Genomic DNA, 57671 nt, shown 5'->3' with positions numbered 1-57671 from the left:
CAACAAAGAACCATTTCATTAGGATTAAATATTACATTATAAATCAAAATATTATGAAAAAAATTATTTCACTGATCGTTCTGATCAGCTTTGCTGCATGTTATTCCTGCAATAAGGAAGTTTTAAATAAAAAGCCGCTTAATATTATTTCAGATGCCGACGTTTTTAAAGATCCGGCATTGATAAACGCCTACCTTACCCAGGTTTATTACGATATGCCTATTTTAGGAAATGATTGTAGTGGAAGTGGTTCATTTGATGGCGACGGAAGCTGGCATGCCTTTGATATCAACGATGTGTCTGACGAAAGTTTTCCGCAGTTTAGAGACTGGAACCCAAGTAATGCGTTTACCTATAAATATGGCAATTTAAATATTAACGGGGGTTTACTTGATTGGTGGGGATATAACACTGTGCGGGAGATCAACCAATTTCTTGAAAAATTGCCCGCTTCTCCGCTTCCTGCAGATCAGGTAAAAGCGAAGATTGCCGAGGCCCGGTTTCTAAGGGCATTCTGTTACTTCTCCATGGTTAAACGGTACGGCGGTGTTCCGTTGATCAGCTCTGTTCAGGGAATTAATGAGCCTCAGTCGGCACTTTTTCCGGCAAGAGACACGGAGCAGAAGGTTTATGACTTTATCATTTCCGAAATTGACGCGTGTGCAAATGATCTACCAGAGGTGGTTACCGGCGACAATTTAGGAAGGCCATCGAAATATGCCGCTATTGCCTTAAAAAGTCGCGCCGCATTATATGCAGGCAGTATAGCCCAATTTGGTACAGTTCAATTAAATGGCGTTGTAGGGATCCCCGCATCAGCGGCCAAAACCTATTACCAGGAATCTTACGATGCTTCACAGGTAATTATAAAAAGTGGCAAATACGCACTTTATAATCTTGACGCTAATAAGGCGACTAATTTTAGAAACATCTTTTTGGTGAAAAATAACAGCGAAGTGATTTTCGCTAAACGCCACGACAATGTTAATGAGGCTACCGGCGGAAATGGCTGGGGTGTCGATTTTTTCAACTGTCCAAGGCCGCAAGCATGGGGTCGTGGTTTGTATGATCAAGCTTATCTTGAACTAGCTGAATCGTTCGAGCATATTGATGGAACTCCGGGAACTTTAGATCGTACCGCTGTTCAAAGTAAAATAATGTCGACAGACGAGTTATGGGCTAACAAAGATCCTCGTTTTTTTGCTACGTTTTATACGCAGAACACCAGCTGGAAGGGTACTAAACTTGATTTTCATGCTGGCATCAAGCTTCCCGATGGATCAATCATAACCAGCGGAGCCTATAATGGCACTGCTGCCACAGGTGACCAGGATTACCAGGGAACAGGTTTAGGTGTTTTGAAATATTTGGATGAAAGCCATGATAACATGGCTGGGGCGAACAGTGGTTGGGCAACATCAGCCCAGGATTGGTTAATCTTCAGGTATGCAGAAATCCTTTTAAACAATGCGGAAGCTGCATTTGAATTGGGAAATACGGCTGATGCGCTGAACTCTATTAATCAAATCAGGAGTCGTGCAGGTATAGCCGCCTTAGGTAGTGTAACAAGAGATCAGATCCACCACGAACGCAAGGTTGAGCTTGCCTTTGAAGGCCAGCGTTATTGGGATGTGCGGAGATGGCGTACTGCTGTTCACGATTTGTCAGTTCGCTGGTCGGGTATCCGTTATATTCTTGACGGCGCATCAGGCAAATATCAGATCCAGATCATTAATAATGTGGATGGCGCATCAAACATCCCGCAATTCAGGGCTGAAAATTATTATCTGCCATTAACGGTTGGAAGAACATCCAACAATAAAAATTTGGTTGAAAATCCCGGGTACTAAAAATAACAGCATAGGCTATCGGTTTTGAATGCATTTTCGGCCGGTAGTTTTACTAACTAAATTCAGCGGCAATGCTGATTTAGACAAAGAGAACGAGTAAATAAAGGTTAATATTTATTACTGGTTAGTTGGCAAAAGCCCTGGGCCGCCGTTAGTAACGGCGCCCAGGCTTTTATTTTACTTTGCCGTATTGACCGATATAGAATTGCTATTTAATAACGCAACATACATCTGCCCCAATGCGATACTTTAAAATCTTGATTTTTTTGATCCTGCAACCCTGTACTCACAAAAAGAACCTGATCTTTTTGGGTATTAGCATGCTTCTTTTGTTTGCCGGGAACTCTATAGCTCAAAACAAGCAAACAACCCCCCAAAAATATGACGTGGCTGCATTTCTTTATCCTGCCTACGCCAGCGGCGATCCGAGATTACGGCCATTTTGGCCCGAAGGGAACGGCGAATGGGAGACAGTTACCACCATGCAGCAACGCAACCCCGGCCATTATTGGAACCGCAAACCGGTTTGGGGCCCGATTAATGAGGCTGATCCCGCAATAATGAACATGGAGATTGACCAAGCCACCAAACATGGTGTAAATGTTTTTATTTTCGATTGGTACTGGTACGATGGCCGCCCTTTTATGGAGACTACCCTTGATAGCGGTTTCCTGAAAGCTGAGAACGTTAACAAAATGAAATTTTACCTGATGTGGGCCAATCACGATGTACAGAACGCCTGGGATACCCGTTTAAATAAATACCATGAGAACAATGTGATTTGGACAGGTAAAGTAAGCAGGGACGAGTTTGAGAAGATCTGCAAACGTAATATTGAAAAATATTTTAAGCTGCCCCAATACTATAAGATAGATGGTAAACCTGTGTTTATGATCTATGATGTGCCGCAATTAATAGCCGGGCTTGGGGGAGTAGAACAAACAGCTGCCGCGCTGCAATGGTTTAAGGATGAAACCAAACGCGCCGGCTTTCCGGGTTTGGAGTTGCAGTTAACCATGTGGGCTATCAATACTAATTACAGTGGCTTTGATGGGGGCAAAACCAAAAATGTTGAGAACGCCTTTGTGGAAAAGCTGGGCTTTACAAGTGCTACGCATTACCAGTTTGTTCATTTTACCAATCCTAATGACGACTATCTGAACATCCTGGATCGCGTAAAAAAGGAATGGGCACGTATTGATACCACGTTCGAGTTTAAGTACTACCCACACGTTAGTATTGGTTGGGATAACAGCCCGCGCATGGGTCAAAGCCCGGTTATGCGTAACAACACGCCGGAAAACTTTGCTAAAGGCCTCCGGATGGCTAAAGATTATATAGATGCGCACCCTAAACAAGCACCGCTCATCACCATAAACAGCTGGAATGAATGGACCGAAACCAGTTACCTGCAGCCCGACAACGTTAACGGCTATGGATATCTGGACGCGGTAAAGAAGGTTTTTTTGGATAACAAATAAGCAAGGAAATAAGATTTGACATAACTAATGAATAAATAATATGATAAAAATAAACAGACGCCTTTCTTTACGGTTTTTATACGCAGCTTTTTTTTACGCCATGAGCGTAACTGCCTTACATGCCCAATCAACAAAGCAGCATTATGATGTTGCGGCTTACGTATGGCCGGCCTATCAGCCTGAGCCACGATTTAAAGATATTGGCGTTTTTAAGGATGGTAAAGGCGAATGGGAGAGCATATACAACGCCAAGCCAAAATTCGCGGGGGATAAACAGCCTGAAGTTCCGCTATGGGGCTATGTTAACGAGGCCGACCCTAAAGTGATGGAAAAAAAGATTGACGCTGCCGTATCACACGGTGTAAACGTATTTATTTACGACTGGTACTGGTATGATGGAAAGCCATTTTTAGAAAATGGGATAGACAAGGGGTTTTTAGGTGCAAAAAACAAGAATAAAATGAAATTTTATTTAATGTGGGCCAACCATGACCACAGCGCTTACCTGGATAACACCACTGATGATAAGAGTAAGATCTATTGGTATGGCGGTATTGACAGGCCTACATTCAATATTATGATAGCACACATCATAAAAGATTATTTCAGCCAGGCAAACTATTACAAGATAAAAGGCGAGCCGGTGATCAGCATTTATGAACTGGCTACATTTATCAAAGGCATGGGTGGTATTAAGCAGGCTAAAGAGGCGCTGGATTATTTTACTCAAAAGACAAAAGAAGCGGGTTTCCCTGGTTTGCACCTGCAGGGCGTTTTATGGGGGGCGATACCAAAAGGAATTTCGGCAGTGCCGGGTGATACGACAGTTACGCAAAATAACACCGTGTTAGAACTGGGCTTTAAAAGTCTAACCAACTATCAGTGGTGCCATTATGTGCCGCTTGACAGGTATGATAGATGGGGCGCTAAAGCAATAGAAGGATGGGCTAAATTTACCAAAGAGTTTACCGTGCCGTTTTTTCCGCATGTATCAATAAGCTGGAATAATAACCCGCGCTTTCCAAAGACTTTACAAGGGATGGTTACTGATGCTAACCCTGGAGATTTTAAGCGCTTCTTATTACAGGCGAAGGAATATGTAGACAGTCATCCGGATCAACCCAAATTGATCACTATAAATGCCTGGAATGAATGGGCGGAAGGGAGCTACCTGGAGCCGGATAAACAACATGGCTATGGTTATCTTGATGCTGTAAAGGAAGTGTTTGGGAAAAAGTAAGGTTAATAAAAGCGCGAAGCACCGTTTTAGCGGTGACTTCGCGCTTTTCTAAATATCTTGATGCTGTCCATTTACGGAACCGTTCCGCGAGAAATGCCTGACTGGGGAAACCAAGTGACAGATTGTGCAGAAACAACGTGTTGGTAAGTTTAAAAGTGCCCACAGCACAGCGCCTGACAATAAAAGTAAACTGTTAACAATCCATTTAAATACCTACCTTAACAGAACCAATTTAAACATAACTACATCATGAATAAGGCAAAGTATCTCGGATTGTTCCTATCGGTAATAACCATACAATCGTTTGCGCAGGATGCTGCAAAGCTTACCCCGCAATGGCGGCCATTGTACCATTTCACGTCGCCAACCAACTGGACGAACGATCCGAATGGACTGATATTTTTAAACGGGGAATTTAACCTGTATTATCAGCATAATCCGTTCGAAAACAAATGGGGCCACATGAGCTGGGGCCACGCCACCAGCAAGGACCTGGTAACCTGGAAGAATTTCCCGGTAGCCATTCCCGAGGTAATGACCAAGGACACCACTACCTGGATCTACTCAGGTTCGGCAGTGTTGGATAAGGATAATACCAGTGAGTTTGGCATAAATGGCAAAGCGCCTATTGTGGCCATTTTTACTGCCGATCAGCCAAAGCAGAAAAAGGAATCGCAGTTTATTGCGTACAGCAACGACGGTGGATTAACTTATAAACAGTATGCACATAACCCGGTGATCGACCTGAATATGCATGATTTCCGCGATCCGAATGTGTTTTGGTACGAACCTACTAAACAATGGATCATGACGGTATCGATGGTTGACGATCATATGGTCAGGATTTATGGCTCCAAAAACTTGAGGGAATGGACGAAACTGAGTGATTTCGGCCCGGCTGGCTTTACAAAAAATGGTTGGGAGTGTCCATCATTGTTACCTTTAACAGTCGACAACGATCCCTCGAAGATAAAATGGGTGCTGTTTGTATCCTGCGGTGGTGGCCATGGTCCGTTGATGCAATACTATGTGGGCGATTTTGACGGTACGACCTTTAAAAATGATAACCCGGCCGATAAGTTCCTTACTGTTGATTACGGCGATGCATTTTATGCGGCAATAGCCTGGCGCGATGCCCCGCAAAACAAAAAGATCCTTTTAGGCTGGATTCAAAATGGCAAGCCGGAAACTTTTCCATGGAAGGGGCAGATGTCTATCCCGCACGATCTGTCGTTTAAAACTACTGATGAGGGCTTAAGACTGATCCAGCAGCCATCCTCAATCGTTAGCAGCACGCTGGCTAAATATGCGAAGGGCGGTGCGTTCGTAAAAAGTAACATCAGTCTCGACGGTAATATGCCTTTGTCTTCAAAAGGGACGTTCGACGGTAATTCAACCTGGATAAATGCTGAGATTCAGCTGAACAATTCGAAAAAGGTTGGGTTCAACCTGGTTGAAAAGTCCGGTACCTCAAAAAAGGTAATAGTTGGGTATGACGCTGTAAAACAGGAAATCTATGTGGATTGCTCAGGATCAGAGAGCTCAAATAAACCGGCCGGAAACCTGTTGCTAACTGCACCAATGAAGGCCGTTAACGGGATTGTGAAGCTGCAGGTATTATTGGATAAATCATCACTTGAAGTATTTGGTAACGATGGCGAAAAAGTGATTACCACGATGATCTACCCGGATGCCGATGCCACCGACCTTTCAGCATTTTCAGACGGAAAAGCGGTAATTAAAAGCTTAAAAGTTTGGGATTTAAACCGTAAATAATTATGGTTTGATTCCCTCTTTGGTACAATAGGGTAGCTGATAAAATTAATAAAAGTGGAAAAGCCTGGTAGAAATACCGGGCTTTCCTATTTTAAATCGTGCAGATCTCGGGCACTGTCCTTTCAATGGCAGTCTTTACCCCGGCCCGCAGCCAAAGGCGTACTAAAGAGCCGTGAGGAACAGCGGTTTTTAAAGCATGATCAACCCATACACAATGATCATAACTGCAATCGCAACATAAATTACCGATATGCCATAAAATGTGGCCCACCGCAGCCAGTTTACAAATTCCTTAAACATTTGTACAACAGGGTCGTCTCCTTCCTTAATGATCAGGTAACTGTCTTTTTTGATTTTCTCCGCGTTGATCCTGTTTTCTTCCGCGTACTGCAAGCGGACGGCATCAAATTGCGCATTACAATTCGGGCACCTGTCGTCTATTTTACCTGTCCGGATGCTCCATTTTTCGCAAACAGGACACTTAATTTCACTGCTCATGACTTATGTATTTATGTTAAAATCGATCTTAATTGGTATTATAATAGCGCCCTAATGTTATAAAGATTTCAATCACTCTCGTTTTATTCGGACTAAGGGTTGTCCGCTGATAATGAGTATATTAAAATTACGCAAAAAAAAATCGAAACGACAAAAGATTCCCCGAATTATTTTTGATTCTTATCCATGGCCCGAGGATTTGGGTAGCGAATGCCAACGGGACAGTTAGCTATTTTCTTATTTCATAACAAAGTTCCACCATGCCGCTTTTGTAGGCTGTTACATTTTTTAGGTGTAAGGCTTGTTCCTGTCCTAGTTGGTCAAAAAACGGCATCCCATCACCTAAAAGAATTGGCAGGATCGACTGCCTTATTTCGTCTGCTAAGCCTAAACTAATAAAATCCCTTGCAAGCTCAGCGCCGCCCACAAGCCAAACATTCTCGTAAATGGGTTTTAGTCGTTCATTCACAAGTTCGGTCAAATCGCCGGAATAGGTTTCGATGTTCTGCCGGTCAATTGGCAATTTTCTGTGCGTTAATACAATAGTGGGCTTGTCGCCATAGGCCCAGCCATAATTCTTTGAAAGCTCCAGGGCGTGTTCATATGTACGGGAACCCATTATATAGCAGTCAATTGTTTTAAGGAATTCCGCCGTATCCTGTTCAGTAACATTAATTCCCTTTTCGTAGGTGTCTGATGTTTCAAACCACGAAACGCTGTTGTCCTTTTTGGCGATATAGCCATCAAGACTTGAAACCATATGGATCGTCAGCTTAAACATTTTGTAGCAATATTAGTTAAAGGATCGCCTGAATTCTAATGGTGAAAGGTTAGTTTTTGTTTTGAATAGCTTACTGAACGATTGCGAATGCTCAAACCCCAACGCGTATGCAACCTCACTCACCGACAGGCTGGTGGCAGATAGTTTTTCCTTAGCCTGCTCAATCAATTTATTGTGGATGTGTTGCTGTGCATTTTGCCCGGTATAAGAACGCAGCATATCGCTTAGATAGCTTGGCGATACATTCAGCTTTTCTGAAAGGTATTGAACGGTTGGGATTCCCTCGCTCAGCGACTTTTCGTTATTGAAATAATCGTCTAAAACATCTTCCAGCTTTTGTAACAGGTCATTGCTCACTGCCTTGCGGGTAATAAATTGGCGCTTGTAAAAGCGATTGGCGTAGTTCAATAAAAGTTCAATTTGCGAAATGATCACGTCCTGGCTAAAATCATCTATCCTGCTGTTCAGCTCATCTTCAATTATTTTAAAAATCGATATGATGGTTGCCTTTTCCTTGTCCGAAAGGTGCAGCGTTTCATTCACTGAATAGGAGAAAAAGCCATACTGTTTGATCTTTTTCCCCAGAGGATAATTCCGTAAAAAGTCCGGGTGTATCAGTAAGGTGTATTGGGAACATATTTCTCCATCATTGTTTCCATGGCTGCCAATAACCTGGTTAGGTGCGGCAAATAACAAGCCGCCCTCATCAAAATCATAATAATCCTGGCCATATTTTAACTTACCGCCCAGGCTGGGCTTGTAGGATATTTTATAAAAATGCAGTACATGAGAATAGGGTAACTTGCCTAAGATCACCCGGTTGGTTGCGCCGTCTATCAGGCTGATTAACGGATGCGCAGGCGCAGGTAAACCAAAGGCCCGGTGCATGTCTGATAACGAGTCCATACCAACATGAACTATCTCTTCCTTTTTCATTGTTTAAATTTAAGTCAATTATAACCGGCAATGAAAAGCATTGCCGGTTATAATTATTTATTTACCAAAGGATTACTTTGAAGTGCCCTGCGCTGCTGCAGATACAGCATCCCATTCTTCCCAACTGGCCAGTCTTTCGGCGTATGCGGTGCGCACCCATGGCAAGTTATTACTGCCCAAATTGATCCGCAGGGGCGGGTTTTCTGCATCAACTATTTTAAAGATCGCTTCAGGCGTTGCATTTGGATCGCCTCTTTTCATTCCTCTTAAGCCCCCGAAGAACTCTTCTTTAAAGTCCTGGTAAATATCAAGGCCTGCTGCAAATTTTAAGGACTCCGGGCTCCCGAACTCGGTGGCATAAGCGCCAGGCTCAATGATGGTTACCTTAATTCCGAAGGATTTAACTTCCAGGGCTAAACTTTCGTGAATGGCCTCGAATGCCCATTTTGAGGAACAATAATAACCGATCACCGGCAAAACTACATGCCCAAGGTTGCTGGATGTACCCAGGATATGGCCGTAACCTTGCTTGCGCAATATTGGCAAGGCCGCCTGGATCACCGCAAGTGGCCCAAAAACATTTGTTTCATACATCGCCCTTACGTCATCGGCGCTTGATTCCTCAATGGTGCCGACTAACGAATAACCCGCATTGTTCAGCACGATATCCAGCCTGCCGAAGTGGGCATGTGCCTGTTCAACTGCCGATTTTACCTGGTCCGGGTTGGTCACGTCAAGCTCCAAAGTCAGCACATTTGCGCCGTATTTTTCATTCAGATCAGCAATACTTTCCAGCTTACGTGCGGTAGCTGCTACTTTATCGCCCCGCTTAAGCGCAGCTTCGGCCCAAACCCGTCCAAAACCCCGGGAACTCCCCGTAATGAACCAAACCTTATCGGATGTAACAGTAGCCTTGGCAGCGCCTGTACTTGAATTTTCATTTTGATGTACCATGATTTTATTTTTAAATTGATAACGCAACAAAGGTCAACAGATGCCGCCCCGGACTTGTAGCCTGAATGAGGATTTTTGTAGGCGAAATGAGGAGGGGGGATTTAAGGGAGCCCGGGAGTCAGTCGCGGTTTTTGAAAATGTTTTATAGTTAGAATAGGATTTACTCACAAATCTGTATAGCTATTTCTGGACGGGTCAAGTGGGTTTACATGGTTTACATAATTTATGGTTTACATTAATATAAAATATTGATAATCAAATAAGTATATGATATAAATTCGAAAATTACTGTGTTTGTGTAAACCATTTTAAATATTGCTAATATTTTTAGTATTTGTGAATTTAATTGTTTATTTTTATAAATAATTAAATAAAGAGAACTATGCAAAATGGAAACACATGAACAGGCTTTAACAATTAGTGAGAAAAAAATTACCTCACTGCTTAGGTTGGAGAAAATCACCTTAAGCGACCTCGATAAATTTGATACAAGTGAACGTCAATATTTAGGAGCGACTTTAACTAAAATGCTGGAAAGCTTTAAAGGTGAGGAAAGAGATGATTTTCTAACAAAAATAGAAGACGTAATTCCGGTAACCAATAAACAGGTGATTTGGGAATATAACCACCTGAAGATCACTGAGGCTATCTCGAAATTGATTGAAAAGTATGGCTGCATGCCCACTCAAAATCACATTGTTGAAGAAACCGGTTTAAGCCGGCAAACCATCAATAAACATTTAAAAGAATATCAAACGCATGATGGCTATGCCAGGCAAATGGAACAGTTTAAAATCATGACGCCTAAGTTAATGGCGAAAGTGTATAAGTCTGCCGTTAATGGCGACGTGAGGGCCGCCAGGCTTTATTTGGAAACATTTGGCGCCACCAATAAGCGGCAAGGTAAAACCGTTGTTAACAGCCAGAACAACTATATCCAAATTAACAATACCATATTAAGCCAGGAAAACTTAAAGCGCCTGAGCGCGGAGCAGCTAAAACAGATAGAAAGCGTGGTTACCATGGTTTTACCAGAAGGCGAAAAGGCCGGGTAATTATGCCTCGCCGTAAACCGCTTGTCCAGGCGATCCGCGACCCCCAAACAATAAAATCACACGAAATTCCAGAACAATGGCAAACAGCAACATCACATTAACTAAAACAGAAAAAGATGATTTAAACGCATTTTTTCAATTTCAGCTTGACAAGGAAGCAAATTATTTGGCAGCTTTTACAGCTAAAGATCCAAACGATAAAACTGCTTACATTGAAAAGTACACAAAGTTTTTAACCGACCCGACCATAAACATGCAGACAATAAAAGCTAATGATGAAATTGCGGGTAGTGTAGCAAAATTTATGATTGGAGATGAAGCGGGGATTACTTATTGGATTGACAAAAAACTTTGGGGACAGGGAATTGCCACAACTGCTCTTAAACACTTTTTAAAATTTGAACAAACCAGGCCGATTTATGGACGCGTTGCATTTGACAACTATGGTTCACAAACGGTTTTAGAGAAATGCGGTTTTGTAAAGATCGGGAAGGATAAGGGATTTGCTAATGCCCGGCAAACAGAGATTGAGGAATATATTTATAAGCTTTCGGATTTACAATCCGCATAGGGAATTTGAAGCAAGTGGGTTTAGCTAAAGAGACGAAATTGCCTGCGGCGAGCACAAGAGGTTATGAATAAAAAGAATACCCGGTTTATTCACCCTGGTGTATCCAAATGTATTTCTTTCCATTCCAGTAGATCACAGCCACCGGACTTGGCTCTGCCTCCTCTTTCATCAGTAAGTTTATACCTGGTCTCTTTAACTTTACCGTTCTACTTCCGGTAATATTATCATCTTTGTCGATGGTTGTCTCGTAAACAACTTTCTCCCGGCAAAGCTTCCACTTCTTTAGCCAATTGAAAAAATCATCAGACCCACTACCGAAATCAGTTCCTGCTCCAAAGACGAACCATTGATCAGTGCAACCGTGAATGAGTAGGATACCGCCTTTATGGGTTTTCTTTTCTGTTACCAGTGCAGCTATATCATTTACACCATCTCCGTTGAAATCACCTTGCAGAAAGGTTGGTTTAAGGTTAGACTTAATTTCATACCGATCATTTAGATGATGTCTTTTAAATGATGTTAGAAACCATTGAGGCAAAGTGCTTGCCTGTGCGTGCGTTGGGATGGACGTAATTACCAGCACTATTATGACAAGGTATTTCAAATTCGTAAATTAATCCATGCAAATATACCACTCCGATCGAATTTATTTCACCGCCTGTCCAAGCGTGCCTTGGACACACAAAAATTTTAGCGTCACGCTTAAATTAACAAATGAAAACCATCAATTTTGGCAGAATGGGAATTACCCGGTATTACTTGATTCGCCGGCAATTATTGATCAGAAGATCGATTACGTTCATGAAAATTCGGTAAGGTCGGGAAATTAAAGATTAGTAGGGTAAATCAAATTCTTTTAAAAATAAGTTTCCCCTGCTGCATTCAGTTAAAGGAAAAAAGAATACCTTACGTTAATTTTAATAAATGGATACCTCTTATTACCTGCAAATTTTCCAAAGCGCAGCCGAACAATTGGACAAACAACTTTTTGCCCGAAGAGAGTTGAAGATTGCAGTAGTTGTTTACCATGAATCTGTTGTTTTAAAGGTATATAAACAATCATGGGCAAGCCCTGTTCAAGATCCATTAACCGCTGAAACAAGGATTTTCTTTTCTGTTTGGATAAACTATTCAGAGACGCAGAAACAAAAGTTATTTTACAATATACATGCTTTTAAATTAAGAAAGCTGAGTGGTTATGAGATAGAAAGTAGAAAATTTGCAGCTATTTTTAGATCGGGGTTTAAGAAATATGAGCATGAATGGCAAAATGTGAGTTTGAATTTTGGCCCACTAACACTGATGCAGGGATGGGTGCAGTCTGAAACGGAACAAGTTCAAGATGAAATCATTAAATTATCCTATAATTTTCTTGAAATAGTACATCTTATAGATAGCACTATTGCAACCTTTAAAATTTAATAGCCCCGCCCAATCAAGCGTCCTCCGCGAACTATTGAGTGTCCACGCTAAAGACAAAAGCCCTCACAAATTAATCTGAAAGCCAGAGGGGACGGATGACTTAAAATTATTCCGCTTTGCATCAGCCATCTACAGGTTTTCTGCATAAACGATGGGTCTTTGTAAAGGCTCCATGGTAACAAAAGCCTTACATTTAGCTCTAAATCCATATTAGCCCATCGATATATCACATGAATTTTAAAACTACTCTTTTTGTTCTCTGTTCCTTATTCTTCACCTTTTCCGCATCAGCACAGGAAGTTTCCGCGCCAGATAGTATCGACCTGTTTTTGCAAAGTAAAATGCAGCGTTTGCATATTCCTGCCTTGCAGGTGGCGATAGTACGCGGTGGGAAAATCGTCAAAAACAAAACGTATGGTGTTGCCAACCTTGAAAATAACATACAAGCCACCGATCAAACCATTTTTTCGGTCAATTCGATAACCAAAGCCTTTACAGGCGTTGCGGTAATGCAGCTGGCGGAAGAGGGAAAACTGGAAATCACCGCGCCATTGTCCCGGTACCTGGATAGCTTGCCCGAAAAATGGCAAGGCATTACACTTCAACAGGTGTTAACCCACATTTCGGGGCTTCCTGACATGCTTGACGCGGAAGAACAGGTGTTGGGCCATAACGACGAAGGCGAAGCGATGCAAAAAGTAAAAGCGCTGCCTATGGAATTTAAAACAGGCGAAAAATTTCAATATAACCAAACCGGGTATGTGCTGCTCGGCCAGATCATTACCAAACTAAGTGGCATGCACTTCACAAAATTCATTGAAGAAAGGCAATTCAAAGTAGCCGGTATGCACCTGACCCGCTTTGGCGACTCGTATGATGTTATCTCGAACTATGCAGGCGCTTATACCATGACCAGGCAGGTGGGCAACGGCTTCGTAAGGAACAATGTACCGGGTATAGGCTATATGCAGTTCCCGGTATTTTTCAGAACTGCTGCCGGGATCCAATCTACAGCCACGGATATGGCTAACTGGATCATCGCTTTAAAAACCGGGCGACTTTTGAAACAGCAAAAAAGTATAGACCTTATGTGGACGCCGGCGATATTAAACAATGGTACGATTGGAGGTTTTAATAAACTTACAAACGGCTATGCCCTTGGATGGCCAACGGTAACCCGGAAGGAACATCCGGCAGTCGGCCCGGTGGGTGGCGGCCGTTCGGCGTTATTCGTCTATTTAAAGGATGACCTGTCAATTGTGGTGCTAACCAATTTAATGGGAGGAAATCCGGATCGTTTTATTGACGAAATAGCCGGCTATTATATACCAGATATGCATGAAGTCAATGGCTTTGGGTTATCCGAAAATGTTAAAAAGCTAAGAACCGGGCTTTTAAAGCAAGGTTTTGCCAACGCAGATAAGGTTGCTGTGGGATTGAAACGGGCCGATCCGTCATTCGTCTTAAATGAGCAGGATCTGAATGCCTGGGGCTACCAGTTACTCAGCCAGAAGAAGGCTGCTGAAGCTCTTTCTATTTTTAAATTGAATACAACGCTATTTCCTAAAAGTGCAAACGCCTACGATAGCTTAGGTGAAATTCAGGAACTGACCGGCGACAAAAAAGAGGCATTGTTAAGTTACCGGCAATCGCTGGCTTTAAACCCTGAAAATAAAAACGCGGCAAAGCGCATTGCCGAACTCTCCGGTAAATGACCCGGCTCCGGTGCCTTAAGGTATGCCGTGAATTACGAGCCTGTGTATAAAGGCAAGTAAGTTTACCACAGTCCTCGCACTGTCTAGCATCTTTCGTTTGACCGGGAACGCTTTTGAGTTCACATTCAACAAAAAAGTCCTCAGAAATTAATCTGAGGGCTTTCTTTTGTGGTCTTTACTATACCTATATCGAACCCTTTGTTAATAGATCCAACATAACAGCGAACACTTATAAGCTTCCCAATAATCGTTAGCCTTTAGTGCTAAGTAACTTACCACTGCAGCTGTTCCGCCAAATAGCGTAATGTCCGTATTGATTTACAGTAATTCTACGATTGTATTTCGCAGCCAGGAGGTTGATCTTTGTGACAGTAAATCATTCATCTAACCATTATGAAAAAATTAATCACCCTGCTGACTTTAATTGCTGCGATTTTTGTTAAGGCATCAGCGCAGGATTGCAGCAAGTTTGTGAACGGTGCAAACGGCAGAAAGCTTACCTACATTAACCAGGACGCCAAGGGCAATCAGCAAATGACAGCCGTTTATACAACCACAAAAAAGGATGCATCCACTATTTCTGTGCACGCTGAAATAATTGACAAAAATGGTAAAACCATGGGTACCGGCGATTCAGAAATGATCTGCGATGGCAACGCCATCAAAATAGATATGAAATCTTTTGTTCCTGCAGCGTCGATGAAACAGAACATGGATATGAAAATCAGCGGCGAGGCAAAATATATCACTTTTCCAATGGCAATGCAGCCGGGCCAGTCCCTTGACGACGGAACGGTTACTATCCACATGGATGGCGGCGGCCCAACAGCGGAAATGCAAATGGATTTGGTGAACCGGAAGGTTGAACAAGCCGAAACAATAACTACAAATGCTGGTAGCTTTGATTGCTTTAAGATCACCTATAGTGCCACAACAAAAATAAAAATGGCAGGCATCGGTATCCCCTTCCATATGAAAATTACAGAGTGGTATTCACCTAAATTAGGCCGTGATGTAAAATCTGAAACCTACAATAAAGGCGGCAAGCTGATGGGGACGATGATATTAGATTCGATTAAATAACGTGGTAGATAACGACTATAGCTAGAACATTCAATAAAAAAAGCCGTCAGGAATTAACCTGATGGCTTTTTAAATGGTGATCCCCGCTGTGAAAATTACCTATTTCTTAATATAAAAAAGGTATTCAGCCGTGTAGGGTTGTTCCAATAACTGCCCTTTCTGTTGCCTGTTGGCTGTGGCCGGGGCTTTACCGCCCTTTGTATTGAGCCTTTGGATAAAAGCAACAGGAGTAAGCTTACCTGTTCCGCCCGGGGTTATTCCCTTTAGCAATAGCCACGGGATAGCAAGACTATCGGGCGAGTTGGTCTGCTGCAATTTGGCGCCGCTGATTGTTGAGCCATCTGTACTTTCCCACGTAGGTTTTTTTGTCGGGTTTAAATAATGTTTTCCAATTAACCGGCTGTTATCAGCGGCAGCATATAAGTTGGCACGGGGTTCTACAAAGGTCCATACATAACGGGATGTATCCAGTGGATCCTGTGTGCAAATGTAAACTTGTACACCTTTAGCATAGGCGTGCATGATAAGGCTGCAATTTTCAGGAACTTTTATAGCCACCGGAATTTCCTGCGTTTGTGCAAAGCACGTTAGGCCACCGACAACCAGCAATAGAGACAAAATAGTACGGGTCATGTTTTTGTAGTTAGTTACACGAAATTATAAAAAAGCAGCCGTTATTGCCGCACGGTAATTTCCCCGGAAAATTAAATATATCTGTAGGCTTCATTTTGCCGTGTTATTAAATTCGAACCAGCGCCCACTACCCAATCATAAATCGAAATGCCCTTTACAGCATAATTGTAATTTTAACAGCTATTATTCTAATAATCAATACATCATTTTTTATTGCTTTAACCTATTTGTATGACAGTAATAAGACCATCAGGAAGCCTACTGGTTTGAAGAAGAATGGAAATAGATTTAACTTTGAACCATTAAAAATCCAACGAAATGTTGGGCGAACCATGTATTTATCTGATGTTAAAAAAGCTGTTTATAAAACCCCGGTTATACCTAAGTGAAATTACCGGTTTGCTCTTATTAGTCCTCGCAATTTATTTTATCAGAAGCCAGGGGAACGAACTTAAAAATGTAAGCTATTATATACGCCAGGGTAATCCAATCTGGCTTATGCTTGGAATTGGATTTTCAATAATTTATATTGTTTTACAAGCACTAATGTACCAGGCCAGTTTTCGGGCGCTTCAGCTGAGATTAAGCCTTTGGAAATCAACTGTTCTCTTTTTGAAGAGGAATCTTATCAGTATTTTCCTGCCCGGTGGCAGCATTACATCTTTAGCATTTTTCACAAAAGATATCCAAAAAGAAACCAGCGAAGAAAACCGTACCCGGATCCATTTTGCCAGCACCCTATACGGATTTACCGGTATTGTATCCATATTGATTATTTCAGTTCCGGTGTTGGGCTATTTAACACTAAGTGGAGATAGCTGGAAAAATTCCAACCAGGCGGTTGGCATCGTGATTTTTTTTCTCATCCTGATAATTTACGTTCTGGGTTCTTTTTTTAGAAAAGGATGGGTTTATCGGCTGATCAACAGGTTTATTCCTAAAGTAAATACTGAATTTAAAGATCACCCGGATTTTAAGATTTGGTTTAGCCTGGTAAATGTTTACTCCATTTTAATAGATCTGGTTGGTGTTGCCCACCTTTACCTTGCCATGCTCGTTATGGGCGCGGATGCGAGCTGGAAAATAGCATTGATCGGTTATGTTATCGCTACCCTGATCCTGGTTATATCTCCATTTTTAAGGGGGATCGGAGCCATCGAGTTTTCGCTTACGGTCATTTTAAAACATTACGGGTATACCACCTCCGAGGCTTTGGCTATAACGCTTATTTATCGCTTATTTGAATTTTGGCTTCCGGTTGTTGCCGGTATCGTAAGTTTCATGCTTAAAAAAGGTAATATGGTACTTCGTGTAATTCCTGCATTTTTGGCGCTGGGATTGGGGTTTATCAATATTATTTCCGTACTAACCCCTGCACTGGCGTACCGTGTCAGGTTATTGAAGTCATTTTTGCCTGCCGGTACAATATCTGCTTCTAATTATCTCGTATTTATCACAGGGCTGCTGCTTATTATCACTTCAGCTTTTCTTTTTAAAGGATTGAAGAATGCCTGGAAATTTGCGATTTTATTATGTGTTATATCGTTAGTCGGCAATTTGACCAAAGCAATCGACTATGAAGAAGGGATACTGGCGCTTATTGTGTTACTGGTACTGTTTTTCACAAAGAAACAATATTATGTAAAGCATAACTTGCGCTTACAGGTGATAGGAATAGAAACCGCTATATGGATATTCTGCGGAATTATTGTTTACGGTGTTACAGGATTTTATTTTTTAGACAAGCGGCATTTTGGTATTGACTTTCATCTTATAGAATCTATAAAACACACATTTTTCAACTTCATCCTGCTTGATGTTAAAGACCTTACACCCCGTACAGCATTTGCAGCTGTTTTTTTAAACACTATCCGCATGAGTGGTACATTATCGGTTGGGCTGATCTTTTACGCACTGTTGAAACCATATTTTGTGACCATTGAACATAATGACGATGACTTTACACGGGCTAACGAGCTTATAAATAGGCTGGGGTCGTCACCTGTAGATTATTTCAAGACTTATGAAGATAAATTGCTCTATTTTGCTACCCGGCGGGAGGGATTAGTATCGTATAGGACAGCCGGGAGGTTCGCTGTGGTTTTAGAACAGCCCGTTTGCAAAGACACGCAGGATGAACTGGTATTGCTTGAAGAGTTTGAGGAGTTTTGTATAGAGTCTGGTTTACGCTCAGCCTATTACCGTGTTGACGAGGGAAGCCTGCAGCTTTTTCATACGCTTGGAAAAAAATCTCTTATTATTGGGCAGGAAGCAATTGTTGACCTTGACAAATTTACTTTGGAAGGGAAAAGTAAAAAATCAATGCGAAATGGTTTGAATAGCCTTCAAAAGAATGGATTCAAGACCAGAATTTACCACGCACCAATTAAGGATGGCTTACTCCAAAAACTAGAGTACGTTTCAAATGATTGGTTAAAAAGCACGAACCGTGAGGAGATAGTTTTTACCCAGGGAATGTTTGATCGAAAGAAGTTAAAAAACCAGTCCATTATTACTGTGGAGAATGACGATGAGCAGGTTTTTGGTTTTTTGAATATGATTCCGGATTTTGCGCCTGACGAAGCAACATATGATCTGATTAGGAAAACCAGTGAAGCGCCGGGTGGTGTTAATGACGCGCTCATCATCGCGTTAATAGATTATTGCAGGCTAAATAAGTATAAGTACCTTAATCTCGGATTGGCACCGCTTTCAGGTATTGACCAGGCAAGAGATTTTCCTGAAAAAACGTTAAAATTCGCCTATGAAAAACTTCAGCAGTTTCGGCATTATCGGGGGCTCAGGGATTTCAAAGAAAAGTTTTTACCTCAATGGCAAAATAAATATTTAATTTATGAGACCCATTACGATCTAATTAGCCTCCCTAACGTGCTCAATAAAGTAATGAAACCCTGATTGCCAATGAATAGTTTTAAATTGATAGCGCTTTTATTAATAGCCTGGACAATAGCTCCCGTGAACACTTATGCAGCCGGGAAGTACACAGGTGGCACCAACTTTTATTCAGGAATGCCTGTTATTATTACTAAAGCTAAGACAGATAGGCAGGATAAATTTGTGCTCTTTATTTCGGGAGATGGTGGCTGGAATGATTTTAGCAAGAAAGTTGTTGATAGTTATACGGCCGAGGGGTTCAATGTTATCGCACTGAACAGTTTTAAATATTTCTGGAAAAAGAAAACGCCCCAGGAAACTGCTAATGATATCGCCGGGCTACTGAACGCCTACGTAAATGAGTGGCATAAGCAAAAGGTTATCATCTGCGGATTTTCATTTGGAGCCGATGTTACCCCCTTCATTTATATGCATCTTCCCAATGAACTGAAAAATAAAATAACCTTAGTCCAGCTAATATCCCCCTCTTCTTCTACCGATTTTGAAATCCATATGACGGATATGTTCAGCTCAGGTAATAAGGCAAGAACGATGGATGTTGCATCGTCGGCCCGATTAATTGATATTCCCGTAATTTGTTATTATGGCGAAGAAGAGACAGAAAAGCCTTTGAGTGTAGTTAAAAAAGCTAATTTCAGGATGGTGATTTTGCCCGGAGATCATCATTATGCAAAAAGTTATACAGAAATAGCAAAAAATGCCCTATAATTATACATGCTTTCAGCCGTCAGCTATAATACTTATAAAAACAACTGGAAGGCGATTGGTATCTGTTTATGCTTCGTGGTGTTTTTCAGCAGTTGCGGGCTTCTGCTAAAAAGAAGAACGGTTGCAAATAACGGCACAGAGACAGAGGAATTTGGAATCCCTTTAATTGTTTATCAGCCTCCAAAACCTACCTCGAAAATGGTTGTCCTGCTTTCCGGCGATGGTGGATGGCTGGGTTTTAATGACACACTGGCTGTTGAATTTGCAAAAAGAGGCTACCACGTGATAGGAGTTAACGCCAGAACTTATTTCTGGCACCAAAAGGATCCGGATCAAACAGCAAACGAGTTTAGCAAACTTATTAGTAAATACACTAAAGTTTGGCAGGTAAAACGAATTGTTTTAAGTGGTTATTCTTTCGGTGCCGATGTGGTCCCATTTATCTATAACCGGCTTTCCGATGATATAAAACCTAAAGTCAGTAAGCTGCAAATGCTGTCTCCTTTTTTATCTACAGATTTTAAAGTTCGCATTTCCGATCTTTTCAGTACCGGAGACGATAACAGGACCTACAAAGTTAATGAGGAAGTGCAAAAAATAAATATTCCGGTATACTGTTTTTACGGAGAAGCGGAAAATCCTAAACCATTGGCTAAAATCGTTATGAAGAACTTTTTTGTCAGAATAGTACCCGGAGATCACCATTACCAAAATAGCTACAGGCAAATCGTCTTTTCAATGCGCAACCCCAAAAGGCCTATATACTCAGTTTGGTAGTAATTATCGCAAATTTACCTTTACACCTATTTCATTTGACAAGCCACGCGGATTTACGTCCATGTTATTAAAAGACATGTGCATGCCGGTGAATCCTGCAGTGGTATAAATGGTTACCTTGCCACTCAGTTTTACCGATACGCCGGCACCGCCAAAAGTATACAAGCCGTGGTCTGTTATATTCCTGGTGCTTTCTATATGTGTCGGATCTTCCTGCTCATATTTTATAAAGGTAGAATAGCCAACATCGGCAACTGCAAATGGGCAGACGATCCAGTTGGGAAATGGCACATAACGAAAATCTGCTAAAATGGGCAACACTTTCACGTGCCTGAGATTGTAGCCATTATCCATATGTAATTCACTGTAATCATAGGCAATACCTAATCCCATGGAAAAGTTGGCCGTTGCATCATAATCCACAAACGCATATCCGCCGTCAAAACGACTATGGTGGCATGTTCTGAAATACTGATACCCGGCAATAATCGAGAGTTTTTTATACCATGGCGAATCTGTTTTTACACTGTCAGAAAATGTGGATTTTATCGTAGATGCAGAACAATTACCGTAAGTGAAAAAAAACGTAAGAAAGAGGCCTATCGTAAAGTGCAGTTGTAAGTGCTTAATCATATTTAATTGTTTTTATTTATTCTATTTTATGTTTTGATGGGATGGTTTGCTTCAATCAGAACACTTCATTTAACGCTACAAATAACCCTCTTGCGCCATAGTTCCCTAATCCGTAATCTATACAAATATTTGAGCGGGTATATTTATTAAACAGCAGCCGAAGTCCCGCTCCTTCTCCCGAGTTCCATCTTTGAAATAGATGAATTTTTTGCTGATTGCCTCCGGTTTGCATATTGACAAATGTTACACCACTTAACAACTTGTTTTCGGTAATCGGATAGCGGTATTCCAGTTCATTAAAATAAAATGAAGTTCCTTTGAATCTTCCAATGGTATAGGGCCGGCCGGCTCTTTCATCCGCGTCCGAACCGGTGCCCGGCAATTCAAGATAAGGTAATGATCCGTTTAATAAATAATTCCCCCACGACCAAAAAGCTAAAACATGTTCAGGATTGGTTGTTGATAGCGACCAGTATTTTCTGAATTCAGTTTTTAATTGGGTGGCGCTGTGTTCACTACCCAATATTTCTGAATTTAGGCGAAGAACAACATCCGCGTAAATACCTTTATATGGCCGGTTAGGATGGTCGCGTGAGTTATATTGTAAATTAAATAATATTCCATTTGCCCAATATCCGCCTAAGGGGTAACCATTTTTTAAGCTGTATATGGTGTTGTAGCTTCGTCGTCTTGTCTTTCCCTTATGTGGTTTGTCTATATTCTCATAGCCGTCGGTAATGAACCCCATACCCATATAAAAATTATCAAAAAGCTTGCGATAAATCTTCTCATAGAACTTCAAATAGGTGTATTTAATAGGCATTACCCCCGGGCTAAAAGTCAGAGGTAAACCATTCAGCACAAAATTGTCATCCCCCTGATGTGGCCGGCCGGTACCCAATCCATAATCCAGCGCTACCGTTCTTCCAATCTGGTACCCTCCCTGTAAATTCCATGTATTATTGTTGCTGAAATCATTATGTTTAAACTCTGCGGAGGCTAGCCCGCTTGTGGAAACGAAAATATTCGTGTTAAAAATAGAAAAAGTAGTGTTCGCCGGATCTCCGTAGTTCTTTCCTCCTGACATAATTATACCAAATTCCAAACCATAGCTTGGTGTATAGCCAACTGAAGGTAATAAGGTCAGATTAGAATGGGATTTAGTCGTATCGTCGTAGCTTTTTGTTTTTAAAACAGACCTGATAATATCTTGCAAATCCTTTGTTTTATACAGGGTATCAGTTGGTTGTTTTGCTACACTCGCGAAAACTGACTGGTTAAGTACAAACAATAACAGTAGAATTCTCCGGAAAAGCATATTATGATAACAGGGGTTAAGGCGCCAAAGATAATCACACTAACAATTGCTTCATTGAAAAATATGTTAGCCATGGTTTGATTTAAGGTGGAGTTAATTTACTTTATGTTTGCAATTTTCGGCATAAATAACTGTTAATCTTACTGTTACATATTTTTTAAAATTTCAAAGGAAACGTTTTTCGTTTGGTCGATATCTTCTTTACGGAGCTAAAGTTTACCTGTAGATGACTTCGCGAAATTGTTACCTATAATCTTTTCTTTAGTTTATAGCATTCCAAACGTGCGGTGCTCCCTTAATGCAAATTAAAATTGAATAGGACGTTAACCAGGAATAAAATATCTTTCTGAATAGCTAAACCACCCGACCAAAGCAACAATTTCTTTACAACATGCTACGTGCCGCACAATTTGTTATATTTGGATATATCTGCTTTTAAATGCCTAAAACTAAATTGCTAATCATATAAGGGCTATAAATGAGTTATTCCTGCCTGTACATGAAATTCATTTGACCGTAACTATTTAATCATTAGTTTTGAATTAAGTGCTGCAACCGCGCCGCACCGATAACGAGCCAATTTTAATAATTTATGGGGAAAGCTTTACTATTAATGCTTTTTACGGTATGTACACTTTCGGTATTTTCTCAGCATCCGTATAACCAAAAAGTTATAAAATACACTTTTAAAAACGGCTTGTCATACGGGTTTGTGAACGGCCTGGCGCAGGACGACAACGGGTTTATGTGGTTTGCCACTGCCGATGGCTTAAACAGGTTTGACGGAATAAATTTCAAGGTTTTTAAGCACGATGCAGCTAACCCTTATAGCCTGCCCAGCAATTACATCGATGCTTTGTTTAAAGATCCACAGGGCGATATCTGGATCTCGTCAAGGCGTGGTATTTATCAGTTCGATACCAATACCGAACGGTTTCTGAAGTTTGAACCTTCAAAAAAGGTATCCCTTTATGATATCAGTTGGATAGCTTCGGGTGGCAATAACGTGCTGTGGTTTTCGAGCTATAGCGCAGGGGTGTTTTCTTACAATAAGTTAAATCATAGTCTAAAAAATTTTAATGCCGAAAATCAGCCCGGCTTTACAAAAAACACCGTCAATCGTGTTTTCCAGGATTCAAAGGGACTTTTATGGGTTGCATCAGATGACGGATTGAAGGTTTTTTCTGTTGAAGATGGCGCGATCAAAAAGAACAAAACACCAGAAATACGACTCAGGGGAGTGCCTGATGGAAGGGTAAATAGCCTGATGGAAGACCATTACCATAATATTTGGATAGGTACCAGCGCGGGGCTGGCTGTTTATGTAAGAGCTGAAAACAGGGTGGAGGTGTTTGAAGGCCCTAAATTTAACCTGGCCAGCAATTACTTTTATTCGCTGCTGGAGGACAACAACCATAACTTGCTTATCGGTTTGCAGGATGGGGGCATCTACAAAATGAATTTAGATAAGGCCGTTAACGCAGGATTTAAGGATGTAAGCATCGTCCCGGTAATAACAGACGACAACGTTCACATCACCGAGCGTACCATACAATCAATGTGTATGGATAAGGATAAAAATATTTGGGCGGCCACATTTGGCGATGGTATATTTTTGATCTGTAACGTCCCGGAAAAATTTAAAAGATTCCAGGAGAAATTAAGCGGGACCCATAGTACAGGATATTTGAGGTATTACGGCATGTGCGCGGATAATGATGGAAATTTATGGATGGGTACTGATGGCGAGGGTGTTTTTAAGAAAAAAATTAACGGAGAAGTTATAAAGCATTTTCAGGTAGACGGAAAAGCGGGTTCATTAACATCCAACAATATTTTATGTGCATTAATGGATCATAACAAACAGTTATGGTTTGGGTCTTATGCGCATGGCCTGTATAGTTATGACGGTAAAAAGGATCAGTTTACCAATTATTCCTACAAAAAAAATTCACCCGAGGGGCTTAGCTCCAATGACGTGAGAGTGCTTTTTGAAGATTCACAAAATAATTTGTGGGTTGGTACCAACGGAGGCGGTATAAGTGTTTTGGCGGCGGGAAAGAAGGTTTTTTCAAATTATTCTGTATCCCGCAAAAATATATCGTCAAACAACATCAGGGCAATTTGTGAAGATAAAAGCGGTAATATCTTTATCGGAACTTATGGCGCAGGGTTACTATACAGGGTTAAGGGCAGCCAACGCTTTACCAGCTACTTTAAAAATAACCAAACAGATAGTCTTTTACCAAGTAAGGTTATCTATTCCATTAAATGTGTTGATAATAAATTGCTGGTTGGCACCGAAGGCGACGGTTTAATTTCGATTGATTTAACGACAAAAAGAATAAAAAAATATACCGACAAAAACGGACTGGCCAACAATACTATTAATGCCATACAGCCCGATGGCGAAGGAAATATTTGGCTTAGCACTAATAACGGTTTGTCTAAAATTGAAAGTTCAGGTATCGTAATGAATTATGATATTTCAAACGGCTTACAAACCGGCCATTTTAGCCCCAATTCATGCCTGTACAGCGCCAGGGATAAGGTTGTGTGTTTCGGAGGAACAGAAGGTTATAATATCTTTTTTCCGGGCGAGGTAAAGAAAAGTACGTTTGAGCCCAAGGTAATTATCACTGGCCTTCAGTTGTTTAATAAAGATGTTGAGGTTGGGCAGAAAGATCAGATTTTGACACAGGTGCCTAATAAATCAAAAAAGGTTGTTTTGAAGCCCGAACAGTCTGTATTTTCCATTCAATATGTAGCCCTGAACTATCCTTATGCCGAAAAGACAGAGTTTGCTTACCAACTGCTGGGATTGGATAAATCATGGAACTATGTGCAAACTCAAAAATCAGCTACCTACCGCTACCTTGCGCCCGGTGATTATACTTTTAGAGTTAAAGCATCAAACCAGGATGGCGTTTGGTTTAATGATTATGCTTCTCTTAAGATAATCATTTTACCACCATGGTATAAAACATGGTATGCTTACGCATGTTATTTTTTACTTGCAATAATTTTGGTTTATTATTATTTACGTTACAAAACCAACCAGGCGAGATTTAAATATGAAATTAAAATTGCCCAAATAACGGCTGAGAAGGAGAAGGAGTTGAATGAAAAAAAACTCTCGTTTTTTACAAATATTTCGCACGAGTTTCGCACGCCGCTCACATTGATTATCAGCCCGATAAAAGAACTGTTATCCAGTAAAACGCAAAGCCCTGATGACTTGATCAACGCACACACTGTAGACAGGAATGCGCGGCGCCTTTTAAGTTTAGTTGATCAGCTATTGTTGTTCAGGAAGGCCGACAGCGGGGCGGATAAATTAAAAATTGTAAAACTGGATATCGTTGGCGTTTGCAGGGATGTGCTTTTATGTTTTAAGCACCAGGCAAAAATCAAGCACCTTCAACTTCTGTTCGCCTGTGAATGCGATGTGATTGATATATACGCTGATCGTGAAAAAATTGAAATTGTATTATTTAATCTTCTTTCAAATGCAATAAAATTTACCCCGGATGGAGGGCAAATTAATTGCCAGATTATTGAAAATACTGATGATGTTATCATACAGGTTAAAGATTCAGGATGTGGCATAACACGTGGTACAGGCGAGCATGTCTTTGAAAAGTTTTCACAGGTTCAAAGTTCCAATCAATCCTACGGGGGCTTTGGTATCGGGCTTTATCTTGTCAAAACATTTGTAAATCAGCACCATGGAACTATCTGTTATGAAAGCGAAGAAAATATCGGTACAGTGTTTAATGTTAAACTTTTAAAAGGCACTGCGCATTTTGATGGCAGTTTGATTTTTGACGATGTAGTTGAAACCTCGGTTCTTTTAGAAGAATTGATGGACTTTGATGAAACAGATGTGACTATTGGTGGAACGTTAACCAACGTTAGTCCGGGTAATTATGAAACGCTTTTAAGTAATAAAAAAACATTGTTGATTGTCGAAGATAATATTGAAGTAAGACAATACATCATACAAATATTTAAAAATGAATTTAACGTTTTTGAGGCTGAAAATGGAAATGAAGGTTTTGACATGACAATGAAACTGAGGCCTGATATGGTGATAAGTGATGTAATGATGAGCGGTTTAGGAGGGATAGAGTTATGCAGCCTGATTAAAGAATCGCCAACGCTAAGCCATATACAAGTTATACTATTAACCGCTAATACCCTGCCTGAAATAAAACTTAAGGGGATAGAAGGCGGAGCCGATGATTATATAACCAAACCTTTTGAAAAGGATGTGCTTATTGCCAGGGTTCACGGGCTAATAAAAAGCCGTGAAAACATTCAAAAATACTTTTATAATGAAATAACTCTTAAATCGAACGATTTAAAAGTGCCGGTAGAATATAAGGACTTTTTAGAAAAATGTATTGCCATAGTTGAAAACCATCTGGAAGATGAGCATTTTACCATAAAAATATTAGCTGATGAAATAGGTATGAGCCATTCTAATCTTTATAAAAAAATCAGATCAATTTCAGATGGTTCAGCAAACGAATTTATCCGGTATATACGTCTGCGTAAATCTGCAGAGATTATGCTGAACACGGATTGCACTGTTTCGGAGGCCGCCTACAGGGTAGGAATAAACGACCCCAAATATTTTAGAGAACAATTCAACAAGCTATTCGGGGAAAACCCATCTGAGTATATAAGGAAATTTAGAAAACACCTTAACCACGAAATTTTACGTAATAAAGTAAAAATAAAGCGGTAGAGTTTATTTCTGTTCGTTATTTAACTAATAAATACATTTTTACGAAATACCCCCTCTATAAATACGAATTTACCCCCCTTAAATGTGGCTTTTAGTCGCCAGATTAGCAGTACCAATAATACCTGTAGTTTTAACATTAATTAAAAACGCATAGCATTCTTGTATTACCAGAAAACAACGAGCTTAAGTTTTTTTGTTTTTTTAAGTGTTATATGTACAATTAAAACAGATCGAAGCCAATTTATTATTAACTAAAAACCAATTTTATGAAGAGAAAAAACTACCCGGAATAATTTGATTATTCAGCAAAGTCAGTGCTGTGAAGTTAGAACCTATTTATTGTTTATTAACTAATAAAATCAACTATGCAAAATAATTTACTCAAACACGTACTCAATTTATCTAAAATCTCAAAGATAGCGTTGAGCCATATTTTAATACTTCTCTTGTTGACCAATCTATCTTATGCCAATGGAGCGGATATGATTGGTTCAAAAAAACCTATAAAAACTTCTCCGAAGGTTGAAAAAAAGCCGGTCTCCCCAATAAATGTCAAAGGAAAGGTAATTGACAGGGTAACGGGCGAAACCTTAATCGGCGTATCGGTAAAGGTTAAAAATACAAACATTGGCACAGTAACTGATGTAGATGGAAACTTTACATTTACCGCCTTGCCGGATAATGCTGTTTTATTAGTGTCTTATATAGGCTATGATTCAATAGAAGTTCCTGTAGAAGGCAGATCATCGATGACGATAAGCTTGCAGGCACTGGCTAAAGGCCTTAATGAGGTGGTTGTTGTAGGTTACGGTACACAAAAGAAAACTTCCTTAACAGCAGCTGTATCAACTATAAACACCAGCGAAATAGCAAAAAAGCCGGTCGTAAACTTAACGAATAGTTTGGTTGGCCGTGCTTCGGGCATAATTGTTACTCAGCCTAGCGGTGAGCCGGGCTATGATGGCTCAAACATCCAGATTCGTGGAATTGGTTCAATTGGTGGTAGCCAGCCATTGTTGATTGTTGACGGAGTTCCGCGCGATTTTAGCCGTCTTGACCCAAATACAGTAGAGAATATTTCAATATTAAAGGATGCGGCCGCTGTAGCGCCTTATGGCGTTGCCGGGGCAAATGGTGTAATTTTGGTTACCACTAAAAAAGGCAGATTAGGTAAGCCAAGCTTTACTTACAATTCCTACTACGGCATACAGAATCCAACCAAAGTGCCAACATTTGTAGGTTCATATGACTATGCGCTTTTGCGTAATGAAGCCAACGCAAACGACGGCCAGCCAGCTGCTTATAGTGCCGACGATATTCAGAAATTTAAAGATCATTCTGATCCCGACGGTCACTCAGACGGGCATCCGTTACAGCAGATCATCATGAAAAACAGGCCGATTACTTACAATAACGTTACCCTGTCGGGCGGTGCCGAAAATGTAAAATACTTTGCCTCGTTAGGCTATACGCACCAGGCCGGTATGTGGAGTACAACTTATACAGATAAGTATAACGGTTCATTAAATTTAACAGCAAATGCTACAAAAACAACTACTGTTAACTTATCGGTTATCAGTTATGTTGAAGATAACCACTTCCCTTCGCAGAGTGCCGGAACTATTATCGGCCAGGCACAACGGCAAGCGCCAACAACCCCAATTTATTACAGCAACGGGTTGTGGTCTGGTTATATTGGCCAGTCGTTAATAGGTGAAATTTATCACAGTGGTTACCAGTTTAACGAGAAGCCAACTACAAATTCACAATTCAGCATTGATCAAAAACTGCCAATTAAAGGCTTAAGTATTAAGGGGGTTGTAAGTTACGATGCCTCTACAGAAGTTGACAGGATTTGGCAAACCCCAATACCTTTTTATAACGTGAATACCGCAACTACTCCTTACACGTATGTAGCAGGTATACAGGGAAGCCAAAAATCGCAGTTTACCGAAAACTACTTTCAAACACACTCATTTACTTACCAGGGCTTTTTAACTTATCAGGCCACTTTTGGGAAAAGTGATATCAGTGCTTTAGCCGTTGTTGAATCACGGAATGTAAAATACGAGCAGTTTGGAGGGTACAGGCAAAACTATAACCTGAATATTGACGAATTAAACTATGGTGGTCCTGCTGCGGCTGATGAAACTAACCAGGGTTATTCAAATGGGCAAAAACAACTTGGATATGTTTACAGGTTAGGTTATGCTTACGATAAGAAATACTTGTTTGAGGCAACGGGCCGCTATGATGGCAGTTATTTATTTGCCCCGGGCCACAGGTTCGGTTTCTTCCCAGCCTTTTCTGCCGGATGGCGTCTATCTGAAGAAAGCTTTATGAAGAATATTACCTGGATAGATAACTTGAAACTGAGAGCATCATGGGGGCAATCAGGAGCATATCCTGTTGTGGGTAATGTGATTCAAACTTACCAATATTTAAGCCCTTATAATGCTTATGGTAACTCGGCTGTTTTAGCCGGCCAGGCAACACAAGGGCTTTATGAAGCCTTACAAGGAAATCCGAACATCACATGGGAAAAAGCAAATAAAACCGACGTAGGTTTTGAAGCCTCTTTGTGGAAAGGTGCCTTAAGTATTGAAGCAGATTACTTTTACGAAAAACGGTCAAACATGCTGGTAAGTATTGGTAACTCGCTTCCAGGTGAATACGGGATAGGCACAGGGCTTGTAAACGGTGGTATTATGAGTAATCATGGTGTTGATTTAACCATAACAAGCTCAAAAAGGTTTTCTGATGACCTTAGATTAGATATAACCGGAACATTCACATTTGCAAGGAATAAATTATTGCAGGTTTACGAAACCAGCGCAACTTATAACAACCCAAATAGGCGCCAAACAGGCAGGCCAATAAACACGCCATTTGGCTACCAGGCTTTGGGTTATTTTACTGCAGCAGATTTCAATGCAGACGGAACACTTAAGGCAGGCATCCCGGTTCCAACCTTTAACGCAACCGTTCATCCTGGTGATATCCGTTATGCCGACTTAAGTGGCCCTAATGGAAAACCTGATGGCAAAATTGACGCTAATGACCAAACCGTAATCGGTCACCCTAACACACCCGAGATCATTTACGGTTTAGAGCCACGCTTAACCTGGAAGAATTTTGATCTGGACGTTTTATTCCAGGGCTCTGGAAATAGCAGCATTAACATCAATAATTACTTTGCATTTCCGTTTAATGCTTCAGGCTCAGCTTCACAGCTGGTATTTGATAATCATTGGACACCTGCAACCCCTAATGCCTTATACCCAAGGATAACAGGTACACCAACATCAAACAATACCCAAACGTCTACCTGGTTTGAAAGAAATGATTCATACATCCGCCTAAAAAGCTTTGAGGTAGGTTACACATTTTCAAACAAGCTGTTGCACAATGCTATCCAGTCATTACGGGTTTACGTAGCCGGCCAAAACGTGATAAATTATATACCACACATGAAGGAAATAATTGACCCTGAAAATAGCGGTAGCAATACCAACTATTACCAGCAGCGTGTATTCTCATTAGGTGTAAATGCTACATTTTAATTAAAAATATGAAAGCGATGAAACAGAGATATTTAAAATACAAACAAGCTTTTTTACTGGGTATGCTGGTAATAAGCATCAGCGCATGTAAACACGACAGCTTTTTAGATGTGCCCCCAAAAGGCTTTTTAACAGATGCGGCAACTTTTAGCACATCAAGCAATGCTGACCTTTTTGTAAATGATATTTACAACCAGCTGCCTGATATCAATAACGAGTACCAGCTAAGTGAACAATATGCAGATAATAGCTTTTGCGGAGCTGCATGGGAGAATGGCCAGAGTACGGTACGTTCAGGATCTATCAATCCAAGCAATGTGCCATTCGGGCCGGCAAATATGTGGAGCTGGGAGGGTAACTATACTGCCATCAGAAAATGTAATGTGTTTTTACAACAAGCTGAAAAAAATAAAGCAAACTTCCCTGCGGCGTGGTATACTGAACGCGTGGCTGAGGTTACTTATTTACGTGCCTTTTTCTACATGCAATTATTTGAAAGCTACGGCGGTGTGCCAATTATTAAAATACCGCTTGATAACACCACCCAGGGCGACGCAATTTTTTACGCGCGTAACTCAATTGACGAAACGCTGGCATTTATTGAGGCTGATTGTGATGCAGCTGCTGCAGCGTTGCCATTAACCCCGCAGGATAACGGCCGTGCAACCAAAGGTGCGGCCTTGACCCTAAAAGGCTGGGTGGAGCTTTTTGCAGCAAGCCCGCTGGTTAATACAAATAATGATGTTTCCAAATGGGCAAAAGCAGCAGCAACCAATAAACAGGTAATGGATTTAAACACCTACAGCTTGTTTTCTATTGATACAGGTGCTTATGCCGAACAGTTTTTAACCAAGAATAACTGGAATAGCGAAACCATTTTCGCAAAAGCCTATGCACTTCCCGCTAAAGGGAGCCACAGGGAAGGGTACTTAGGCCCGGTTTACGTAAACGGAGTACAGGAATCATGGGGTAACCTTGCACCTACACAGGGCTTGGTTGATGATTACGCCATGGACAATGGGTTGCCGATTACCGACCCTGCATCTGGTTATGATGATACCCATCCTTACACGCACCGTGAGTCGCGCTTTTATCAATCCATTATATTTGATGGGTCTGAATGGCAGGGAGATATTTTTAAGAGCCGCACAGGTGGCAGCAACCAGATTGACCTTGGTTCAACAAGCGATATAACCAATACAGGTTATAACGCCCGCAAAACGCTGGATGAAGCCATACTTGGGCAAGCCAGTATCGCCTCACCTCCGCCAAGTTCGGCCAATTATATCTTCTATCGTTATGCTGAAGTATTGCTTAGTTATGCCGAAGCACAAAATGAAGCTGTTGGCCCTGATGCATCTGTATATACTGCAGTTAACGCGGTAAGGGCACGCTCAAATTGTCCGGCTGTTAAGCCTGGCTTGTCGCAAGGCTTAATGCGCGATTATATCCACAGGGAACGCCGGATTGAGCTTGCTTTTGAAGATAAGCGCTGGTTTGACATCCGCAGGTGGAAAATAACCTCTGGCCCAACCGGCGTATTAAATACACCGGAGTATGGTATGCAGGTAACTATTGAGGCCGGGACCGGTAAGCTTATTTATAACAGGGTGAAAATTTTCACCAATGCGTACAAAGATTACCAGAACTGGATGCCAATACCACAATCTGACAGGGATAAAAATCCAAAACTTGAACAAAACCCGGGATATTAATCCGGGATAATATAAACACCTTTAACAATCCCGGAACTGATTTCCGGGATTGTTATTTTTAAACAGGTGTTCATGTTTTTTATAGTTAAATAACCAACCATTAATTATATAGATAATTGCTCTAAAAAAGCCCTACTGCCAGTATCTAATGAAGAATAAAATACTAACCGTCACAATCGCTCTAATCTGTTTGTTAACTGCTAAAGCTAATGTGGCTTTTTCACAATCTAACGATCATATATTCCCGGCTGCAACTGCGGCAAAATCAAGCATCGATTTTGATTCAAAGGGGTTTATAATAAATGGTAAACGAACATTTTTGGTATCAGCAGGATTGGAGTATGCCCGCATTCCGCACCAGCTTTGGTACGATCGTTTGCTGCGGTTAAAAAGAGCAGGGTTTAATTGTATCGAGATCTATCTTTTCTGGAATTTTCATGAGCCTAAAGAAGGCGTTTTTGATTTTTCGGGAGATCATGACCTGGATGCCTTTCTGAAATTGGTGAAGAAACTGGATATGTACGCAATTGCACGTGTTGGGCCGTATTACTGCGCAGAATGGGACTTTGGCGGTTACCCGATTTGGCTGAGATTTAAAGATGACCTGGTTGCCCGCAGCCCTAATGCTGCGTTTGAAAAATACACGGATCGCTTTTTTGATAAGCTGATCCCGATAGTTGCAAACAACCAAATTAATCATGGCGGTTCTGTAGTAATGGTTCAGTTAGAGAATGAACATCCGCTTGGCTGGGGAACAGCTATGCCAAACGAATATTTTAAACATTTACAAAGCAAAGCCTTATCACTGGGTTTACAGGTGCCCTACTTTTTTAGCGGTTTGCACCATGGCAGCGACCCCGCCGGAAATAAGCTGTCTCTGGATGATCCCAACAGACCCAACCCATGGTTCAGCACTGAATTTTGGTCGGTATGGTATAATTATTATGGCTCTTCGCAGGAAGATGCCGATACGTATGGCCGCCGTACCTGGAAAATTATCGCCCATGGCGGTAATGGTTACAATTATTACATGGCGCATGGCGGCACCAATTTTGGCTATACAAACAATAACGAAGATGCAGCATCATATGATTATGGCGCAGCAGTAGGACAAACAGGCGACTTACGCCCGATTTATTATCAATTTAAAAAGAACGCATTTTTTGCCCGCTCTTTTCAGCAAATTCTGGAAAACAGCCAGGATGCGGGTGCTGTTTATAACAGCGTTGTTGCAGATAGCGCATTAAGAGTAAATGGCCGTCATAGCAATAACGGTGATATTGTTTTTGTGGATAATCCCGGTAAAAACAGTGTTTCGGTTCAACTTAAAATAGAAGACAACTTAAAGCAGAAAATAGAATTAGCGCCAGGCGAGATCTTCCACCTGGTACATAACTACAATATAGCAACAGGTGTAAAGCTTGATTGGTCTGTTGTAAGGATTCTTGGCACCGGTAAGCAAGGCAACACCACTACACTAGTTGTCTACGGCGAACCGAAATCGGCAGGATATTTAAAATTCTCAACCGTTGCACCTGTTAAGCTTTTAGAGGGTAAAAGCGCTTTTACAGCTAACGGCAGCAATACGGCATTAAGTGTTATCTTTGATGAAAATGCCCCCGTTACTTATACATTTAAATCAAAAACACAAACCATAAGGGTATTAGCTGTAAGCAGCAAGCTTGCCGATCGTACCTGGTTTACAGATGTAAAAGGAAAAAACTACGTAATTACCGGGCCTGAATATTTAGCGCAGGCATCATTCGTAAATAAACAGATCCAGCTGCAAACAGAACATTTTTGGGAACAAAAGGACCAATACCCTTCTATTGCTTTTGGTGAAGGACTGGGTAAAACAATATTAAAAAGCGTTTATGCCAAAATAAAGCACGAAGAAAGTGTTCCGTTTAGCGCTCAATGGCAGGTTAAAAATGCTTCGGCTGCCGCTGGCTTAAATTTTAATGATCAATCATGGCTTAAAAGTAAAAATGCACTGCAGATGGGCGCAGATAATGATCTTACTGCCGATGCATGGTACCGTACTTCTTTTACAGTTATTGACCCCGGATTATATGTGCTGAAGGTAAAAAAAGGCGGCGACAGGGCAACCGTATTTGTTGATGGTGAGCAGGTAGCTTCCGGCTATATTCATAATAACGACCTGAAATTTAATTTAAAGGGAGGGCAGCACCAGTTGGCTGTATTTACCGCACATGACGGCCGCGATAAACTTTTTAATTACCTGGGTTCGCTTCAGGACGTTGGAGCAAAGGGATTAATGGATGAAGTTTACCTGCAGAAAAGCAAGGATGGTGATTATATTACAAACTGGAAAATGTTAACCATAAAAGGCATGACTAAAATGCCCGGGAGGATTAAAATACCAGAGGACCTAACCAGTGCAACAACATATAAAATTGGAGTTGATGCATTTGATAAGCACAGTGGGTTTGCCTGGTTCCAGGCCAAAATTCCTTATGATGCGGACCATGTTCCATCGGCGTTGGATTTTGGTGGGATTGATGATAATGCCATAATATTTGTAAATGGCAAACGCGTTTTGAGGCAGAACGGATACGATATTTCATTTTCATTGACGCTTGACGGCTTACTTAAAAAGGACAGCGTTAATTTAGTTACCCTTTTAATTGAGAACACCGATGGCGAAGGCGGCATCAGCAAACCGGTTGAAATTGTGTATAACGATAAAAGCCGCATAGCCTTAACCAATTGGAGCATGAAGGGCGGCCCCGGTGATTATACAACTTCGCAAGGCTGGAGGACTTTAACCGCTGCGGATAAGTTTGATCGCCCTCAATTTTTTAAAAGCACCTTCATCCTCGCAAATATCAACACCAATAGCAAAAGCATGTATCGTGTAACTTTTGAAGGTCTGGGGCATGGCTCAGTATGGATAAACGGCTATAATATAGGCCGCTATCCTGAAAAGATCCCCGTTAAAAGCATGTACATGCCCGAAAGCTGGCTCAAAAAAGGGCTTAATAGTATTGTTGTTTATGATGAAGATGGTAAAACCCCGGAGAAAATAAAGATTGAGGCCGAGATAAAAGCCAGCCGAGATATTATCACAGAAAAGTTTTAGATTTATGTTCCTAATTCAACGTAGTTAATGGGTAAATCTACCAGAAATACCGCTGCCAGTTTATTGGCATCGGTTAATAACAAATTCAACTTTTTAGCGCTTTGTTTGGGTGTGAGCATCGCCTTTTGCGGGTGCAAGTCATCCGGCTCAAAAGGCGAGTCTGCAGACACCTTGTTTAAGTTACTGCCAGCCGAGCAGACCCATATTGATTTTGCCAATACATTAACAGAGGGGTTGAATACCAACGTGCTGATGTATGAATATTTTTATAACGGGGGCGGTGTGGCAATTGGCGACCTGAATGGCGATGGGCTGCAGGACATTTACTTTACCGGTAACATGACCGATAATAAATTGTACCTGAACCAGGGCCACATGAAGTTTAAAGATATTACTGAACCAGCTGGGGTAGCCGGCCGCCCAGGCCCCTGGAAAACAGGAGTAACTATGGCCGATGTTAATGGAGATGGAAAGCTTGATATTTATGTATGTTACTCGGGGAAGCTAAAAGGCGAAAAGCGCATTAATCAACTGTTTATTAACCAGGGGAATGACAGTAATGGTGTTCCGCAATTTAAGGATATGGCCGTTGAGTTTGGGTTAGGATTTCCATCGTTTAGTACACAGGCTTACTTTTTTGATTATGACAGGGACGGCGATCTCGACCTGCTGCTGGTAAACCACAACTGGCAACGTATTAGTAGCCTTGATGACATTTCTGTTAAGGATATGATGAGCAAAACTGATGCCGAATCGGGCGTAAGGTTGTTGCGGAATGACAATGGGCATTTTACGGATATCACTGCGCAGGCAGGTATCGTCAATACCTCTTTATCTTACGGTTTAGCTGCCGGAATTGCCGATATAAACGGGGATGGCTGGCCGGATATTTACGTATCCAATGATTATAACGTGCCCGACAGGTTGTATATTAACAATGGTAAAGGTGGGTTTACAGATCAGCTTCAAAAACAGGTTGGGCATACCTCTTTTTACTCAATGGGCAATGATATTGCCGATATAAATAATGACAGCAGGCCCGATATTTATACGCTGGACATGCTCCCCGAAGATAACAAACGCCAGAAACTGCTATTCGGAGCAGATAATTACGATTCGTTCGACCTGAACCTACGGGTAGGTTTTTATTACCAGTACATGCGCAACATGCTTCATGTAAATAATGGCAATAATTCGTTCAGCGAGATTGGCCAATTGGCTGGCGTTTCCAATACCGACTGGAGCTGGTCGCCGCTATTTGCCGATTATGATAATGATGGCTGGAAGGATCTTTTTGTAAGCAACGGTTACACCCGCGATTATACCAATATGGATTTTTTAAAGTATATGGGTGATAACCTGCGCGACAGAAGAGTAATGCGGCAGGATTTATTAAACATTGTGGATAAAATGCCCTCATCAGAGGTAAAAAGCTATTTCTTTAAGAACAATGGTAACTCAACCTTTACAAATACCAGTGAACAATGGGGAGTTGCCAAATCATCAAACAGTAATGGTGCGGCCTATGCCGACCTGGATAACGACGGCGATTTGGACCTGGTGGTAAACAATATAAACCAGGCGGCTTTTGTTTATGAAAACCAGGCGGTAAAACAAAACAATAACCATTATTTATCCATTAATTTAAAGGGCGACGATGCCAATACACAGGGGATAGGGGCAAAGGTTATTATTTACAAAGGCAATAAAACCCAATACCTGGAGCAAATGCCGACCCGTGGTTTTCAGTCAAGCGTATCTCCTGTACTGCACTTTGGGCTTGGGAAGGATAAGGAACTTGATTCTTTAAGAATTACCTGGCAGCGGGGTAAATCGCAATTAATTCAAAAAGTAAAAGCTGATCAATTGCTTACCTTAAATGAAAAAGACGCAACAGCTGCCAACATCAGCCAAAAACAAATAAAACCCATATTTAAAGAGGTTCAGTCGCCTATAGCGTCAAAGGAAGCGGAAAATACAACCAACGATTTTAAACGGCAGCCATTGATGGTTAACCCCATTTCTTTTTCCGGAGCCATTACTGCAAAAGGCGATGTAAACGGCGATGGACTGGAAGATGTGTACGTTGGTGCACATGACGGGATTGCTGGAATGCTTTACATTCAGCAACAAGGGCTGAAATTTACAGCTAAAGCAACACCAGCTTTTTTAGCCGACAAAAACAGTACAGATGCCGCAGCAATATTTTTTGATGCCAATGGCGATGGCAAGCTTGATCTTTACGTGGCTTCCGGGGGATATGCCGACTATAAACCTGGTGATGCATTGCTGCAGGACCGGCTTTACCTGAATGATGGCAAAGGCAACTTTACCGAAGCAAAAGGTGCGCTGCCAAAAATGCTCAGCAGTAAAAGCTGTGTGAAAATGGCAGATATTAATGGTGACGGATTCCCTGATCTTTTTGTTGGCGGCAGGGTGATCCCGGGCAGATACCCTGAAGCACCGCAAAGTTATATTTTGATCAACGATGGTAAGGGCCATTTTACGGATGAAACAGCAAAATATAACCCGGCAATAAAAAACATAGGCATGGTAACCGATGCCGCCTGGGTTGATATGAATGGCGATAAAAAGCCCGACCTGGTTGTGGTTGGCGAATGGATGCCGATCACCGTTTTTGAAAACGCTAACGGAAAATTGACCGATGCCACGACAAAGTATTTTGATAAAAAGTACGCAGGCTGGTGGAACTGTATCAGCGTAAGCGATATTAATCATGACGGACACCCTGATTTAATTGCAGGTAACCTGGGCTTAAATACACAGTGCCGGGCAAGCGATACCGAACCTGCCGAAATGCTGTATAAGGATTTTGATGATAACGGATCGGTAGACCCGCTCCTGAGCTTTTACATCCAGCATAAAAGCTACCCCTATGTGACCCGGGATGAATTGCTTGACCAGATGAGCATAATGCGACCCCGTTTCCCTGATTATAAAAGCTACGCCGACGCCACGCTTGATAAGATCTTCACACCTGAAGAAATGAAGGATGCAAAGAAGTTAACCGCTAATTACCTGGCAACGGCCTGCTTTATCAGTAATGCACAAGGCAAATTACACCCAATTACATTGCCCTTGCAGGCTCAATACGCCCCGGTATATACCATAACCACACTTGATTATGACCATGATGGCAACGAAGATTTACTGCTTTGTGGTAACATCAACCATGCCCGCATTCGCTTTGGGAAATATGACGCCAATTACGGCGTGCTGCTTAAAGGCGATGGGAAAGGTAATTACAGGTACATCAATCAGCAACAGTCAGGGTTTAATATATGGGGAGATGTGCGAAATGTGCTGCAATTAAATAATGTTTTGCTTTTTAGTTTGGATAAAGGGAAGATGAAAGCATACAAACAAGAATAAAAGCGATGAAAAGAAATTATTTTATAATAATACTGCTGTTCAGCTTAGTTATAGTATTCGGCAGTTGCCGTAAGAAAACAGAACCGAAATTAACCAATGCCGATGTAGGCAAGGTGATCAGCAACATGACTGACGTAATGATCCATGATGTGACCAACCCGCCACTGGCCGCTCGTTTTTTTGCTTACACTTGTTTAGCCGGATACGAGGTTTTAGCTAGAAACGACAAGCAGGTAAAAGGCATGCGTGGCATATTGAATCAATACCCGGTTATAGCTGCCCCCAAAACTTCGGGCTATAATTACCAGTTAAGCACGGTATTGGCCATGTACGAAACCGCCGGGAAGCTGCAGCCATCAGGTAGCCTGGTGAATAAATACGAGGATGCTTTTTTAGATTCGTGCCGGAGGATAGGTTTCAGCGATGAGGTGATTGACAGCTCTAAAAGTTATGCCAAATTTATCAGCAAAAAGATCCTGGCTTATGCCAAAGCTGATGGCTACCGAAAGATCAGCAACTACCCGCGCTACAAACTTAAACACACACCGGGAAGCTGGGATTTAACCCCGCCCGCTTACATGGTGCCCGTTGAGCCTTATTTTAATACCGTACGCACCCTGACGCTGGATTCAGCTTCACAATTTGTTCCTGATCCGCCGATCCCGTTCTCTACCGATAAAAATTCTACCTTTTATAAGTTCCTGCAATTAAGCTATACCAAAAGCGGTAACGGCTTAACGCAGGAAGAAAAGAACATTGCCAACTTTTGGGATTGCAATCCGTTTGCGGTTCAAAATGACGGGCACATGCTGATCGGTTTAAAAAAAATCTCGCCGGGGGCACACTGGATGGGGATAACCGCCATTGCATGTAACCAGGCTAAAGCCAGCTTTTCCAAAACAGTTGAGGTAAATACCGTAGTTGCTATAGGCCTTATGGATTGTTTTATTTGCTGTTGGGAAGATAAATACCGAACAAACCGAATCAGACCGGAAACTGCTATCCGGATGTATATTGACCCGCATTGGAAACCATTATTACAAACTCCGCCCTTCCCTGAATATATCAGCGGGCATTCAGTGGTTTCAACAACATCAGCGGTAATACTTACCCATTATTTTGGCGATAATTTTAAATATACCGATAATGTTGAGATCCATTTCGGAATCCCGCCGAGACATTTCAATTCATTCAACCAGGCTGCAAAAGAAGCTGCTATTTCAAGGTTTTGGGGTGGCATCCACTTTATGGATGCAATTGATAATGGTATTGCACAGGGTATAAAGGTTGGCAACTGGGTAGTAAATAAAGTGAGCGGACCCGGAAAATAATGGATGAAAAACAAAAGAATAATAATAAAACACGGCTCCCAAAATCAGCAATAATTGTAATTGCAGTTTTGATAGTTGCCGCTGTAATTATTTACCTGGTATGGAATTCAGGTGTAACTAACCAAACAGATAACACTGCCGCTACAACGGACTATGCCCCCGCAACGGTTGCTGATGTAACAGCAGGACAAATGCTTTCAAAAAGCTATTGCCAGTCGTGCCACATGTACCCTTCACCTGATCTGCTTAACAGGGGCAAATGGAAAACCCTGTTGCCTCAAATGGGTTTAAGGCTGGGTATAAAAGAACACAGGGGCGAGGATTATACAACTACCATAAAGGATTATACGCCTCCATCAAAACCAGCATTGACCGATAAGCAGTGGCAGAACATTTTAGATTTTTACATGAATACCGCCCCTTTGAAATTGCCAGCCCAGAACAGGCAGGTGCAAATTACAAGGGAGCTGCCGTTTTTTGCCTTTAAAACTCCCGGCGATTCATTTTTAGGTAAGCAGGTTTTAGGGTCGTACGTTAAAATTGATAACTCGGTTAAGCCTGCCCGGATCTTCGTAGCCGATGGACAGTCGCATAAGCTTTTCCTCCTAACTAATAAACTAAAGGTTCTTGATTCCATTAACACAACTGGTCCGGTAGTTGACCTGCTTTTTGATAAAGACAAGATCTGGGTTTGTACCATAGGCAGGGAGCTGGGCGCAAATATTGATAAGTTGGGAACTATAACGGAGTTAAAGATAAGTCCGGCCGGGAAAATGGCCTTAAATACCAAACCAATATTTGATAAGCTGGCGAGGCCCGTACAGGTTCTGGCTGCTGATTTGAATGGAGATAAAAAAACAGACTACCTGATTTGCGAATTTGGTAGTTTAACCGGCGAGTTAAGCTGGATGGAGAACAAAGGGGATGGAACTTTTACCAGGCATATCATCAGCAGTTTACCCGGCGCAATAAAGGCTTATTTCGACTATTCAACCAATAAAACTACCCCAGATATTTGGGTGCTGTTTGCGCAGGGAGAAGAAGGCATTTACCATTACACAAATAATGGTAGCGGCCAGTTTCAGGAAAAACGTATTTTAGAGTTCCCGCCAATTTATGGTTCCTCATTTTTTGAATTGGTTGATGTTAACCATGACGGTTATAAGGATATTGTATACACTTGCGGCGATAATGGCAACGCAACGCTGGTTTTAAAACCATACCACGGCGTATATGTTTTTTTGAATGATAAACACGGCAACTACATCCAAAAATATTTTTATCCCATAAACGGCTGCTACAAAGCCATCGCCCGTGACTTTGACGGCGATGGTAATATTGATATTGCAACCATTAGCCTTTTTACCGATGCCAGGCAAACGGACGAGGGATTTGTGTATTTAAAGAACCTGGGCGGTTTGAATTTTAAGCCCTATGCCTTGCCGCAGGACACCCGGTTTGAACGGGCCGTTACTATGGATGCAGGGAATTTGAACGGCGACGGAAAGCCTGACCTGGTAATTGGAAATGCCTATTTTGATTTTGGCCCATTTGGTTATAATATTAAGGAATCACTTTTTTTTATCTTAAAAAACAAGCAATAATCCTTTGATCGTGATTGCTAAAATTATTCACTATGAAAACTATAGTATCATTTATATGCCCTTTGATCGTCATGCTAAATGTGAATTTTTCCCGGGTTTTTTCGTCCGGGAACCCGATTGCGGACTTAGCAAAAAAGCATCGAACTCCGGTTAAAGTTTCATCAATAAAACAGGCCGACGATTATAAGTTGGTTTGGGCCGATGAGTTCAATACAGATGGCCCGGTAAATAGTGAATACTGGGGTTATGAAAAGGGTTTTGTGCGAAATGAAGAGAATCAATGGTATCAGCCTGAAAACGCTTTTTGTAAAAATGGCTATTTAATAATCGAAGCTAAAAAGACCCACTTGCCTAATCCAATTTATGATAGTAGCAGCCGGAACTGGGCAAGGAAAAGGCAATTTATCGATTATACATCCTCAGCTATAGAAACAGCAGGTAAAAAGAGCTGGAAATATGGCCGTTTTGTTATGCGCGGCAGGATAAATACTGAAATGGGGTTATGGCCCGCGTTTTGGACGCTCGGCGAAAAAGGGAACTGGCCTTCAAACGGGGAAATAGATGTTATGGAATTTTACAGGCACAACCTGCTTGCAAACATTGCCGTAGGGACTGCTACACCAAATCATGCTTTATGGTATAGCACCAAAAGGTTGGTTACAGATTTTAAGGATAAAAACTGGGCTAAAAAGTTTCATGTATGGCGCATGGATTGGGATGAGGATTCAATAGCGTTATTTGTTGATGATATTTTACTGAATAAGGTAGAAATGAAACAATTATATAACCGCGATAATTCCGGCATCAATCCTTTTAAGCAGCCACATTTTATTCTGTTGAATCTGGCCATAGGCGGCCTAAACGGGGGAGATCCTTCAGCTACGGCATTCCCAAGCAGGTTTGAGGTGGATTATGTGAGGGTATATCAAAAAGCGGCCAGCTTATGATTTTCTAAATATGATTTCGGTGTTTGTTAACTTGCGTTTGTGGGAATATTTTGCGGATTTCTGGAAGTCCTATTTTAGTTTATGCGGCAAAGGTCGCATAGCTAAACAGATTCCAAAAGTGGTTTTTAAGCTGGGACTTAAAATATTTTAACGTATAATTTGGAATGAAGTGAAAGAATATGAAAAATCGGGTAATCCAAGTTAGATTTTCGGGTGAGGCGCAGAGTGGCTTTCAATGTATTACCAAAGCGATGGATGGTGGAATGAATTTTTTCATGGATTGACACCAACAGGTGTAATTATAAATCAATCTGTACAAAAAGTGGTGAATATTTCGGTGATAAAAAATGAAACCGGTATAACATATTGAATATTAAAAGGGGGTAAAAGCTAAACAAATCCCTGCCTCTTCACCAGTTATATTAGAGCGCCGGCACTCTAAGTCTTTTACGATTAAGCGAAGATGCTGACCTGGCTGGGATAACGGGGGCTGAAAGTGTTGATCCACCATTGTCTGGGCGCATTTTACCTACAGTATCAAAATTACCGATCATCAAAATGATGAACCAATGGGGAGAACATAACCGCATACCCCTGGAAACGGTGATTAAGGCAAGAAGCGAAAACCGGGGCGTTTAACAAATCCGGGTCAGGTCCCTGCACTGAAAATAAATTGCATATTTCAGAATTATAGAAATGGAATAGAGGTCTTTAAGACTTTATACATTCCTGATTTCAAATAGTATAATTCTTTTCGCTCATAATTATAAGATAAAAATAAATTGCATATTTGTATTATCAATGATCTTGCTTGAAGGCGAACCTGCTATTTTTCAAGACACTAACCAATTAAAATGACAGCATGAGAGAAATTTTACTAACTGGTGTTTCTTTACGCTTTAAAGTTTGTATAGCAGATTTCGTTTGCGGATTTTGTTTGGCAGCGGGTGTGATCCGTCAATCTACCCCTTCTCTAAACTGAATAATATAGATGTCGAGGATCAGCAGCTATACCGATCAGGAACTTACTGATTTGATCAGGCTTAACGATCATTCAGCTTTTACCGAAATCTATGAAAGGTATTGGAAGAAAATGCTTTTGATAGCATGGAACCATAGTAATGATAAAACTGCATCGCAAGATCTTGTACACGAAGTTTTCATGTCGCTTTGGGAGCGACGCCATACACTGGAGGTTTTAAATCTGCCGGCATTCCTCGCAACCTCGGTTAAATTCAGTATTTATAAATATTGCCAGCGTGAAGGAAGGAGAGCACAGCTTGCCAAACAGAATTATGAATTTAACGAATCCATTAACGATGAGGAAAAGCTCGATGCACTTTTTTTAAGTGAGTATATCAATGGTATTGTTGAAGAAATGCCTGAACGATGCCGACTTGTATTTCGTTGTAGCCGTGATTTGGGTATGAAGAATGCCGAAATAGCCAGCAAGATTAATATTACCCCAAAAGCGGTTGAGGCCAATCTCACCAGGGCTTTAAAAATTATCCGCGGAGAACTTAAAAATTACCTGTGGACAATATTAATGACCATTCATGTCCTGTTTTCTTTTTTTAAATAGGATCCTTTTCCCCCCTTTTATTTTTTCATAAATATTTTCAGGTCCATGTAGGGTATCGGCTTTGTTACGGTACACACCTATATTAACCAAATAACCAATTGGACCAGGAACATATTTACACTTTAATAAAAAAGTACAGGGATAATTCTGCTTCGGAAGCTGAGAAGGCCGAATTGCTGAACTGGTATCGCCAAAAAGCTTACCAGGATGCTGATTTTCCCGGCGACGAAGAAGCTGTTGGCGAGTTTATGCGGTTACGGCTTCAAAAGCAAATAAAACCAACCCGCAAAATTATGCCTGTCATCCGGTGGGTGGCTGCGGCATCGGTACTATTGATTGCCGGTGTCTCCTGGCTGCTGATTTTCCATAGTCAGCGAGCCTCAGTAAACAACAGTGCTTCTATTCAAAAAGATGATATCGCGCCCGGCGGTAACAAGGCCATATTAACATTGGCTAATGGATCAAAAATATCATTGACTGATGCAGGCAACGGAAAAATCGCCAAACAAAATGGCATCCAGATAACTAAGGCCGCGAACGGACAATTGGTTTACACTATAAATAAAGTGGCTGACCCTGCTGTTGAAGGACCAGCTGTCCCTGCCTTTAATATCATTGAAACGCCTAAGGGTGGCCAATACCAGGTTGTCCTTCCCGATGGTTCAAAAGTGTGGCTCAATGCACTTTCGTCACTTAAATTCCCTGTAAACTTCAGCTTGTTAAAGGAGCGCCGTGTGGAACTGACCGGAGAGGCCTATTTTGAAGTTGTCCATGATCAATCGGTACCCTTCAGGGTTGTAACTGAAAGAGAAGTAGTGGAAGATATAGGGACACACTTTGATGTAAACGCGTATAACGACGAAGGAAGCACGAAAACTACCTTATTGCAGGGCCTTGTCCGGGTAACTGCCGGTGGTAAATCCGCCCAGTTGACTCCGGGTCAGCAGGCCAGGCTGGCAAAAGGCATCGAAGTGACAGAGGTTAATACCGAAGAAGTAATAGCTTGGAAGAAGGGCTATTTTAATTTCGATGACGAAAAGCTCGGCAATATAATGAAGAGTGTTTCACGATGGTATGACGTTAATGTTGATTTCCAGGATGAAGGCATAAAGAATGAAACGTTTGGTGCGGTAACCACCCGTTTCGCTAATATTTCAACATTACTTAGAATGATGGAGCAAACCGGCGACGTGAAATTCAGTATCGACGGCAATACCATTAAGATCAGTAGAAAAAAATAACCATACCCTAATTTTAAACCAATAATTAAACCAAAAAATCATGAGAGAAAAAGAAAGTCCATCCTAAAAATGCGAAACAAGGAGGTTTAATAAAGCAGAACAGGAACACTTGCGATGTTCCTGCTCAAAAGGCTTTATTTAAATCTTAATGCAATTGTCATAACATTTCTTACTTAAAACAGCCTTAACAAATGTATAAAATTTTTACTACAAACATTTGTATGCCTTCGGGCTACGCCAAGAAATTCCTGCTCACCATGAAGATTACCACGATAATGCTATTTCTTGCTTTTATGCAGGCAAGCGCATCGGTCTTTTCTCAAAAAGTCACTTTAAAGGAAAATAATATTTCCCTAAAGCAGGTGTTCAATGAATTCAATAAACAAACCGGGTACAATGTATTTTGGTCGCCCAAAAGCATAAAAAACAAGCATAAGCTGAATGTAAACTTCGATCAAACACCCATCGAGGAAGCATTAAATATTTGTTTAAAAGATCAGCAGCTTACCTATACTATTGATGGTAAGTCAATAATTATTAAAGATGAGTTGGCAGCGGCACCGGTAGTCACTGACCCATTTTTTGAGGTGATAACCATTACGGGTACTGTTAGAAACCAAAAAGGTGAAATACTTACGGGAGCTAATATTTCCGTTACCGGCAATTCAAAGGTGGGAACGATTACCGATAATAACGGTAAATTTATTTTAGATGTGAAAACTGGCGCCGTCATCAGGATCTCGATGGTTGGCTTTGTAACACAAACATTTACCGTAAGCCCGGACAATAAGCTTTTTAACGTAGTGCTTGCCGATGATGTGCAACAGGCGGAGGAAGTTGTGGTTACCGCTTATGGTAAAAAGGAGCGAAAGGAGGCCATTGTTGGTTCTGTAACAACCATAAAGCCTGAGGAATTGAAAATTCCGGCCAGTAACTTGACAACCGCCCTGGCGGGGCAGGCCGCGGGTATTATCGCCTTCCAGGGTACCGGTCAACCGGGGCAGGACAATGCACAATTCTTTATAAGAGGAGTAACCACGTTCGGTTACAAGGTCGATCCGCTGATCCTGATAGATAATATTGAATTGTCAACAAACGATCTGGCCCGGTTACAAGTCGACGATATTGCCAGCTTCTCCATCTTAAAGGACGCAAGCGCGACTGCATTATATGGTGCCCGCGGTGCAAATGGTGTTATTCTGGTTAGCACCAAGGAGGGCAAGGTTGGAAAACCGCAAATCAACTTCAGGCTGGAGAATTCGATCTCTCAAAATACGCAGTCGCTGCAGATTGCCGATCCCATAACGTACATGAACCTGTATAATGAGGCTTCGCTTACGCGCGACCCGACGCAGCCAATTCCCTTTAACCAGGATAAGATCAACAATACCATTAACACCATAAACAAAGGGCCTGGGTATAACCAATATGTTTACCCTGCAGTTGACTGGTTGAAGCTGTTGCTAAAGGATCGCACATCTACTCAGCGGGCGAACATGAGTGTAAGCGGCGGTACGCCATTCGCACGCTATTATGTTGGCGGTTCGTATAACTTGGACCATGGTAACCTGGTTGATGATCCGAACAGCAACAATAGCGACAATGTTAAATTTAAAAACTACCAGCTGCGCTCAAACATCAACCTGAACCTCAGCAAAACTACAGAAGTAATCCTCAGGTTCTCCGGCAACTTTAGTGAATATTCCGGCCCTTTGACTGCTGATGGTTCATTCAGTTCGGACGTGTACAAAATAGCCTTGCATACCAGCCCGGTTTTGTTCCCCGCGTTTTTTCCTGCGGATTCAGCCAATAGGGGTGTCCAGCATATCTTGTTCGGCGCGCCTGCTGCTAATAACAGCAGCGGCCTGTCATACCAGGACTCAAACAACCCATATGCCCTGTTAACCCGGGGCCATAAAACGTCGTCGGAATCAAGGATGCTGACACAGTTAGAGTTGAATCAGAAATTGGATTTTCTTACCAATGGGCTTGCCTTTCACGGCATTTTCAGTACAAACCGCTATTCGTATTTCGATGCCAATTTAGCTTATAAGCCTTTTTACTACAACATAGGCAGCTACAACAAAGTCAACAATACCTATTCACTAACCTGGCTAAACCAAACGCCTGGAGACGCTATTGAGTATTTGCAATATTTTCCGGGTACGCCAACCATCAGCAACCAGATCTACCTGCAGGGCAATTTAGATTACAGCAAGCGGATAAACAATCATAATATTTCGGCGACTATGATTTTTACGCAGCAACAAACAGTGTATTCAAATGCGGTTAACCCGGCAACTAATCAGCCTGACCTGCAATATGCGCTTCCGCACCGTAACCTTGGTTTGGCAGGAAGGGCAGCGTATGATTTCAAGGCCAAATACTTCTTCGAATTTAACTTCGGATACAATGGGTCTGAACGCTTCTCTTCTAATAACCGTTATGGCTTCTTTCCCACTGTTGGTGCAGGATGGCTGGTATCTGAAGAGAAGTTCTTTCAGCCGCTTACCAACTTTTTCCAACGGGTAAAATTAAGGGCCAGCTATGGCCTGGTAGGTAATGATGCAATAAGTGACAGACGCTTCTTTTATGCGTCAAACGTAAATCTCGACGGCGGCGCCTATGCAAGCTTCGGAACAAATGGTGGCTATGCCAGCAACGGTGTAAGTATCCAAAACTATCCGGATCCAAACGTAACATGGGAGACCTCAAAACAGGCGAACCTGGCTTTGGAAATTACCATGCTGAAAACGCTGAATATCACCGCTGAGTTTTACAATTATAACCGGTATAATATCCTTCAGCAACGATCTTACATCCCAACCACATCGGGTCTCGAAGCACCTATCTACGCAAATTTAGGTAAGGCCAATTCAAAGGGTATTGATCTTTCAATGGATTATAAGCAGATCGTTAATAAGGACCTGATGATCTCGGGCCGTGCAAACTTTACGCTGGCGGTAGATAAATACACCTATTATGAAGAGCCTAACTATGCCGAGCCGTGGAGACATTTTGTGGGGCAGCCCATTCGCGAAGGCTACGGTTATATTGCCGAGCGTTTGTTTGTTGACGATGCCGAAGCGCAAAGCTCACCTACGCAGATCTTTTCGACCACAGGCAAAGCGCCAAAAGGTGGGGATATTAAATACCGCGACTTAAACGGGGACGGCATTATTGACAACCGTGACCAAACCTTTTTGGGCTATCCGCAGGTGCCGGAAATAGTTTATGGCTATGGCGTATCGGCACAATACAAAAACTTCGATCTGTCGGCATTTTTCCAGGGACAGGCCAGGGTATCGTTCTTTATCGACCCTAATAAGGTTAGCCCGTTCGTACAAAGCACTGAGGCATATGTTTATGGGAATACACAGTTGTTACAGCAATTTGCAGATAGCCATTGGTCAGAAGAGAACCAGAACCTGTACGCAACATACCCTCGCCTGGGCGTAAACCGGGCAGATATCGAAAACAATCTGCAGGCGAGCACCTGGTGGCTGCGCAGCGGCGCCTTCATGCGACTTAAATCGGTTGAGTTTGGATATTCATTGCCTAAGGCGGTATCAAAAACATTAGGCATCAGAAACCTGCGCCTGTATGTCAACGGGTTGAATTTAATTACCTGGAGTTCCTTTAAGCTTTGGGATCCCGAACTGGGAGGCAACGGGTTTGCCTATCCTATTCAAAAAGTATACAATATTGGTTTAAACGCTAATTTATAAAAAGATGACGAGGATGAAATTACAATATAAACACTTCTGCTTAATTATCGTGCTGATAGTAAGCGGGATCTCCTGCAAAAAATACCTTGATGTTGTTCCGCCTGACGTTGGCACACTCGATTATGCGTTCAGAAGCCGCAATGAAGCTCAAACTTACCTGTTTACCTGCTATTCTGATTTGCAGCAGCTCAATGATTTGAACAGGAGCCCGGGTTTTACAACCTCTTCAGAGCTGATCTTCCCGCTGAATCTGACCAGCAATCCGTTCGATGTTACGGGATTCAGCTTAATAACAGGTACACAAAGCAGCGGTAACCCCGGTTTAAATTATTGGGATGGCTCGGGCAATGGAATTGCCATGTTTCAGGCCATAAGGCGGTGTAACACCATGCTGGAAAATATTGATAAGCCACTTGATCTTACTGCTCCGGAAAAGAAAAGATGGATAGCAGAGACTAAATTTTTGAAGGCCTATTATAACTATTATTTGTTGAGGCTATACGGCCCGATACCAATCATTGACGTGAACCTGCCGGTGGAGGCATCAACGTCAGCCGTTAAGGTAAAACGTGCACCCGTTGACGATGTGGTAAAATACATAACAGGCTTACTGGATGCAGCGATCCCTGACCTTCCGGTTACCATTGACAACCCTGCTAAGGAGTTAGGAAGGATAACCCAACCTGCTGCAATGGCCATCAAGGCCGAAGTTTTAATGACGGCGGCCAGCCCATTGTTCAATGGTAATCCTGACTATGCAAATTTTAAGGATAAGAGTGGTGTCGCTTTGTTTCCAACTAAATTTGATGCCACAAAATGGCAGGCAGCCGCTACTGCATGTAAAGCGGCCATAGATGCCTGCGAGGCTGCAAATTTGAAGGTAAATACAGATTTTACCCCTGCGGGCAATGTGAGCAACCTCCCGGATTCGTTAAGGCTGGTGCTTACATTTCAGAATGCACTTACTCAAAAATGGGATTCAAACCTCGAACTGATCTGGGCGCTGAACAACATCTGGCACGGCCAGGAATATTGCATTCCGCGCATGACGGACAAGGCTAACCAGAATGACGGGCAGAACCCAGGGTATTATGCTGTCCCGATTTCTACTACTGAATTATTTTATACCCACAACGGCGTTCCGATAGACGAAGACAACACGTGGGATTATGCCAACCGCAACCAACTGCGTATAGGTGATGCCGCAAATTACTGGTATATAAAACAAGGCTATACAACGGTTAAAGCAAATTTTGACAGAGAGCCACGGTTTTATGGAAGCCTTGGTTTTGATGGCGGCATCTGGTTCGGCAACGGGCGCGATAATGCAAAAGACCCGTCAAATCCATTGCATGATGTAGAGGCACGGGGCGTTTTCTCTATCTCGGGCCCAAAATCAATCCAAAAAACAAACATAACCGGTTATTGGCCCAAGAAGCTGGCAAATTACCAAACCGTTTATGACGATGGTTTTTCGTGGGTGGATTTTTCAATGCCTGTGATGCGGATGGCTGGCTTATACCTGCTTTATGCTGAAGCTTTGAATGAAGTGAGCGGCCCCGGAGCAGAGGCCTACCAATATATTGACAAGGTTAGGGCACGCGCCGGGCTCGGTGGTGTGCTGAGCTCCTGGGCAACCTATTCAAAAAATCCGTCGAAGCCAACTACACAGGACGGCTTGCGGGCTATAATTCACCAGGAACGAAGGATAGAGTTGTGTTTTGAAGGACAAAGTGGGTGGGACCTGCATCGCTGGAAGGAGCTGCAATCCGTGTTGAGTGTTCCTTTAAAAGGCTGGAGCATTTACGAGGAACAGGCTGTGAATTATTACAGGCCGGTTAATATCGAGATCCCGGTTTTCCAGACCAGGGATTACCTGTGGCCTATATCGACCAACTCACTGGTAGTTAATGATAACCTGGTGCAGAATCCGTTTTGGTAGGCGATATAACCTGAGTGAGATTATTTAAACATTTAAATTAAGAAATTATGAAATACTGTGTTAACAGGCATATCCAGTCTTTGATTTGTGTATTGCTTATTTCAATAGCCTTTTTAGCATCTTGCCAAAAAGACGATAAATACAGACAGCCGGAATCTACAGATAAAACAAAACCGGGCATTGTGACGGATGTTAAGGTGAAGAATTTTAATGGAGGCGCTATCCTTACCTATACATTGCCAACCACCGAAAATCTTCTGTATGTGGTGGCTGATTATAAAATAAACGATAAAGTTTCGCGCGAAACCAAATCGAGCTATTTTTTAGACACCATAAGGGTAGAAGGCTTTTCAAAAAGCCAGGATTATACAATAACGCTTCATGCAGTAACAAGGGCCAATGTTGCATCAGATCCTGTTACCATTACCGTTCACCCCGATACGCCATACTATCAGCTGATCAGAAAATCATTGCTGCTTGCTCCGGACTTTGGCGGAATAAATATCATGGCCTTAAACCCGGGCAAAAGGGCGGTAGCGGTTAATATGGTGGCGATCGATCCAGCTAACGGCAAATTCGAGATCCAGGATCAGCATTATTCAAGTACCGATACCATTGACTATTCCGTAAGAGGCTACACGGCAAACCCCACAAAATTTGGTGTTTATGTTTCGGATCAGTTTGGAAACGTTTCGGATACTTCGATCATAACGTTAACCCCGCTTTTTGAAGAAATGCTCCCTAAAAGCAAGTTCTTTACCTATCAAACCAATAGTGATGCTGCCATAGGTTATGGATGGGAACTCCCCAATTTATGGAACGGTTTAACGGACGAAAGCGGTGGCTCCATTGGCTGGCACACCACTGCGCCGCCTAATAAATTGCTGCAATGCACCTTTGGTATAGGCGCAACTTACAAATTAAGTCATTTTGTAATGTGGGGGAGGCCGAGTGCATCATATGGGTATGGAAACCCGCGCGACTTTACCATTTGGGGCTCCACGAAGGATAATCCGGCAGATGCCGTGACCCCTGGCGGAACAGCGGTCGGTACGGTAGTTGGCGATTGGGTGGTTTTGGGTAATTATCATTTTCCCAATCCTCCGTCCGGATTACTTCCCGGTCAAACCAATGCAGCCGATGCCGCCTTTATTGATGCAGGGGTGAGCTTTGATGTGCCGTTTATAAGCCCTGCTGTAAAATACATCCGTTTAGATGTGAAGGACACCTGGGGCGGTGTTTATTATACCCACTTAATGGAGTTATCGTTTTACGGAAGTCCGCAATAAATCTTTAAAATAAGACCTTAAAAAATGAAAGCTATTTTTAAAAATATACTGTGGTTGCTGCTGTTAACAGTCACCATATTAAGCTGCTCGAAGAAGGACGTAAATTACAAGTCGCTAATTAAAGGCGGCGAAATTTATTATCCGGGGGTTATCAGTAATCAAAATTACCGGGGCGGAGATTTGCGCGCCATGTTGGTTTGGAACCCGAGCCCCGATCCTAACATCACGAAGTATAAGATATACTGGAACAATAAGCAGGATTCAATTATTGTTGATGCGGCCACTCACGTAGCTAAGGATACAGTTAAGGTTATAATTCCAAACTTGACAGAGGGTACTTATTTCTTTAACGTGTATTCTATTGATAATCAAGGTCACATATCTATTCCCTTGAATATAAACAGTGTCAGGGTATTTGGGGCGAAATATCAAAGCGGCATTTTTAACAGGGGCTATAATGCTGATACGCCGTACATCACTAACCTGGCCACCGGGGCGGTGCAGTTAAAGTTTAATAAAGTTGATACCGGTACCATCAATACAAAAACTGTTATTAAATATTTTGATAATACAACCGGTGTGCAAAATACATTAATACTTCGGCCTGACAGCACTACCATCACGCTGAATAACTTTAAGTTTGGTACCGATGTAACTTATCAATCCAGCTATTTGCCTATGCGTGGCGCCATTGATACTTTTACCGTGGCCGCTCCGAGTACTTATCCACACATAAAAAGGATCGGTGACCTGACCGCATTTTACATCAAAAACCCCGGCAATCCGTTTTACCGCAGCGACAGTAACCCCGGCAAATGGGGGCTGCTTAAAGACTGGCAGTACAATGCTAATGTGCTGAACCAGGATGGCGGGATTCATGGCGGGTTCTCGACTGATAACGGCGGCTGCGTCCATTTCGAGGCTCGTGATTACAGCGGAGACGGTGTAAACAATGGGAAGGTTTACCAAACATTTACCTTGCCGGCCGGCACTTATGCTATTGATGTTACCACAGCCGGTTATGGCGGCAATATTAATGCCAATGAGGTGGTTTCCGTAGGGAATACCGTTCCGGATATAGACCAGATAAATTCAGGCAATACGATTGCCTGGTTCCATGGCGATCAAAACAGCATTGGCGGCACACATACGCTCAACTTTACCCTTATACAAACTACAACGGTTACCTATGGCTGGGTAGTAAGTACAACAAGTTACACTTATTTACAATTTACTCGTGTAGCCTTAAGAAGCTTGTAATACCCTCCCGATCAAATACCCTCCCGCTGCGCTATAAATACGGTGCAGCGGGGCGGTTTTGTTTATTATCCACATGTACATTCCCTTATTTATTTCTGCAAATGCTTATTCGATACTCATTAAATTTAAAAACCCTGGTTATTGCCGCTATTTCAGTAGCCTTTTACACCGAATGTTTTTCTCAACCTGGAATAGTCTCTCTTAATAGCTCGTCAAATCAACAATGGAAGGTAAGGCCACAGGCAGAAGCTGGAGACGGTTCCAAAATTAATACTGCCGGCTACGATACGAAGGATTGGGTACAGGCCATAGTGCCAGGCACCGTATTTTCATCATACGTAGCAGCAGGCCTGGAGAAGGATCCCAATTTTGGCGATAACATTTATAAGGTCGATAAGGCTAAATATGACCGCAATTTCTGGTACCGCACGGAATTTAATGTCCCGGCAGATTTCTCAAAAGGGAAGATCTGGTTAAACTTCAGGGGGGTAAACCGTAAGGCTGATATTTACCTGAATGGAATAATGCTCGGGACGCTTGATGGCTTTATGCAGCGAGGGCAGTTTGATGTCAGCGCCATTGCGGGCCGCAAAGATAAAAATGTGCTGGTAGCTTTGGTTTATCTGCCTAAGCAACCTTTGGCGAACGTTGGCAGCCCTAACTATGTGTCAAGCGCTGGTTGGGACTGGATGCCTTATGTGCCCGGCCTTAATTCGGGTATTACCGACAATGTTTACCTGAGCAACACTGGTGACGTTACGATAAAAGATCCATGGATACAGTCGAAGCTGCCGAATAATGCCCGCGCCGACCTTTCGGTTTCAATGCAGGTTAACAATAGTGCTACAAGCCCACAAACAGCAATTGTTAAGGGATTAATCACTCCTGGAAATATTGAATTTTCGAAAAAGATCTATATTGATGCAAACGGATCGACGATAGTTAAGCTGGATAAGGGGGATTTTGAGCAACTGGTGATCAATAACCCCAAACTTTGGTGGCCAAATGGCTATGGCGAGCCTAGCCTGTACAATTGCAGGCTTAGCCTGGCAGTTGGCAATGAGGTCTCGGATGTGCATGATATTAAGTTCGGGATTAAAAGATACAGCTATGACACTATCGGGCACGTGTTACATTTGGCCATAAACGGGGTTAAGGTATTTATAAAAGGTGGTGACTGGGGGATGTCGGAATATCTGCTGCGCTGCCGCGGGGCTGAATATGATACCCGTGTGAGGTTGCATAAGGAGATGAACTTTAATATGATCCGCAACTGGATAGGCTCAACCACCGATGAGGAATTTTATGATGCCTGCGACAAATACGGCATTATGGTTTGGGATGATTTCTGGCTGAATGCCAACGAGAACCTGCCGGCCGATATCAATATTTTTAATGCAAACGCGATCGAAAAAATAAAAAGATTCCGTAATCATGCATCAATAGCGGTTTGGTGCGCTGAAAATGAGGGCTGGCCAATGGCACCGCTAAATAATTGGTTAAAGGAGGACCTGGCGACTTTTGATGGCGGCGACAGGTATTACCAGCCTAACTCGCACGCCGAAAATCTGACCGGCAGCGGCCCCTGGGATGCTAAGGATCCACGGTATTACTTTACGGCTTATCCGACAGGCTCGGGCGGCAACAAAGGCTGGGGTTTGCGTACAGAACTGGGGACGGCCGTATTTGTGAATTTTGAGAGCTTTAAAAAATTTATGCCTAAGGAGAACTGGTGGCCGCGAAATGAGATGTGGGACCAGCATTTTTTTGGTCCGCGGGCGTTTAATGCCGGTCCTGATAGTTATGAGGCAAGCATTACCAATGGATACGGTGCACCAAAGGAAATTGTGGATTTTTGCCGTAAGGCCCAGTTTGTGAGCCTTGAAGCCAACAAGGCTATGTTTGAGGGCTGGCAGGATGCAATGGGCGATGATGCTTCCGGCCTGATGACCTGGATGAGCCAGTCGGCCTATCCATCAATGGTTTGGCAAACCTATGATTATTACTTCGACCTTACGGGCGCATACTTTGGCGTCAAAAAAGCCTGCGAACCCTTACATATTCAATGGAACCCGGTAACTAACGCTGTGAAGGTTATAAACACTACCCGCGCCGATGCAGAAGGGCTGACTGCCAGTGCTGACGTCTATAACCTTGATGGACAGCTGGTGAAGCAATACCGTGCATCAAATATTGTTGACGCCCCCGCGAACAGTGCAGGTGAAGCCTTCAAAATTAATTTCAATCCCTATAAAGCTGATCTCGCCCTAAACAAAAAAGTATATGCCTCTTCGTCTACTAACGGCGATGCCGGGGCAGCTACAGATGGCAACAAAACCACCCGCTGGGCCAGTAGATATAATGATGGTGAATGGATCTATGTTGATTTGGGAAAGGATGAGGTAGTGAATGGGGTAGGGCTTAGCTGGGAAGATGCCTATGCCAAGTCATTCAAGATCCAGGTATCATCGGATGCTAAGAACTGGCACGACGTATACAGCACAACCGATGGGAGGCAAGGCGAACAAAAGATCATGTTCCCCGAAGTTACAGCACGCTATGTCAGGATGCAGGGCGTTGAGCGCGCAACCTATTGGGGATACTCGTTATATAGCTTTGAAGTTTACCAGGGCGATGTACCCAGTGAAGGCTTATCAGCGGTTCACTTCATCAAACTAAAGCTAACGGACAAGGCGGGGAAACTGGTATCCGATAATTTTTACTGGCGTGGCAATAAACGCAAGGATTATACGGCATTGAATACACTGCCTACAGTCGATTTGAAGGTCAGTTATAAAACAGTTAAGGAAAATGGCAGGTGTTTTATTGCTGCCGAAATAACAAACCCTGCATCATCTAAGGCCGTCGCGTTCGGCATCCGGGTGCAGGCTGTACGGGCGTCAAACGGGGAGCAGATCCTGCCGTCAATTACGAATGATAATTATTTCACACTGCTAAAGGGCGAAACCAAAACAGTAAAGATAGATTTTGATGAACGCGTGTTGGGTAATGACCTTGTTAAGGTGATAGCAGATCCCTATAATAACAACATTCAGCAGTAATAATCTATTGTCCAATAAAAATATCGGTTATGCTTACTGCCTGGCGGTATTTGCTATGCCTCCCTTTGTAGACTTTTTATTATCCCAATTAAAACATTCTTAGAAATGAAGAAGTTAGATATCCTAAATTTAATAATCGATACAAGAAAAAAGCCCTCATAAATTGATATGAAGACTTCTACTAAACCTTTGAACAATTATCACACTATTTATAACACAGTGTGATTTTTAAGTGGCCTTACTGTACATATATCGAACCATTTCCTTTCGGATTTGCGTTTAATTGCGGATTTGGACAGATATACTTTTTGGTTCAATTGTTAACTTATATTATATAAACTGTTCGATTTATACGTCGGAGCATTAGTTTGGCGGATAACAATAACCTTTGGCTGTAGTTTTTTATGTTTATTTACTTTGCTGCAATGTGTACCTCAATATGGCCGTTTGGGGTATTACTTGTTTTGATAAAAACTAAGTCTAAAGTAGGCGTCAAAAGCCAGGTACCATCGTTCTCATTTCCAAAAGTGGTCGGCACTTCGAGTATTCTCTGCTGATAATTGGAAACCCGTGAGGCTATATGTACTTCAACATGGCCGCTCGGGGTATTGTTTGTTTTGATAAATACCAAGTCTAAAGTAGGCGTCAAAAGCCAGGTACCGTCGTTCTCATTTCCAAAAGTGGTTGACAGTTCGAGTATTCTCTGCTGATAATTGGAAGCCCTTGATGCTATATGTACTTCAACATGGCCGTTCGGGGTATTGCTTGTTTTGATAAAAGCCAAGTCTAAAGTTGGCGTAAAAAGCCAGGT

At 42.0% G+C, this 57671-nt stretch carries 37 protein-coding genes (1 of these 37 running past the window's edge); 28 read left to right on the top strand and 9 right to left on the bottom strand.

The window, feature by feature from the left end:
- The 5 genes from KXD93_RS23690 to KXD93_RS23670 all read left to right on the top strand — a co-directional run.
- Positions 1–42: the end of a TonB-dependent receptor gene (locus KXD93_RS23690; protein ID WP_258139875.1), read on the top strand. 3264 nt of this gene lie to the left of the window's left edge; 42 of the gene's 3306 nt are visible here — the last part of the coding sequence; the start codon falls outside the window, past its left edge; it ends in the stop codon at positions 40–42.
- A gap of 11 nt (positions 43–53) precedes the next feature.
- The gene (locus tag KXD93_RS23685; protein ID WP_258139874.1) at positions 54–1850 is read left to right on the top strand and encodes a RagB/SusD family nutrient uptake outer membrane protein; all 1797 of its coding nucleotides are present in this window, start codon (positions 54–56) and stop codon (positions 1848–1850) included.
- Between the two features lie 239 nt (positions 1851–2089).
- Positions 2090–3331: a glycosyltransferase WbsX family protein gene (locus tag KXD93_RS23680; RefSeq protein WP_258139872.1), complete on the top strand. Its 1242-nt coding sequence runs from the start codon at positions 2090–2092 to the stop codon at positions 3329–3331.
- Between the two features lie 40 nt (positions 3332–3371).
- Positions 3372–4571 carry a glycoside hydrolase family 99-like domain-containing protein gene (locus KXD93_RS23675; RefSeq protein ID WP_258139871.1) on the top strand — a complete coding sequence of 400 codons (1200 nt, stop codon included), beginning with the start codon at positions 3372–3374 and terminating at the stop codon, positions 4569–4571.
- Between the two features lie 249 nt (positions 4572–4820).
- A complete protein-coding gene (locus KXD93_RS23670; protein ID WP_258139870.1) occupies positions 4821–6347 on the top strand; it encodes a glycoside hydrolase family 32 protein in 1527 nt (508 codons plus the stop codon).
- Positions 6348–6536: 189 nt separating this feature from the next.
- Here the strand turns inward: KXD93_RS23670 and KXD93_RS23665 are convergent, their stop codons facing one another.
- From KXD93_RS23665 to KXD93_RS23650, 4 genes are all read right to left on the bottom strand, one after another.
- Positions 6537–6845, bottom strand: a complete 309-nt coding sequence (locus KXD93_RS23665; protein ID WP_258139869.1) for a hypothetical protein — start codon at positions 6843–6845, stop codon at positions 6537–6539.
- A 229-nt stretch (positions 6846–7074) separates the two neighbouring features.
- Positions 7075–7626: a dihydrofolate reductase family protein gene (locus tag KXD93_RS23660; RefSeq protein ID WP_258139868.1), complete on the bottom strand. Its 552-nt coding sequence runs from the start codon at positions 7624–7626 to the stop codon at positions 7075–7077.
- A gap of 12 nt (positions 7627–7638) precedes the next feature.
- Positions 7639–8562 (bottom strand): helix-turn-helix domain-containing protein, encoded by a 924-nt coding sequence (locus KXD93_RS23655; RefSeq protein ID WP_258139866.1) that lies wholly within the window; start codon positions 8560–8562, stop codon positions 7639–7641.
- A 72-nt stretch (positions 8563–8634) separates the two neighbouring features.
- Complete coding sequence (locus KXD93_RS23650; protein WP_258139864.1) at positions 8635–9516, bottom strand: SDR family NAD(P)-dependent oxidoreductase; 882 nt, start codon at positions 9514–9516, stop codon at positions 8635–8637.
- Between the two features lie 389 nt (positions 9517–9905).
- Between KXD93_RS23650 and KXD93_RS23645 the strand changes: the two genes are divergently transcribed.
- Both KXD93_RS23645 and KXD93_RS23640 read left to right on the top strand, forming a co-directional pair.
- The gene (locus KXD93_RS23645) at positions 9906–10571 is read left to right on the top strand and encodes a hypothetical protein (protein ID WP_258139862.1); all 666 of its coding nucleotides are present in this window, start codon (positions 9906–9908) and stop codon (positions 10569–10571) included.
- Between the two features lie 76 nt (positions 10572–10647).
- On the top strand, positions 10648–11142 hold the full coding sequence (locus KXD93_RS23640) for a GNAT family N-acetyltransferase (RefSeq protein ID WP_258139861.1): 495 nt from the start codon (positions 10648–10650) through the stop codon (positions 11140–11142).
- 85 nt (positions 11143–11227) lie between these two features.
- Here KXD93_RS23640 and KXD93_RS23635 read toward each other — a convergent pair whose 3' ends face one another.
- Complete coding sequence (locus KXD93_RS23635; RefSeq protein WP_258139860.1) at positions 11228–11746, bottom strand: hypothetical protein; 519 nt, start codon at positions 11744–11746, stop codon at positions 11228–11230.
- A gap of 320 nt (positions 11747–12066) precedes the next feature.
- On the opposite strand from KXD93_RS23635, the gene KXD93_RS23630 reads away from it, so the two are divergent.
- From KXD93_RS23630 to KXD93_RS23620, 3 genes are all read left to right on the top strand, one after another.
- Complete coding sequence (locus tag KXD93_RS23630) at positions 12067–12564, top strand: hypothetical protein (protein ID WP_258139859.1); 498 nt, start codon at positions 12067–12069, stop codon at positions 12562–12564.
- Between the two features lie 230 nt (positions 12565–12794).
- On the top strand, positions 12795–14279 hold the full coding sequence (locus tag KXD93_RS23625; RefSeq protein ID WP_258139858.1) for a serine hydrolase: 1485 nt from the start codon (positions 12795–12797) through the stop codon (positions 14277–14279).
- A gap of 393 nt (positions 14280–14672) precedes the next feature.
- The gene (locus KXD93_RS23620) at positions 14673–15362 is read left to right on the top strand and encodes a TapB family protein (protein ID WP_258139857.1); all 690 of its coding nucleotides are present in this window, start codon (positions 14673–14675) and stop codon (positions 15360–15362) included.
- Between the two features lie 99 nt (positions 15363–15461).
- On the opposite strand, the gene KXD93_RS23615 is transcribed toward KXD93_RS23620, so the two are convergent.
- Positions 15462–15995 (bottom strand): DUF3455 domain-containing protein, encoded by a 534-nt coding sequence (locus KXD93_RS23615; RefSeq protein ID WP_258139856.1) that lies wholly within the window; start codon positions 15993–15995, stop codon positions 15462–15464.
- Positions 15996–16313: 318 nt separating this feature from the next.
- Between KXD93_RS23615 and KXD93_RS23610 the strand changes: the two genes are divergently transcribed.
- The 3 genes from KXD93_RS23610 to KXD93_RS23600 are packed head-to-tail and all read left to right on the top strand — an operon-like array spanning position 16314 to position 20396.
- Positions 16314–18911 carry a phosphatidylglycerol lysyltransferase domain-containing protein gene (locus tag KXD93_RS23610; protein WP_308726304.1) on the top strand — a complete coding sequence of 866 codons (2598 nt, stop codon included), beginning with the start codon at positions 16314–16316 and terminating at the stop codon, positions 18909–18911.
- A gap of 6 nt (positions 18912–18917) precedes the next feature.
- Positions 18918–19619 (top strand): AcvB/VirJ family lysyl-phosphatidylglycerol hydrolase, encoded by a 702-nt coding sequence (locus tag KXD93_RS23605; protein ID WP_258139854.1) that lies wholly within the window; start codon positions 18918–18920, stop codon positions 19617–19619.
- A 6-nt stretch (positions 19620–19625) separates the two neighbouring features.
- Positions 19626–20396: an AcvB/VirJ family lysyl-phosphatidylglycerol hydrolase gene (locus KXD93_RS23600; protein ID WP_258139852.1), complete on the top strand. Its 771-nt coding sequence runs from the start codon at positions 19626–19628 to the stop codon at positions 20394–20396.
- A gap of 3 nt (positions 20397–20399) precedes the next feature.
- Here KXD93_RS23600 and KXD93_RS23595 read toward each other — a convergent pair whose 3' ends face one another.
- Both KXD93_RS23595 and KXD93_RS23590 read right to left on the bottom strand, forming a co-directional pair.
- The gene (locus tag KXD93_RS23595; protein ID WP_258139851.1) at positions 20400–21029 is read right to left on the bottom strand and encodes a hypothetical protein; all 630 of its coding nucleotides are present in this window, start codon (positions 21027–21029) and stop codon (positions 20400–20402) included.
- 55 nt (positions 21030–21084) lie between these two features.
- Positions 21085–22347 (bottom strand): BamA/TamA family outer membrane protein, encoded by a 1263-nt coding sequence (locus KXD93_RS23590; RefSeq protein WP_258139849.1) that lies wholly within the window; start codon positions 22345–22347, stop codon positions 21085–21087.
- A gap of 592 nt (positions 22348–22939) precedes the next feature.
- On the opposite strand from KXD93_RS23590, the gene KXD93_RS23585 reads away from it, so the two are divergent.
- From KXD93_RS23585 to KXD93_RS23515, 15 genes are all read left to right on the top strand, one after another.
- On the top strand, positions 22940–27100 hold the full coding sequence (locus KXD93_RS23585; RefSeq protein ID WP_258139848.1) for a hybrid sensor histidine kinase/response regulator transcription factor: 4161 nt from the start codon (positions 22940–22942) through the stop codon (positions 27098–27100).
- A 365-nt stretch (positions 27101–27465) separates the two neighbouring features.
- Entirely contained in the window at positions 27466–30663 is a 3198-nt protein-coding gene (locus KXD93_RS23580; RefSeq protein WP_258139847.1) for a SusC/RagA family TonB-linked outer membrane protein, read from the top strand.
- 17 nt (positions 30664–30680) lie between these two features.
- Positions 30681–32378, top strand: a complete 1698-nt coding sequence (locus KXD93_RS23575) for a RagB/SusD family nutrient uptake outer membrane protein (protein WP_258139846.1) — start codon at positions 30681–30683, stop codon at positions 32376–32378.
- Between the two features lie 148 nt (positions 32379–32526).
- Complete coding sequence (locus KXD93_RS23570; protein ID WP_258139845.1) at positions 32527–35481, top strand: beta-galactosidase; 2955 nt, start codon at positions 32527–32529, stop codon at positions 35479–35481.
- Positions 35482–35508: 27 nt separating this feature from the next.
- Positions 35509–38874 carry a VCBS repeat-containing protein gene (locus KXD93_RS23565; protein WP_258139844.1) on the top strand — a complete coding sequence of 1122 codons (3366 nt, stop codon included), beginning with the start codon at positions 35509–35511 and terminating at the stop codon, positions 38872–38874.
- A gap of 5 nt (positions 38875–38879) precedes the next feature.
- Complete coding sequence (locus KXD93_RS23560) at positions 38880–40205, top strand: vanadium-dependent haloperoxidase (RefSeq protein WP_258139842.1); 1326 nt, start codon at positions 38880–38882, stop codon at positions 40203–40205.
- Complete coding sequence (locus KXD93_RS23555; RefSeq protein WP_258139841.1) at positions 40205–41809, top strand: FG-GAP repeat domain-containing protein; 1605 nt, start codon at positions 40205–40207, stop codon at positions 41807–41809. The genes KXD93_RS23560 and KXD93_RS23555 overlap by 1 nt, the downstream gene beginning before the upstream one ends.
- Positions 41810–41841: 32 nt before the next feature.
- A complete protein-coding gene (locus KXD93_RS23550) occupies positions 41842–42756 on the top strand; it encodes a glycoside hydrolase family 16 protein (RefSeq protein WP_258139840.1) in 915 nt (304 codons plus the stop codon).
- Between the two features lie 991 nt (positions 42757–43747).
- Entirely contained in the window at positions 43748–44338 is a 591-nt protein-coding gene (locus KXD93_RS23545; protein ID WP_258139839.1) for a sigma-70 family RNA polymerase sigma factor, read from the top strand.
- Between the two features lie 98 nt (positions 44339–44436).
- On the top strand, positions 44437–45579 hold the full coding sequence (locus tag KXD93_RS23540) for a FecR family protein (RefSeq protein WP_258139838.1): 1143 nt from the start codon (positions 44437–44439) through the stop codon (positions 45577–45579).
- Between the two features lie 191 nt (positions 45580–45770).
- Positions 45771–49307: a TonB-dependent receptor gene (locus KXD93_RS23535; RefSeq protein ID WP_258139837.1), complete on the top strand. Its 3537-nt coding sequence runs from the start codon at positions 45771–45773 to the stop codon at positions 49305–49307.
- 13 nt (positions 49308–49320) lie between these two features.
- Positions 49321–51249, top strand: a complete 1929-nt coding sequence (locus KXD93_RS23530) for a RagB/SusD family nutrient uptake outer membrane protein (protein WP_258139836.1) — start codon at positions 49321–49323, stop codon at positions 51247–51249.
- Positions 51250–51296: 47 nt separating this feature from the next.
- Entirely contained in the window at positions 51297–52538 is a 1242-nt protein-coding gene (locus KXD93_RS23525; protein ID WP_258139835.1) for a DUF5000 domain-containing lipoprotein, read from the top strand.
- A 24-nt stretch (positions 52539–52562) separates the two neighbouring features.
- Positions 52563–53798 carry a DUF4998 domain-containing protein gene (locus KXD93_RS23520; RefSeq protein WP_258139834.1) on the top strand — a complete coding sequence of 412 codons (1236 nt, stop codon included), beginning with the start codon at positions 52563–52565 and terminating at the stop codon, positions 53796–53798.
- A 101-nt stretch (positions 53799–53899) separates the two neighbouring features.
- Positions 53900–56860, top strand: a complete 2961-nt coding sequence (locus tag KXD93_RS23515) for a discoidin domain-containing protein (protein ID WP_258139833.1) — start codon at positions 53900–53902, stop codon at positions 56858–56860.
- 412 nt (positions 56861–57272) lie between these two features.
- Here KXD93_RS23515 and KXD93_RS23510 read toward each other — a convergent pair.
- On the bottom strand, positions 57273–57671 hold a 399-nt coding region (locus KXD93_RS23510), incomplete at its 5' end, for a hypothetical protein (protein ID WP_258139832.1).

This window comes from Mucilaginibacter phenanthrenivorans, assembly GCF_024721155.1.
Lineage (GTDB): Bacteria > Bacteroidota > Bacteroidia > Sphingobacteriales > Sphingobacteriaceae > Mucilaginibacter > Mucilaginibacter phenanthrenivorans.
The sequence above is the reverse complement of the archived record's forward strand: the minus strand, read 5'-3'. Positions and strand labels throughout refer to the sequence as shown.

Coding starts and splice junctions, on each gene's coding strand:
- KXD93_RS23685 (WP_258139874.1), top strand. CDS start 54: ATGAAAAAAATTATTTCACTGATCGTTCTGATCAGCTTTGCTGCATGT.
- KXD93_RS23680 (WP_258139872.1), top strand. CDS start 2,090: ATGCGATACTTTAAAATCTTGATTTTTTTGATCCTGCAACCCTGTACT.
- KXD93_RS23675 (WP_258139871.1), top strand. CDS start 3,372: ATGATAAAAATAAACAGACGCCTTTCTTTACGGTTTTTATACGCAGCT.
- KXD93_RS23670 (WP_258139870.1), top strand. CDS start 4,821: ATGAATAAGGCAAAGTATCTCGGATTGTTCCTATCGGTAATAACCATA.
- KXD93_RS23665 (WP_258139869.1), bottom strand. CDS start 6,845: ATGAGCAGTGAAATTAAGTGTCCTGTTTGCGAAAAATGGAGCATCCGG.
- KXD93_RS23660 (WP_258139868.1), bottom strand. CDS start 7,626: ATGTTTAAGCTGACGATCCATATGGTTTCAAGTCTTGATGGCTATATC.
- KXD93_RS23655 (WP_258139866.1), bottom strand. CDS start 8,562: ATGAAAAAGGAAGAGATAGTTCATGTTGGTATGGACTCGTTATCAGAC.
- KXD93_RS23650 (WP_258139864.1), bottom strand. CDS start 9,516: ATGGTACATCAAAATGAAAATTCAAGTACAGGCGCTGCCAAGGCTACT.
- KXD93_RS23645 (WP_258139862.1), top strand. CDS start 9,906: ATGGAAACACATGAACAGGCTTTAACAATTAGTGAGAAAAAAATTACC.
- KXD93_RS23640 (WP_258139861.1), top strand. CDS start 10,648: ATGGCAAACAGCAACATCACATTAACTAAAACAGAAAAAGATGATTTA.
- KXD93_RS23630 (WP_258139859.1), top strand. CDS start 12,067: ATGGATACCTCTTATTACCTGCAAATTTTCCAAAGCGCAGCCGAACAA.
- KXD93_RS23625 (WP_258139858.1), top strand. CDS start 12,795: ATGAATTTTAAAACTACTCTTTTTGTTCTCTGTTCCTTATTCTTCACC.
- KXD93_RS23620 (WP_258139857.1), top strand. CDS start 14,673: ATGAAAAAATTAATCACCCTGCTGACTTTAATTGCTGCGATTTTTGTT.
- KXD93_RS23615 (WP_258139856.1), bottom strand. CDS start 15,995: ATGACCCGTACTATTTTGTCTCTATTGCTGGTTGTCGGTGGCCTAACG.
- KXD93_RS23610 (WP_308726304.1), top strand. CDS start 16,314: ATGTTGGGCGAACCATGTATTTATCTGATGTTAAAAAAGCTGTTTATA.
- KXD93_RS23605 (WP_258139854.1), top strand. CDS start 18,918: ATGAATAGTTTTAAATTGATAGCGCTTTTATTAATAGCCTGGACAATA.
- KXD93_RS23600 (WP_258139852.1), top strand. CDS start 19,626: ATGCTTTCAGCCGTCAGCTATAATACTTATAAAAACAACTGGAAGGCG.
- KXD93_RS23595 (WP_258139851.1), bottom strand. CDS start 21,029: ATGATTAAGCACTTACAACTGCACTTTACGATAGGCCTCTTTCTTACG.
- KXD93_RS23590 (WP_258139849.1), bottom strand. CDS start 22,347: ATGCTTTTCCGGAGAATTCTACTGTTATTGTTTGTACTTAACCAGTCA.
- KXD93_RS23585 (WP_258139848.1), top strand. CDS start 22,940: ATGGGGAAAGCTTTACTATTAATGCTTTTTACGGTATGTACACTTTCG.
- KXD93_RS23580 (WP_258139847.1), top strand. CDS start 27,466: ATGCAAAATAATTTACTCAAACACGTACTCAATTTATCTAAAATCTCA.
- KXD93_RS23575 (WP_258139846.1), top strand. CDS start 30,681: ATGAAACAGAGATATTTAAAATACAAACAAGCTTTTTTACTGGGTATG.
- KXD93_RS23570 (WP_258139845.1), top strand. CDS start 32,527: ATGAAGAATAAAATACTAACCGTCACAATCGCTCTAATCTGTTTGTTA.
- KXD93_RS23565 (WP_258139844.1), top strand. CDS start 35,509: ATGGGTAAATCTACCAGAAATACCGCTGCCAGTTTATTGGCATCGGTT.
- KXD93_RS23560 (WP_258139842.1), top strand. CDS start 38,880: ATGAAAAGAAATTATTTTATAATAATACTGCTGTTCAGCTTAGTTATA.
- KXD93_RS23555 (WP_258139841.1), top strand. CDS start 40,205: ATGGATGAAAAACAAAAGAATAATAATAAAACACGGCTCCCAAAATCA.
- KXD93_RS23550 (WP_258139840.1), top strand. CDS start 41,842: ATGAAAACTATAGTATCATTTATATGCCCTTTGATCGTCATGCTAAAT.
- KXD93_RS23545 (WP_258139839.1), top strand. CDS start 43,748: ATGTCGAGGATCAGCAGCTATACCGATCAGGAACTTACTGATTTGATC.
- KXD93_RS23535 (WP_258139837.1), top strand. CDS start 45,771: ATGTATAAAATTTTTACTACAAACATTTGTATGCCTTCGGGCTACGCC.
- KXD93_RS23530 (WP_258139836.1), top strand. CDS start 49,321: ATGAAATTACAATATAAACACTTCTGCTTAATTATCGTGCTGATAGTA.
- KXD93_RS23525 (WP_258139835.1), top strand. CDS start 51,297: ATGAAATACTGTGTTAACAGGCATATCCAGTCTTTGATTTGTGTATTG.
- KXD93_RS23520 (WP_258139834.1), top strand. CDS start 52,563: ATGAAAGCTATTTTTAAAAATATACTGTGGTTGCTGCTGTTAACAGTC.
- KXD93_RS23515 (WP_258139833.1), top strand. CDS start 53,900: ATGCTTATTCGATACTCATTAAATTTAAAAACCCTGGTTATTGCCGCT.